At 70.1% G+C, this 57,671-nt stretch carries 50 protein-coding genes (1 of these 50 running past the window's edge); 13 read left to right on the top strand and 37 right to left on the bottom strand.

The window, feature by feature from the left end:
• A protein-coding gene (locus WH07_RS11295; RefSeq protein ID WP_198533783.1) for a LysR family transcriptional regulator crosses the window boundary here: on the bottom strand, window positions 1-364 show its 5' portion. Its footprint begins 578 nt before the window's first position; 364 of the gene's 942 nt are visible here — the first part of the coding sequence; the start codon lies at window positions 362-364; its stop codon lies off the left edge, out of view.
• 70 nt (window positions 365-434) lie between these two features.
• Between WH07_RS11295 and WH07_RS11290 the strand changes: the two genes are divergently transcribed.
• On the top strand, window positions 435-1,661 hold the full coding sequence (locus tag WH07_RS11290; protein WP_079023136.1) for a TDT family transporter: 1,227 nt from the start codon (window positions 435-437) through the stop codon (window positions 1,659-1,661).
• Here the strand turns inward: WH07_RS11290 and WH07_RS11285 are convergent.
• The 4 genes from WH07_RS11285 to WH07_RS11270 all read right to left on the bottom strand — a co-directional run bounded on the left by WH07_RS11285 (window position 1,555) and on the right by WH07_RS11270 (window position 6,099).
• Window positions 1,555-2,319, bottom strand: coding sequence for a helical backbone metal receptor (locus tag WH07_RS11285; protein ID WP_046498849.1), 765 nt, complete (start codon window positions 2,317-2,319; stop codon window positions 1,555-1,557). The genes WH07_RS11290 and WH07_RS11285 overlap by 107 nt on opposite strands.
• 13 nt (window positions 2,320-2,332) lie before the next feature.
• The gene (locus WH07_RS11280; protein ID WP_046498845.1) at window positions 2,333-2,881 is read right to left on the bottom strand and encodes a helix-turn-helix domain-containing protein; all 549 of its coding nucleotides are present in this window, start codon (window positions 2,879-2,881) and stop codon (window positions 2,333-2,335) included.
• Between the two features lie 259 nt (window positions 2,882-3,140).
• A complete protein-coding gene (locus tag WH07_RS11275; protein WP_046498842.1) occupies window positions 3,141-4,961 on the bottom strand; it encodes an ABC transporter permease/substrate binding protein in 1,821 nt (606 codons plus the stop codon).
• A complete protein-coding gene (locus WH07_RS11270) occupies window positions 4,954-6,099 on the bottom strand; it encodes a quaternary amine ABC transporter ATP-binding protein (protein WP_079023138.1) in 1,146 nt (381 codons plus the stop codon). The genes WH07_RS11275 and WH07_RS11270 overlap by 8 nt, the downstream gene beginning before the upstream one ends.
• A gap of 272 nt (window positions 6,100-6,371) precedes the next feature.
• On the opposite strand from WH07_RS11270, the gene WH07_RS11265 reads away from it, so the two are divergent.
• Complete coding sequence (locus tag WH07_RS11265) at window positions 6,372-7,277, top strand: 5'-3' exonuclease (protein ID WP_046498861.1); 906 nt, start codon at window positions 6,372-6,374, stop codon at window positions 7,275-7,277.
• A gap of 141 nt (window positions 7,278-7,418) precedes the next feature.
• Complete coding sequence (locus WH07_RS11260) at window positions 7,419-8,258, top strand: siderophore-interacting protein (protein WP_046498840.1); 840 nt, start codon at window positions 7,419-7,421, stop codon at window positions 8,256-8,258.
• Window positions 8,259-8,424: 166 nt separating this feature from the next.
• On the opposite strand, the gene WH07_RS11255 is transcribed toward WH07_RS11260, so the two are convergent.
• Window positions 8,425-8,925, bottom strand: a complete 501-nt coding sequence (locus WH07_RS11255; RefSeq protein ID WP_046498838.1) for a hypothetical protein — start codon at window positions 8,923-8,925, stop codon at window positions 8,425-8,427.
• 357 nt (window positions 8,926-9,282) lie between these two features.
• On the opposite strand from WH07_RS11255, the gene WH07_RS11250 reads away from it, so the two are divergent.
• The 3 genes from WH07_RS11250 to WH07_RS11240 all read left to right on the top strand — a co-directional run bounded on the left by WH07_RS11250 (window position 9,283) and on the right by WH07_RS11240 (window position 12,789).
• Window positions 9,283-10,908: a purple acid phosphatase family protein gene (locus WH07_RS11250; protein ID WP_232788822.1), complete on the top strand. Its 1,626-nt coding sequence runs from the start codon at window positions 9,283-9,285 to the stop codon at window positions 10,906-10,908.
• A 163-nt stretch (window positions 10,909-11,071) separates the two neighbouring features.
• Window positions 11,072-11,914, top strand: a complete 843-nt coding sequence (locus WH07_RS11245) for a hypothetical protein (protein WP_046498835.1) — start codon at window positions 11,072-11,074, stop codon at window positions 11,912-11,914.
• Complete coding sequence (locus WH07_RS11240; protein WP_046498833.1) at window positions 11,911-12,789, top strand: HoxN/HupN/NixA family nickel/cobalt transporter; 879 nt, start codon at window positions 11,911-11,913, stop codon at window positions 12,787-12,789. The genes WH07_RS11245 and WH07_RS11240 overlap by 4 nt, the downstream gene beginning before the upstream one ends.
• Window positions 12,790-12,881: 92 nt before the next feature.
• On the opposite strand, the gene WH07_RS11235 is transcribed toward WH07_RS11240, so the two are convergent.
• The 11 genes from WH07_RS11235 to WH07_RS11185 form a co-directional block, all read right to left on the bottom strand.
• Entirely contained in the window at window positions 12,882-15,710 is a 2,829-nt protein-coding gene (locus tag WH07_RS11235; RefSeq protein WP_046498830.1) for a DEAD/DEAH box helicase, read from the bottom strand.
• A 101-nt stretch (window positions 15,711-15,811) separates the two neighbouring features.
• Window positions 15,812-16,765, bottom strand: coding sequence for a twin-arginine translocase subunit TatC (gene tatC / locus WH07_RS11230; RefSeq protein WP_046498828.1), 954 nt, complete (start codon window positions 16,763-16,765; stop codon window positions 15,812-15,814).
• 44 nt (window positions 16,766-16,809) lie between these two features.
• The gene (gene tatA, locus WH07_RS11225; RefSeq protein WP_046498825.1) at window positions 16,810-17,112 is read right to left on the bottom strand and encodes a Sec-independent protein translocase subunit TatA; all 303 of its coding nucleotides are present in this window, start codon (window positions 17,110-17,112) and stop codon (window positions 16,810-16,812) included.
• Window positions 17,113-17,372: 260 nt separating this feature from the next.
• Window positions 17,373-17,570, bottom strand: coding sequence for a hypothetical protein (locus WH07_RS11220; RefSeq protein WP_046498823.1), 198 nt, complete (start codon window positions 17,568-17,570; stop codon window positions 17,373-17,375).
• An 88-nt stretch (window positions 17,571-17,658) separates the two neighbouring features.
• Window positions 17,659-17,940 (bottom strand): hypothetical protein, encoded by a 282-nt coding sequence (locus WH07_RS11215; protein WP_079023137.1) that lies wholly within the window; start codon window positions 17,938-17,940, stop codon window positions 17,659-17,661.
• A gap of 61 nt (window positions 17,941-18,001) precedes the next feature.
• Window positions 18,002-18,958 carry a helix-turn-helix transcriptional regulator gene (locus WH07_RS11210; RefSeq protein WP_046498818.1) on the bottom strand — a complete coding sequence of 319 codons (957 nt, stop codon included), beginning with the start codon at window positions 18,956-18,958 and terminating at the stop codon, window positions 18,002-18,004.
• Window positions 18,959-18,975: 17 nt separating this feature from the next.
• Entirely contained in the window at window positions 18,976-19,932 is a 957-nt protein-coding gene (locus WH07_RS11205) for a helix-turn-helix transcriptional regulator (protein WP_046498817.1), read from the bottom strand.
• 146 nt (window positions 19,933-20,078) lie between these two features.
• Window positions 20,079-20,453: an FKBP-type peptidyl-prolyl cis-trans isomerase gene (locus WH07_RS11200; protein WP_046498814.1), complete on the bottom strand. Its 375-nt coding sequence runs from the start codon at window positions 20,451-20,453 to the stop codon at window positions 20,079-20,081.
• Window positions 20,454-20,496: 43 nt separating this feature from the next.
• Window positions 20,497-21,432: an FKBP-type peptidyl-prolyl cis-trans isomerase gene (locus WH07_RS11195; RefSeq protein WP_046498812.1), complete on the bottom strand. Its 936-nt coding sequence runs from the start codon at window positions 21,430-21,432 to the stop codon at window positions 20,497-20,499.
• Between the two features lie 130 nt (window positions 21,433-21,562).
• On the bottom strand, window positions 21,563-22,924 hold the full coding sequence (gene pafA, locus WH07_RS11190) for a Pup--protein ligase (RefSeq protein ID WP_046498809.1): 1,362 nt from the start codon (window positions 22,922-22,924) through the stop codon (window positions 21,563-21,565).
• 9 nt (window positions 22,925-22,933) lie between these two features.
• Entirely contained in the window at window positions 22,934-24,229 is a 1,296-nt protein-coding gene (locus tag WH07_RS11185; protein WP_046498808.1) for an MFS transporter, read from the bottom strand.
• A gap of 141 nt (window positions 24,230-24,370) precedes the next feature.
• On the opposite strand from WH07_RS11185, the gene WH07_RS11180 reads away from it, so the two are divergent.
• A complete protein-coding gene (locus tag WH07_RS11180) occupies window positions 24,371-25,390 on the top strand; it encodes a LacI family DNA-binding transcriptional regulator (RefSeq protein ID WP_046498806.1) in 1,020 nt (339 codons plus the stop codon).
• Between the two features lie 99 nt (window positions 25,391-25,489).
• Here WH07_RS11180 and prcA read toward each other — a convergent pair whose 3' ends face one another.
• From prcA to arc, 5 genes are all read right to left on the bottom strand, one after another.
• A complete protein-coding gene (prcA, locus tag WH07_RS11175) occupies window positions 25,490-26,317 on the bottom strand; it encodes a proteasome subunit alpha (protein ID WP_046498804.1) in 828 nt (275 codons plus the stop codon).
• Window positions 26,318-26,369: 52 nt separating this feature from the next.
• Window positions 26,370-27,215, bottom strand: coding sequence for a proteasome subunit beta (gene prcB, locus WH07_RS11170; RefSeq protein WP_046498801.1), 846 nt, complete (start codon window positions 27,213-27,215; stop codon window positions 26,370-26,372).
• A 141-nt stretch (window positions 27,216-27,356) separates the two neighbouring features.
• Entirely contained in the window at window positions 27,357-27,575 is a 219-nt protein-coding gene (locus WH07_RS11165; RefSeq protein WP_046498799.1) for a ubiquitin-like protein Pup, read from the bottom strand.
• A 134-nt stretch (window positions 27,576-27,709) separates the two neighbouring features.
• Window positions 27,710-29,221, bottom strand: a complete 1,512-nt coding sequence (dop, locus tag WH07_RS11160; protein ID WP_367997450.1) for a depupylase/deamidase Dop — start codon at window positions 29,219-29,221, stop codon at window positions 27,710-27,712.
• A gap of 236 nt (window positions 29,222-29,457) precedes the next feature.
• Window positions 29,458-31,224: a proteasome ATPase gene (gene arc / locus WH07_RS11155; protein ID WP_046498856.1), complete on the bottom strand. Its 1,767-nt coding sequence runs from the start codon at window positions 31,222-31,224 to the stop codon at window positions 29,458-29,460.
• A 252-nt stretch (window positions 31,225-31,476) separates the two neighbouring features.
• Here arc and WH07_RS11150 point away from each other — a divergent pair, with 252 nt between their 5' ends.
• A complete protein-coding gene (locus tag WH07_RS11150) occupies window positions 31,477-31,803 on the top strand; it encodes a ferredoxin (RefSeq protein ID WP_046498795.1) in 327 nt (108 codons plus the stop codon).
• Window positions 31,804-31,923: 120 nt separating this feature from the next.
• On the opposite strand, the gene WH07_RS11145 is transcribed toward WH07_RS11150, so the two are convergent.
• The 3 genes from WH07_RS11145 to WH07_RS11135 form a co-directional block, all read right to left on the bottom strand.
• Window positions 31,924-32,496, bottom strand: a complete 573-nt coding sequence (locus WH07_RS11145; RefSeq protein ID WP_046498792.1) for a hypothetical protein — start codon at window positions 32,494-32,496, stop codon at window positions 31,924-31,926.
• A 271-nt stretch (window positions 32,497-32,767) separates the two neighbouring features.
• The gene (locus tag WH07_RS11140; protein WP_046498790.1) at window positions 32,768-33,670 is read right to left on the bottom strand and encodes a tRNA (adenine-N1)-methyltransferase; all 903 of its coding nucleotides are present in this window, start codon (window positions 33,668-33,670) and stop codon (window positions 32,768-32,770) included.
• Between the two features lie 256 nt (window positions 33,671-33,926).
• A complete protein-coding gene (locus tag WH07_RS11135; RefSeq protein ID WP_046498787.1) occupies window positions 33,927-35,168 on the bottom strand; it encodes a site-2 protease family protein in 1,242 nt (413 codons plus the stop codon).
• Between the two features lie 338 nt (window positions 35,169-35,506).
• On the opposite strand from WH07_RS11135, the gene WH07_RS11130 reads away from it, so the two are divergent.
• Both WH07_RS11130 and WH07_RS11125 read left to right on the top strand, forming a co-directional pair.
• Window positions 35,507-36,379: a RecB family exonuclease gene (locus WH07_RS11130; protein ID WP_079023135.1), complete on the top strand. Its 873-nt coding sequence runs from the start codon at window positions 35,507-35,509 to the stop codon at window positions 36,377-36,379.
• An 83-nt stretch (window positions 36,380-36,462) separates the two neighbouring features.
• Complete coding sequence (locus WH07_RS11125; protein ID WP_046498782.1) at window positions 36,463-37,134, top strand: response regulator; 672 nt, start codon at window positions 36,463-36,465, stop codon at window positions 37,132-37,134.
• Window positions 37,135-37,234: 100 nt separating this feature from the next.
• Here WH07_RS11125 and WH07_RS11120 read toward each other — a convergent pair whose 3' ends face one another.
• The 3 genes from WH07_RS11120 to metH form a co-directional block, all read right to left on the bottom strand.
• Window positions 37,235-38,848 (bottom strand): ABC transporter substrate-binding protein, encoded by a 1,614-nt coding sequence (locus WH07_RS11120; RefSeq protein ID WP_046498780.1) that lies wholly within the window; start codon window positions 38,846-38,848, stop codon window positions 37,235-37,237.
• 508 nt (window positions 38,849-39,356) lie between these two features.
• Window positions 39,357-40,058, bottom strand: coding sequence for an HAD family hydrolase (locus WH07_RS11115; protein ID WP_046498777.1), 702 nt, complete (start codon window positions 40,056-40,058; stop codon window positions 39,357-39,359).
• Between the two features lie 164 nt (window positions 40,059-40,222).
• Window positions 40,223-43,732: a methionine synthase gene (metH, locus tag WH07_RS11110; protein ID WP_046498774.1), complete on the bottom strand. Its 3,510-nt coding sequence runs from the start codon at window positions 43,730-43,732 to the stop codon at window positions 40,223-40,225.
• 229 nt (window positions 43,733-43,961) lie between these two features.
• Here metH and glpK point away from each other — a divergent pair, with 229 nt between their 5' ends.
• Window positions 43,962-45,509, top strand: a complete 1,548-nt coding sequence (gene glpK, locus WH07_RS11105) for a glycerol kinase GlpK (protein ID WP_046498771.1) — start codon at window positions 43,962-43,964, stop codon at window positions 45,507-45,509.
• 220 nt (window positions 45,510-45,729) lie between these two features.
• Window positions 45,730-46,401 (top strand): FadR/GntR family transcriptional regulator, encoded by a 672-nt coding sequence (locus WH07_RS11100; protein WP_046498853.1) that lies wholly within the window; start codon window positions 45,730-45,732, stop codon window positions 46,399-46,401.
• A gap of 88 nt (window positions 46,402-46,489) precedes the next feature.
• On the opposite strand, the gene WH07_RS11095 is transcribed toward WH07_RS11100, so the two are convergent.
• Genes WH07_RS11095 through WH07_RS11075 form a run of 5 tightly spaced genes read right to left on the bottom strand, consistent with a single transcriptional unit; the run spans window position 46,490 to window position 52,283 of the window.
• Window positions 46,490-47,521, bottom strand: coding sequence for an ABC transporter permease (locus WH07_RS11095; protein ID WP_046498767.1), 1,032 nt, complete (start codon window positions 47,519-47,521; stop codon window positions 46,490-46,492).
• Window positions 47,518-49,065, bottom strand: a complete 1,548-nt coding sequence (locus tag WH07_RS11090; protein ID WP_046498766.1) for a sugar ABC transporter ATP-binding protein — start codon at window positions 49,063-49,065, stop codon at window positions 47,518-47,520. The genes WH07_RS11095 and WH07_RS11090 overlap by 4 nt, the downstream gene beginning before the upstream one ends.
• A gap of 2 nt (window positions 49,066-49,067) precedes the next feature.
• The gene (locus tag WH07_RS11085; protein WP_046498764.1) at window positions 49,068-50,156 is read right to left on the bottom strand and encodes a sugar ABC transporter substrate-binding protein; all 1,089 of its coding nucleotides are present in this window, start codon (window positions 50,154-50,156) and stop codon (window positions 49,068-49,070) included.
• A gap of 31 nt (window positions 50,157-50,187) precedes the next feature.
• Window positions 50,188-50,964 (bottom strand): SDR family NAD(P)-dependent oxidoreductase, encoded by a 777-nt coding sequence (locus WH07_RS11080; protein ID WP_046498761.1) that lies wholly within the window; start codon window positions 50,962-50,964, stop codon window positions 50,188-50,190.
• Window positions 50,961-52,283: an enolase C-terminal domain-like protein gene (locus WH07_RS11075; protein ID WP_046498759.1), complete on the bottom strand. Its 1,323-nt coding sequence runs from the start codon at window positions 52,281-52,283 to the stop codon at window positions 50,961-50,963. The genes WH07_RS11080 and WH07_RS11075 overlap by 4 nt, the downstream gene beginning before the upstream one ends.
• Window positions 52,284-52,534: 251 nt before the next feature.
• Between WH07_RS11075 and WH07_RS11070 the strand changes: the two genes are divergently transcribed.
• Complete coding sequence (locus WH07_RS11070; protein WP_046498755.1) at window positions 52,535-53,587, top strand: PAC2 family protein; 1,053 nt, start codon at window positions 52,535-52,537, stop codon at window positions 53,585-53,587.
• Window positions 53,588-53,862: 275 nt separating this feature from the next.
• Here WH07_RS11070 and mshC read toward each other — a convergent pair whose 3' ends face one another.
• From mshC to WH07_RS11050, 4 genes are all read right to left on the bottom strand, one after another.
• Complete coding sequence (mshC, locus tag WH07_RS11065; protein ID WP_046498754.1) at window positions 53,863-55,092, bottom strand: cysteine--1-D-myo-inosityl 2-amino-2-deoxy-alpha-D-glucopyranoside ligase; 1,230 nt, start codon at window positions 55,090-55,092, stop codon at window positions 53,863-53,865.
• Window positions 55,093-55,248: 156 nt separating this feature from the next.
• Window positions 55,249-56,076: an SCO1664 family protein gene (locus WH07_RS11060; RefSeq protein ID WP_046498751.1), complete on the bottom strand. Its 828-nt coding sequence runs from the start codon at window positions 56,074-56,076 to the stop codon at window positions 55,249-55,251.
• On the bottom strand, window positions 56,040-56,630 hold the full coding sequence (locus WH07_RS11055; RefSeq protein WP_046498749.1) for a DUF3090 domain-containing protein: 591 nt from the start codon (window positions 56,628-56,630) through the stop codon (window positions 56,040-56,042). Before WH07_RS11055 ends, WH07_RS11060 begins: the two co-directional genes overlap by 37 nt.
• Before the next feature lie 190 nt (window positions 56,631-56,820).
• Window positions 56,821-57,507 carry a histidine phosphatase family protein gene (locus WH07_RS11050; protein WP_046498745.1) on the bottom strand — a complete coding sequence of 229 codons (687 nt, stop codon included), beginning with the start codon at window positions 57,505-57,507 and terminating at the stop codon, window positions 56,821-56,823.
• Window positions 57,508-57,671: the final 164 nt, after the last annotated feature.

The following is a 57,671-nucleotide window of genomic DNA, read 5'->3' as shown; positions in this document are numbered from 1 at the left end:
ACTCGGCGATGGTCATGCTGGCGGCGACACGCAGCCGTGAGTCCCTGCGGCCGCGCAGCGCCTGCGCTCCGGCGTCAAAGGCCTCGGCGGCCTCCACCACCCGCCGGGCCCAGTCGGTGACCAGGCTTCCGGCGTCGGTGAGCCGGGAGCCGCGCGGTGAGCGATCCACCAGGGCCACCCCCAGCAGCCGCTCCATCGCCCGGATCCGGCTGCTGGCGGCAGGCTGGGTGATGCCCAGTTCCCGGGCGGCCCGGCCGAGGCTGCCCAGCCGGGCGACGGCGAGCAGCAGTTCCAGCGCACCGAGGTCGGGCACCCGGTGGGCCAGTGGAGTGGCGGGGCGCGCGACGAACGGGGCATCGGCCATAAGTCCAGGTTATGACCCCATAGGGACAAGGGGCCTGGTGGGGGCGGTGCCCCGGCGCGACGGTGGATCCATGGCCACTCTCGCGCGCCCCCGTACACAGCCCGCGGCGGCGCGTCCCGCACCGGATCACGCGCAGGATCACGCACCGGACCGCGCACGGGATCCCGGAACGCCGCCGCCCGGAAATCCCCCCGGAAAGCGGCTGCCCCGGCTCCGGCATCTCGGGCCCAACTGGTACGCCATGGTGATGGGCACCGCGATCGTCGCGACCGCGGGCGCCGGGATCCCCTTCGACCTGCCGGGGCTGCGGGCCGGTTCGATCGTGGTGTGGGCGCTGTCGGCGGTGGCGCTCGCCGTCCTGCTGACCGCCAGGGCGGGCCACTGGCGGTACCACTCCGATCAGGCACGCGCCCATCTGCACGACCCGGCCATGGCTCCGTTCTACGGCTGTGTGGCGATGGCACTGCTGGCGGTCGGGTCCGCCACGCTGGCGGTGGGCCATGAGGTGCTCGGCCAGCGGGCGGCGGTCCTCGTGGACGCGGTGCTGTTCGGCGCGGGCACGCTCCTCGGGCTCCTGGTCGCCGTGGCCATGCTGTATCTGCTGGTCGTACGCCACCGGCCGGGGCCGGCGGAGATATCACCCGTCTGGTTGCTTCCGGTGGTGCCGCCCATGGTCTCGGCGGCGTCCGGGCCTTCGCTGCTGCCGTATCTGCCCGCCGGTCAGGGCCGCGCGGCGCTGCTGTTCGGCTGCTACGGGCTCTTCGGGCTGAGTCTGCTCGCGTCACTGACCCTGCTGCCGCTGATCTTCGGCCGGCTGGTGCACCACGGCCCGCTGCCGCTGGCGCTGACCCCGTCGCTCTTCCTGGTGCTCGGCCCGCTGGGGCAGTCGACCACGGCGGCGGGCCGGCTCGCCGATGTGGCGCACGGCGCGGTGAGCGCTCCGTACGCGCGGGCGCTGGGCGGTTTCGCGGTGCTGTACGGCGTACCGGTGATGGGGTTCGCGCTGCTGTGGCTGGCGCTGGCGACGGCCCTGGTGGTACAGGCCTGGCGGCGCGGGATGCGGTTCACGATGGCCTGGTGGGCCTTCACCTTCCCGGTCGGTACATGCATCACGGGCGCGGAGGGACTGGCGGGCCGTACCGGCCTGGTGGCGCTGGAGTGGCTCGCGCTGGGGCTGTACGCGCTGCTGGTCACGGCCTGGGCGGTGGCGGCGTGGTGCACCCTGCGCGGTCTGCTCGCCGGAGCGCTGCCCGCAGCATCTCCGGCGCCCGCACCAGCGACGGCCCGTACCACGTGAGGTACCGCCCGTCGACCAGGGCGGCGGGCAGTCCCGGGAAGGCTTCCGGGCCGTCGTCGGCGGTGAAGCGGTACGGCTCGTCGGGCAGGACCACGAGATCGGCGCCCGCGGCCCGCAGTTCGTCCAGCGGGATCCGCGGATAGCGCTCGGGGTGGGTTCCGTACACATTGGCCACCCCCAGCCGGGCCAGCAGATCCCCGGCGAAGGTGTCCCTGCCGAGGACCATCCAGGGCCTGCGCCAGACCGGCACGACCGCCGTGCGCCGCTCGTACGGGGGCGGCTGAGGCGTCTCCCAGGCGCGCCGGGCGTCGTCCAGCCAGCGCGGTACGGCGAGGCCACAGCCCGCCACCAGGACGCGTTCCAGCTCGGTGAAGGCCTGCTCCAGCGTTCTGACCTCGGTGACCAGCACGGTCAGCCCGGCGGCCCGGAGAGCGGCGAGATCGGGGGCGCGGTTCTCCTCCTCGTTGGCGATCACCAGATCGGGGCGGAGCTCGGCGACAGCGGCCACGTCGGGGTTCTTCGTACCGCCGATCCGTGCGGTGTCGAGGCCGACGGGCCGTACGCACCAGTCGGTGGCGCCCACGATCAGACCGGGCGCACTGGCGGCGACCGCCTCGGTGAGCGAGGGGACGAGCGAGACGACACGCGGGCCCGGCACGGTGCGGGTCCCCTCAGCGCCGGGGGTCGACGGTCGCGTCGATGTGCTCGGCGACGGCGACGACCAGGATGCGGGTGCCGGGCTCGGTGGCGCGCCAGCGGTGCCTCACCCCGCCGGAGAGGTAGAGCGTGTCCCCGCGCTCCAGGCGGTACGCGCGCCCCTCGGCCTCGACCTCGGCGGCGCCGTCCGCGATGTACATGATCTCGTCGTTGCGGTGCTGGTACTCGCGGCCGGTGTCCTGCTCGCCGGTGAATTCCTTGGCGTTGAGCTGATGCCCGCCCCGTACCACCCTGCGGACCCCCGGTCCGCCGTCGGAGGCCCGTACGACATCGACGGTGCGCGCTGAGTCGGCGGCGGCGTGCAGCCGGGCGGGGGTGGTTTCCAGGGCGTCTGCCACCCGTTCCAGCGAACGGGTGCTCGGTCTGGCCCGTTCGTTCTCGATCTGGCTGAGGAAGGGCACGGACAGCCCGCTGCGCGCGGCGACCGCCGCCAGGGTCAGGCCCAGGGACCTGCGCCGCCTGCGGACGGCCGCGCCCACCCTGAGCGCTTCCTTGTCGTCCATGACTGGGCTCCCTCCCGACCGGATCGTCATCTTCTCAGAGTTGACGCCAGTACAAGAGCTGTCCTGCCGCACCCGCTGCCGAACCCCGGCCGGTACGAGCGCACGGGCGGGGCGGCGGGCGACCCCCCGGGTCAATGATGCGCGTTTGCGGGTGATTCGCAAAGAGCCCGGATGTCTGTTCGAGCACATGGAAGAGGCGGGTCCACCCGCAGGCGGACCCGCCCTTCGCTGTAATCGCGGCCCTACGAGGCTCTGCCTATCACCCCGAAGAGCCGCCGTCGACCGGGGTCCATCGCTCCGCGAGGCCGGGATGGTCCTTGAGCCAGGTCCGGACTGCCTCCTGCTCCTTGCCCTTGCCCGCCGACTGGATCGTCGCCTCCAGGCCGGTGAGCTGCTCCTCGCTCATGCTGAAGTCCTTCAGCCAGGAGGCGACCTGCGGCTGGTCGGCGGAGAAGCCCTCGCGGGCCAGCGTGTGGACTCCGTCACTCTCCGCGCCGAAGGCCTTCCTGGGGTCCTTGAGCTTGGTGAGGTCATAGGTGCTGTACGCCCAGTGCGGCGACCAGAGCACCACGACGACCGGCTCCTTCTTGTCGTACGAGCGCTTGAGCTCGGACAGCATCCCGGGCGTGGAGCCGTCGACGAGGGTGTACTCGCCCTCCAGGCCGTACTCCTTGAGGACCTTGTCCTTGAGCAGGCCCATCTCGCCCGCGCTCGGCTCGATGCCGATGATCCGGCCCTTGAAGGTGGAGGCCTTGCCCTTGAGGTCGTCGAGGGAGTCAAAGCCCTTCATATAGGCGGGTACGGAGAGTTCCAGCGAGGTCTGGTCGTACCAGGAACCCATGTCCTCCAGGCTGTTCCTGTACTTCGCCCAGTAGGCGGCGTGGGTGACCGGGAGCCAGGAGTCGGTCTGGATGTCGATCTGGCCGCCCGCCTGGCCGGTGTAGAGCGAGCCGGCCTCGTACTGCCGGGCGTCGACCTCGTAACCGCGCCGCTCCAGCAGTTCCTTCCAGAGGAAGGTGGAGGCGATGCCCTCGTCCCAGGGGATGTATCCCATGGTGATCTTCTGGCCCTTACCGACATTCCCGGCGCCCTGGGCGGTGGTGCTCTGCGGGGAGCCGCCGAGGACGCCGATGCCGCCGGCGACCAGCGCGAGGACGGCCACACCGGCGAGGGCGACGACGGGCTGGGGGCGGTGGTCCCAGAGCCGCACCCCGCCGGTCAGTTCCTTCGCCTTGGCGACGGCGCGGCGGCCGAGCGGGGAGACCTGGAGGCTGAGCGCGCCGGTGACCCGGTCCAGATACATGGCCAGGATGACCACGGAGACGCCCGCCTCGAAGCCGAGGCCGATGTCGACATTGCCGATGGCGCGGTAGACGGCGCCGCCGAGGCCGCCGCCCCCGACCATGCCCGCGATGACCACCATGGACAGGCCCAGCATGATGACCTGGTTGATACCGGCCATGATCGTCTGGAGTGCCAGCGGAAGCTGGACGCGCAGCAGGGTGTCACGGGGGCTGGTGCCGAACGCCTCGGCGGCCTCGACCAGTTCGCCGTCGACCTGCCGGATGCCCAGCTCGGTCATCCGGACACCGGGCGGCAGCGCGAAGATGATCGTCGCGATGATGCCCGGGACCACACCGACACCGAAGAAGAAGACACCCGGGATCAGATAGACCATGGCGGGCATGGTCTGCATGAAGTCGAGCACCGGCCGGGTGACCGAACTGACCGCTCTGGAACGGGCGGCCCAGACACCCAGCGGGACGGCGATGAGCAGGGTCACGATGGTGGCGACGAGCACCAGCGAGAGGGTCGCCATCGCGTCGTCCCACAACTCGACCGAGTCGATCAGTGCGAAGCCGGCGAAGGCGAGAACGCCCGCGACGAGGCTGCGCAGCCACCAGGCGAGGACGGCGAGGATGCCCGCGAGGAGCAGCGGTTCCGGCGCCGAGAGCACCGCGTCGATGCCGTCGTACATGCCGGAGACGACCGAGCCGATGGCGTCGAACAGCCAGGACAGATGGCGCTGGAGGAAGTCGACGGCGGAATCGACGCCGTCGCCGAGACGGAACCTAGGCACTGGCGGCCGCCTCGCCTGTGGTGGTACTGGCAGGGGGCTGACCGACGGTGGTACGTGCGGCGGCCGGCGGGGTCAACGGCTCGCCCAGCGCGGCCAGCAGCCTCGCACGCGGAACGACTCCGACGAGCTTCCCCTCGCCGTCGGTGACCGCGACCGCGACGCCGCTGGTCGAGCAGGGGGTGAACAGCTCGCCGACCGGGGTCGAGCCGACCACGCTGGCGGGCGCGGCGGACATCACGTCCTCGGCGGTACGGAGTTCCCTGCCGTCGTCGGTACGGGTGCCGTAGGCGGTCTCCGGTTCGGCCATGATCGCGGCGGCGGTGAGCACCCGGGAGCGGTCGACGTCCTGGGTGAAGGAGGCGACATAGTCGTCGGCGGGGGTGACGAGGATGTCCTCGGCGCTGCCCTGCTGCACGATCTCGCCGTCGCGCATCACCGCGATGCGGTCGCCGAGGCGCATGGCCTCGTTGAGGTCGTGGGTGATGAACACGATGGTCTTCTTGAGCCGCGTCTGGAGTTCGAGAAGCTGGTCCTGCATGTCCCGGCGGATCAGCGGGTCCAGCGCGCTGAAGGACTCGTCCATCAGCAGCAGATCGGCGTCGGTGGCGAGCGCGCGGGCAAGGCCGACGCGCTGCTGCATCCCGCCGGACAGCTCGTCCGGCCAGGACGTCTCCCAGCCGCCCAGGCCGGTCAGCTCCAGCGCCTCCGCGGCGCGCTGCTCGCGCTCCGCGCGCGGGACCCCCTGGACCTCCAGTCCGTACGCGGCGTTCTCCAGGACGCTGCGGTGCGGGAACAGGGCGAAGTGCTGGAACACCATGCTGATCCTGGTGGACCGGACCTGGCGCAGTTCGCGCGGGCTCAGGGCGGTGAGGTCCTGGCCGTCGAAGAGGACGCGGCCGGCGGTGGGTTCGAGCAGCCCGTTGAGCATGCGCAGCAGGGTGGACTTGCCGGATCCGGACAGGCCCATGACGACGAAGATCTGTCCGGGCTCGACCGAGAAGGAGGCGTCGATCACCGCCGCGGTGGTGCCGGCGGCGCGCAGGGCGTCACGGTCCGTACCGTTCTTGAGCCCGGTCACGGCTTCGGCGGGTCGTCTGCCAAAGATCTTGTACAGGTGTTCGGCTTGGAGCCTGGACACATACACCTCTCGCGTTGAACGGATACGGCCTGCCACCCCCGCGGGCAGGCCATGGAACGGGCGGGTTCGGCCCGCTTCGCCCGGATATGGAGCTGGACCAATGGACGGTCCAACCGGACTCGCTCCGGGTGCGCGCCTGCCCCCGCTTCCATACGGCAAACGATTTAGTGGCCCGGGTCACAACGGGGTACAACGGGTTACTTGTCCGGGCTGTCCGGCGAGGGCGGCTGTCAGTGGGCTGGGGCATCATCGGGGATGTGACGCCACGCCTGATGCTCCTCGACACCGCCTCCCTCTACTTCCGCGCCTATTTCGGGGTCCCCGACTCCGTACGCGCCCCGGACGGCACCCCGGTCAACGCGGTGCGCGGACTGCTGGACTTCATCGCGCGCCTGGTCCAGGACCACCGCCCCGACGAGCTGGTGGCCTGCATGGACGCCGACTGGCGGCCCCAGTGGCGGGTGGATCTGATCCCGTCGTACAAGGCCCACCGGGTGGCCGAGGAGCACGCGGAGGGCCCTGACGAGGAGGAGACCCCGGACACGCTCGCCCCCCAGGTCCCGGTCATCGAGGCGGTGCTCGACGCGCTCGGCATCGCGCGGGTCGGGGTGGCGGGGTACGAGGCGGACGATGTGATCGGCACCCTCGCCGGCCGGGCCACGGGCCCGGTGGACATCGTCACCGGCGACCGCGATCTGTACCAGCTCGTCGACGACGCCCGCGGTGTCCGGGTGCTCTATCCCCTCAAGGGGGTCGGCACGCTCCAGCTCACCGACGAGGCGTTGCTGCGGGAGAAGTACGGCGTCGACGGATCCGGATATGTGGATCTGGCTCTGCTGCGCGGCGACCCCAGCGACGGTCTGCCCGGTGTGCCGGGGATCGGCGAGAAGACCGCGGCCAAACTGCTCGACAGCTTCGGTGATCTGGCCGGGATCATGGCGGCGGTCGACGATCCGCGCTCGAAGCTCACACCGTCGCAGCGCAAGCGGCTCGACGAGGCCCGGGACTATGTGGCGGTGGCGCCCAAAGTGGTGCGGGTCGCGGGGGACGTACCGCTGCCGGAGTTCGATCCGGCGCTGCCGTCGGCCCCGCGCGATCCGGCCATGGTCGACGCCCTCGCCACGCGCTGGGGGCTGGGCGGAGCGCTGCGCCGGCTCCTGGTGACGCTTGAGGGCTGACGGCCGCCGCGCCCGACCGTGCGCGTGCCGGTGGCCGCCGAGGCCGGCGACCGCCTTCGGACGCGCTCAGCATTGCCGTTCCCGGGCGAAGTGTTAGCTTAGGTAAGCCTAAGCCCGTGCGCGAGAGTCTGGGGAGACACCGTGGCAGAACAGCCGGCCCGCAAGGCACCGAAGGCCCGTGAAGCACAGGTCGTGCGCACCGAGTGGCTCACCCCGCACATGGTGCGGGTCGTTCTCGGCGGCGAGGGGCTGGGCACCTTCGAGGCCGGCGAGTTCACCGACCACTACATCAAGCTGCTGTTCGCCGCCGAGGGTGTGACGTATCCCGAGCCGTTCGACATAGAGCGGATCCGCGCCGAGCACCCGCGCGACCAGTGGCCCACGACCCGTACGTACACGGTGCGCGCCTGGGATCCGGACGCCCGGGAGATGACCGTGGACTTCGTGGTGCACGGCGACGAGGGGCTGGCGGGCCCCTGGGCGGCGCGGGCGCGGGCGGGCGAGACCGTACGGTTCTTCGGCCCGGGCGGTTCCTACGTACCGGATCCGGCGGCGGACTGGCATCTGCTGGCCGGGGACGAGAGCGCGCTGCCCGCGATCGCCGCGTCCCTGGAGCGGGTGCCGGCCGGAGCGACGGTGCACGCCTTCGTCGAGATCGCGGGCCCCGAGGAGGAGCAGAAGATCACGGCGCCGGACGGCACCGGGATCACCTGGCTGCACCGCGGTGACCGTCCGGTCGGTGAGGCGCTGGTCGCCGCCGTACGCGGGCTGGACTTCCCGGCCGGTGATGTACAGGCGTTCGTGCACGGCGAGGCGGGCTTCGTGAAGGACCTGCGCCGCCTTCTGCGGGTGGAGCGGAACATTCCGCGCGAGCGGCTGTCGGTCTCGGGGTACTGGCGGCTCGGCCAGACCGACGAGGCCTGGCGCGCCGTCAAGCGCGAGTGGAACGAACAGGTCGAGCGGGAGCAGGAGGGCGCGTAGCCCCGTACCCGTACGCCCACCCGTACCGTGCGTACATTCGGCGCTGAAGGCCGCCCGCCGGGCGGCCTTTCGCGTACGCCCACGGCACACACGCCGCGCGTACGCCCAGGGCACACGCCCCCGAGCCAGCGCCCCGGGCGGCCCGGCGCACGCCCATGACGCGCCGTCAGGCCATCGGAAGCTGTGACTGCTTCAGCTCGCCCTCCGGGTCGTACACCACGCACATGACGTCCCGGTCGCCGTCCGCCCAGGTCTCCTCGGTCGGCAGGACCGGATAGAAGTCGAGCCCCGACTTCTCGCGGCTCGTCCAGTAGCGCCGGAAGCCGCGCCCGCACCCCCGCCACGCGAAGTCCGCCAGTACCGCGCGGTCGTACGGTCCTTCATCGGCCGAGAGGAAGCCGTACGACTGGTTGGCCGCGCCCTCGCGGCACGCGCGGTAGAGCACGACCTTGTCGTCCGCGGTCACGGAGTACGTGGGGTCGGTGAAGCACTCCGCCCCCTCGATATTGAGGATGCCCGAGGTCTCCGCGGTGATGAAGGTGTCGCCCTTGTGCACCGGAGCCGGTGACGGCTCGACCAGCAGCGTCCCCAGCGCGAGCAGGCTGGGAACGGCGGCCAGCAGACGACGGGCCGGGTGCCGGGCGGCGGCGGTGCGGGCGACTGGCATGGCGGACACCTGAGGGGAAGAGGGCGGACGGCCGGAAGAACGGCGCCCCGAGGAGCGGGCGGCCCTCGGCCCCTGCATCCAGACATCCCCCGGTGAACACCGGATTCCGCACGCCCAACGGCCGGGAGCACGGCCGGAGTCGAGCCGGAACGAATGCCGCGGACTGTCCCCGGGCCGCCCTCCGGGCGGCCCGGATTCGTATGGCGTACATCCCGCAAGCAGTAAAAGTTAAGTCAATCCAGCTTAAATTCCCGGCAATCCAGGCAGCCGCCGTGGAACGTGCATTCACTTCCTTAAGGGGTACACCTCCTCGTGAACGACGTCAGAAGAAGACCCTGGGCCCATGCCTCTCGGCGCGTGAAGATCACCACGACCGGTGTCGCCGCGCTGGTCGTCGCCGGTGTCATCGCCGGCCCCGTCGCCTTCGGCGATGATGTCCCCGCCCCCGTCAAGGTCCCCGCGGCGGAGATCCACAAGCCGTCCGCCATGCCGGACCGCATCATGCTCACGCCCACCACCACTCCGGCCACCAGCCAGAAGGTGACCTGGCGCGCCAACGCGGACGCTCCGCACGCACAGGCCCAGTTCCTGGAGGCGCCGCGCGCCCTGGGGCAGGTCGCCCCGGCGGCGGGCGCCCTCACCACCGTCCACGCCGAGTCCACCACCTCGGTCAACACCTCGCTGGGGTACGCCTCCACGTACCACACCGCCCTGCTGTCCGGCCTCAAGCCGGCCACCCGCTACACCTACCGGGTCGGCGACGGCACCAACTGGAGCGCGTGGACGGACTTCACCACCGCCGCCGCGGACCTGAAGCCGTTCTCCTTCATCTACTACGGCGACGCGCAGAACTACATCGACTCCGCCGTCCCGCGCGTCTTCCGCCAGGCGTTCTCGGACCGGCCCGAGGCGAAGGTCATCGTCAACGCCGGTGACCTCATCGACTCGGCCAACAGCGAAGAGCAGTGGGGCCAGTGGTACCAGGCCGGCGGCTTCATCGACTCCCAGATCAACAACATCTCGGTGCCGGGCAACCACGAGTACAGCAACGGTCTGTCGAGCTTCTGGCGCCCGCAGTTCCCGTACCCGGACAACGGCCCGGGTGACGCGGCACTCAAGCAGACCGCGTACAGCGTGGACTACCAGGGTGTGCGCTTCATCGCCCTGGACTCCAACGTACAGAGCAACGCCGCGCTGATGGCCTCTCAGACCGCCTGGCTGGAGGACCTGCTCAAGAACAACCCCAACAAGTGGACCACGGTGACCTTCCACCACCCTGTCTACTCCACGACTGGCACCCGCAACAACCCGGCCGTACGCGACCAGTGGGGCCCGCTGTTCGAGAAGTACGGCGTCGACCTGGTGCTCCAGGGCCACGACCACAGCTACGGCCGCGGCAACAAGACCGCGAACCGCAAGAGCGTCACCACGCACAACGGTGTCACCTATGTGGTCTCGGTCTCCGGCGGCAAGATGTACGCGCTGAACGACGGCGCCAACTGGACCGGCAATGGCGCCGAGCCGGTCGTCAACAGCGAGAACACCCAGCTCTACCAGCTCGTCGACGTCCAGAACGACCAGCTCCGGTTCGAGGCCCGCTACGCCAACGGCCAGCACTTCGACGGCTTCACCATCCTCAAGAACAGCAAGGGTGAGAAGACCGTCAACGACCTGCCCACCCCGGAGAACTCCGTGGGCGAGCAGGTCGGCGTCGACAAGACCACGGTGCCCAGGGACGGCTCCCTGGACATCTCGGCCTACGGCTTCGACGCGTACGAGACGGCGTCGGTCTACATGCGCCGGGTCACCGAGGGCAAGCCGGTGAAGCAGGAGCTGGTCGGCGAGATGAAGGCCGACGAGCTGGGCAGGCTGAACGAGTCCTTCCCGCTGCGCCGCTTCACGTCGACGAAGGACGACTACGTCGTGTACGTGGAGAGCGAGAACCGGAAGATCACCAGCCCGGTCGTCCACGTGACGAAGTGATTCCACGCCGGGGCGAGGGCAACCCGGCCGCGCCCGCGTGCGCCGAACCTCGCCCCGGCCCGGCCGGGGCGCATCCCGCCCCGGCCGTCCAGGCCCGCCTGCCGTCCGGGCCCCTGCCGCCAAGGCCTCCGGCCGTCCGGGACCGCACAGGAGAACCGATCCCTTGACCACCTTTCAGAGCCCCGCCCGCCACCGGGCCGTACGTTCCGGCGCTGTCGGCTTCCGGGCCGCCCTCTTGCGGGCCGTACGTTCCCTGGCTGCCCGCTACCAGGCCGTACGTTCCTCCGCTGCCCGCTTCCGGACCGTACGCCTTCGGGCTGCCCGCCTCCGAGCCGTACGCGCACTGCCGGCCGGTGCCGTGCTGGCCTGCATCGGCACTCTGGCCGCTCCGGCGCCCGCCGCGGTCGCCCATCCCTTCGGACCGCCGTCCACGGCCCGGATCAGCGCGGACGGCTCCCGTGTGTCCATCGCCTGGCGGGCCACCGCGGACGACTGGGTGGCTCTCGGCCAGTCCCTCGGCGCCTTCGAGGACCCGGAGAGCGGCGCCGTCTCGACGGAGCTGACCGGCGAGCAGAAGCTCCAGCGCTCCCCCGCCGTGCACACCTATCTGCTGCGGCACATCACCGTCGCTCAGGACGGCGGCGCGTGCAAGGGCGAAGTGGCCGCGCTGGAGCGGCTGCTCGACGAGGGTGCCCGCCTGACCTTCGACTGCCCGGCCCCTCTGGTGGAGGCGGATGTCACGGTCAGTGTGCTCACCGATCTGAACGAGGCATACCGCACCGTGCTCACGACGGACGGCGCCGCGACCCCGCGGCAGACGCTGTTCACCGCCGCCGACCGCACCCACCATCTGCGGTTCAACGCGTCCGGCGGGGGCGTGCCGGGCTCGGTGGCCGCGGTGGCCGCCGGTACCGCGGTCGCCGTACTGGCCGTCGCGGCCGTCCTGTTCGTACGCCGGTCCCGCCGCCGTACGGCGACCGCCCCCGTGGCCGGGAGCCGGCCATGACGGACCTCGGCGGACTCGACAGCCGCCTGGTGGCTCTCTTCGACGGCCGCGCTGTCTTCTGGATAGCTCTTGTCGTCGCCCTGGGCGTGGGCGCGGCGCACGCCGTCGCACCCGGCCATGGCAAGGCGATCACGGCCGCGTATCTGGCGGGTACGCGAGGGCGCGTCCGGGACGCGGTACGCCTCGGTGTGATCGTCGCGGCGATGCACACCTTCTCCGTGCTGGTGCTGGCGCTGGTGTGGGTGGGCGTCAGCGGGACGGCGGCGTTCGGTACGGAGACGGCGACCGCGTGGATGCAGGCGGCGGCCGGAGTCATCGTGGTCGCCGTGGGAGCGAGCCTGGTGTACCGGCACCTGAGGGGACACGGCGGCCATGGGCACAGCCACACGCATGGGCACGAGCACGGCCACGCGCATGGGCACAGCGGCGAGCACGGCCACAGCCACGCGCAGGGGCACGACCACGAGCAGGGGCACCCGGCACACCCGGGACACCACCACCATCACCCCGCCCACACCCACACGCACACCCACGAGTTGACCGATCCCTGGTCCCGCCGCGGTCTGACGGCCCTCGCGCTCTCCGGCGGTCTGCTGCCCTCGCCGTCCGCCTTCCTCGTCCTGGTCAGCGGCCTGCTGACCGGCCGCGCGGCGGGCGCCGTGGTGCTCGTCGTCGTCTTCGGAATCGGCATGGCGGTCACCCTGACCTGCGTCGGCGTCATGAGCATCCGCGGCTTCGCCTTCCTGGAGAAGCGACTGCGCGGCGGAACCGCCGCGACCAGACTGGCGGCCTGGACCCCGGTGGTAGCCGGGCTGACAGTCGCGACGGCCGGCTGCCTCTACTTCCTCGCCGCCGTCTCCACCCTGTCCGCCTGACGCCGTGTCGGCCTGACACCACCGTGCGCGGCGCCCCGGCCCGTACCGAAGGTGCGGACCCGGGCGCCGCGCGGACGTGACTGCCTCCCGCCTCAGCCCACCGAGCTGTACGCCACCACTCCGCGCAGCACCGCGTCGACCGCCTTGCGCGCGTTCTTCGCGACCGTGCTGTTGTCCCGGGGGGCCGCCGCCGCGATCTGCCCGAGCACATCGATGACCTGCTTGCACCACCGTACGAAGTCACCGGCCGGCATCTCCGCCTCGCGCAGCACCTCGTCGAGCCCCCGGCCCGAGGCCCACATATAGACCGCCCAGGCGAAGCCGAGGTCCGGCTCGCGCTGGCCGACGCCCTCCGCCTGGTTGATCCTCAGCTCCTCCTCCAGGGCGTCGAGCCTGCCCCAGATATGGATCATCTCGCCGAGCGCGGCCTTGGCCTTGCCCGAAGGCAGCTTGGGCGCCACCGCGTCATCGGACTGCCGGGCCTCGTACACGAGCGCCGAGACACAGGCCGCCAGCTCGGCCGGGCCGAGGTCCTCCCAGACCCTGTCCCGCAGACACTCACTGGCGAGCAGGTCCAGCTCGCCGTAGAGCCTGGCGAGCCGCTTGCCGTGCACGGTGACCTCGTCACCGCGCAGATAGTCCAGCTCGGTGAGGAGCGCCACGATCCGGTCGAAGGTACGGGCGATGGTGTTCGTCCGGCCCTCGATCCTGCGCTCCAACTGGCGGGTGTCCCGCTGGAGCCGGTGGTAGCGCTCGGCCCAGCGGGCATGGTCCTCGCGCTCGTCGCAGCCATGGCAGGGATGGGCCCGCAGCTCCGAGCGCAGCCGGGCGATCTCGCGGTCGTCGGCCGCCGCCGCGCGCTGCTTGCGATGCCGCTCGGGCACGATATGACCGGCCTTGGAGCGCAGCGCGGACGCCAGATCGCGGCGCGACTGCGGCGAGCGCGCGTTGAAGGACTTGGGGATCCGCATCCGCTCCAGCGGCTCGACCGGCACGGGGAAGTCCATCGTGGCCAGCCGCTTGACCTGCCGCTCCACGGTCAGCACCAGTGGCCGCGGCCCGTCCTGGTGCTCGAAGCCCCGGTGCCCGTTGGCCCGGCCGGCCGGCAGCCCCGGGTCGAGGACCAGCGCCAGACCGGCGAACTTCCCGGTCGGTACGTGGATGACATCGCCCGCCTTGAGCTTCTCCAGCGCCGTGGCCGCGGCGGCCCGGCGCTGTGCGGCGCCCTGCTTGGCGAGATCGTTCTCGCGCTCCTTGAGGTCGCGGCGCAGCCGCGCGTACTCCTCGAAGTCCCCGAGGTGACAGGTCATCCCGGCGCGGTAGCCGTCGAGCCCCTCCTCGTTCTTCCGCACCTGGCGGGAGATCCCGACGACCGACTTGTCGGCCTGGAACTGGGCGAAGGAGGTCTCCAGCAGCTCACGCGAGCGGTGCCGCCCGAACTGGTGCACGAGGTTGACGGCCATGTTGTACGAGGGCCGGAAGCTGGAGCGCAGGGGGTACGTCCGGGTCCCGGCCAGCCCCGCCAGCCCGCCCGGGTCCATCCCGCGCTGCCAGAGCACCACCGCGTGGCCCTCGACGTCGATGCCCCGGCGCCCGGCCCGGCCGGTGAGCTGGGTGTACTCGCCGGGGGTGATGTCGGCGTGCTGCTCGCCGTTCCATTTGACGAGCTTCTCCAGCACCACGGACCTGGCGGGCATGTTGATGCCGAGCGCCAGGGTCTCGGTGGCGAAGACCGCCTTGACCAGTCCGCGGACGAACAGCTCCTCGACGACCTCCTTGAAGGTCGGCAGCATCCCCGCGTGGTGCGCGGCGATGCCCCGCTCCAGGCCCTCCAGCCACTCGTAGTAGCCGAGGACATGGAGATCCTCGCCGGGGATCGAGGCCGTGCGCTCCTCGACGATCTCGCGCACCCGCCGCCGCGCCTCGTCGTTGTTGAGCCGCAGCCCCGCGTACAGGCACTGCTGTACGGCGGCCTCGCAGCCGGCCCGGCTGAAGATGAAGGTGATCGCGGGCAGCAGCCCTTCCGCGTCGAGGCGCTCGATGACCTCGGGCCTGGAGGGCGTCCAGATCCGGCTCCGCTGCCGGCGCTCCCGCTCCCGGTCGGCCTCGCGGACCATCTTGCCGCGTCTGCGGTCGCGCGGGTTGTACGTCCGCTGGTTCTCCATCCGGGCCAGCCGGACGAGATCGGGGTTGACCTCCCGCTTGCCCGGGCCCCGGCCGCCGTGGTCGGACTCCTCCTCGAAGAGGTCGTACATCCGGCGGCCTGCCAGCACATGCTGCCAGAGCGGCACGGGCCGGTGCTCGGAGACGATCACCTCGGTGTCACCGCGGACGGTGTCCAGCCAGTCACCGAACTCCTCGGCGTTCGAGACCGTCGCCGAGAGCGAGACGAGCGTCACCGACTCGGGGAGGTGGATGATCACCTCTTCCCAGACCGCGCCCCGGAACCGGTCGGAGAGGTAGTGCACCTCGTCCATGACCACGTAACCGAGACCGACCAGTGACTGGGAGCCCGCGTACAGCATGTTCCGCAGCACCTCGGTGGTCATGACGATCACCGGGGCCTCGGCATTGACGCTGTTGTCACCGGTCAGCAGGCCGACCTTGCCCGCGCCGTAGCGCTTGACGAGATCGGCGTACTTCTGGTTGGAGAGCGCCTTGATGGGCGTGGTGTAGAAGCACTTACGCCCCTCGGCCAGGGCCAGGTGCACGGCGAACTCGCCGACGATCGTCTTGCCCGAACCCGTGGGCGCGGCGACAAGTACGCCCTTCCCGGCCTCAAGGGCCTGACAGGCCTCGATCTGGAACGGGTCGAGGCCGAAGTCGTACAACTCGCGAAAGGGTGCGAGCGCGGTGGCCTGCTCGGCTGCACGGATCCGGGCAGCGGCGTACCGCTCGGCTGGAGAGAGGTCCTCTGTCATCTTGCTGTCGAGCCTACCCGCCGCGTCTGAACAGTCAGCCGATCTTTAATCGTCCTTGGAAACCACCCGTACGGCGGCCGGTGGGCCGCCGTACGGGGAGGTCAGGTGATGTCGTCGTACCCGTTCAGCCGGTCCGTTCGCCCGCCCTGCTCGGGCAGTGCGGACGGCGGTGTGACCGGCTCGGTCGCACCGACGGACTCGGGGGTCAGATCGAGGTCGGAGGCCTCGTCGTCGTCCAGATCCGCGTCCGGGTTGTTGCGCCTGCGCCGCCGGTCGTTGAGGAAGCAGACACCCAGCGCAAGGAAGTACAGGAACACGATGGGGGCGGCCAGTGTCAGCATGGTGAGCGGGTCACCGGTCGGGGTCGCGACCGCGGAGAAGAGCGTGATCCCCAGCACCATCAGCCGCCACCAGGAGGCGAGCCGCTTCGCCGACAGCACTCCGGTGAAGTTCAGCAGGACCAGCAGCAGCGGCAGCTCGAAGGCCAGCCCGAACACGATCACCATGCGGACCACGAGATCGAGATACTCGTCGAGCGGCAGCAGGTTCCGCGCGTTGTCCGGGGTGAAGTCGAGCAGGATCGTGGCGGTCTGCGGAAGGATCTTGTACGCGAGGACGGCGCCGCTGAGGAAGAGCGGGACGCCGATCCCCACGAACGACAGCGCGTACTTCTTCTCGTGGCTGTGCAGTCCGGGCGCGAGGAAGCCCCAGAGCTGGTACAGCCAGACCGGTGTGGACAGCACGACACCCGAGACGAGGGAGACCTTCAGGGCGATCGAGAAGGGCGAGATCAGACCGTTGACGGTCATGTCCGCGCACGGCTGGCCGTTCTTCTGTGTCAGCGTGCCACCGACGCAGCCCACCGAGTCGAGGATCGGCTGCATCATGAACTCGATGAGGTCCTTGTAGTAGAACGCGGCGATGATCGTGATGACCAGGATCGCCAGGACCGACTTCAGCAGGCGGTTTCGCAGTTCACGCAGGTGCTCGGCAAGGGGCATGCGCCCCTCGACGTCTTTCTCCTGTTTCTCCTGCTTCCGGGCAGACTTGAGCAACCCGCGTCCCTCGTCTCGTAGCGGCAGCCGTCAGTGGGGTGCGGTCAGCTCTGGGCGGTGCGGTTCGGCTCGCTGACCGGACGGGAGCTGGTGACATCACCGGGCGAGGCCTGGATCGTCCTGGGCGCGGCCTGCTGCTGGGCGGTCGCGTCGGCCGTGGTGGCCTGGTCGGCCGGGGGAGCCGCGGCGCTGTCGTCGTCCTTCTTCATGGCCTTGGCCTCGCTCTTGAGGATGCGGGCCGACTTGCCGAGCGAACGCGCCATGTCGGGCAGCTTCTTGGCACCGAACAGCAGCAGGATGACAACGATGATCAGAACGATCTCGAGGGGCTTCAGATTGCCGATCATGTCCGACTTCCTTCTCGCTGAGGCGGTTGGGACGGGGGCTGCCCGTACAACCGAACCGGTGTCCGGCGTTGGTACTCGCAGCGATCGTAACCCGCAGGGGTAAACGCGGGGCAATCCCTGTGCATACTCCCGACTGCCCCGCGTACGACCGATCCGCGACCCGTGCGGCCCGTCCGGGTTCCTCCCGGTCCGGCCCACGGGGGGCGCGCTCGTCAGCGTACCGTCCGCCCCGGGCCGGGTGGAGGGCGCGGGGGCAACCGCTACCGCAGCGCGTCACCGGTGGCGGCCAGCCGGGTGGCGGCGCGCTCCAGATCCTCGGCGGCCCGGTTGATCCGCTCGGTGGTCGCGGCGACCTGCCGGCCGAGCCGCTGGGCCTCGGCAAAGACCCGGACGGCCAGGACACCGAGGACGGCGATCCCGCAGAAACCCAGGGCGACGGCGAGCATGGGCCAGAACATGGGCAGAACCTGAACCGTTCTCGGGGGATCTCGGACAATGGTGATCTCGGACAGTGGTGTACGACACGGAAGTCACGGGGCGCCGGGCTCAGGAAGTGGCGTGCAGGCGCAGTGTCCGCACCCCGCCGCCGGTGAGGAGTTCCACGATCCGCTCCCCCGCGGGCTTGCGCACGAGGCTCTCGCACTCGGGGCAGGTGAACGAGTAGAAGGTGGTCTTGGGCGTGGCCCCGATCGCCAGGCGCAGCGCGCCCGCCGAGAGTTCGAACCGGGCCAGGCACTCGGTACAGGACGCCTTGAAGAGCACGGGAAGCACCGCTGAGATCTCCGGCACTCCGGACGAGATCTCCGGCACCCCGGTCACCACCGACATCATTCCCGGCTCTCCTTCTTCCCGCCCGTCCACTCCCGGCCCCCGCCCGTCCACTCCTGTCTCACTCCCGCCCGTCGTACGCCGCGAGCGCCTCGTCCGCCGCCAGCCGCGCGCTCTCCGCGAGTTCCCTCGGGGAGACGATCCGTCCGTCACCGCCGAGCCGCAGGGCCAGCCGCCGCAGCGAGGCGGGCGCGGGCGTGCGCAGCGTGATCCGCAGCCCGCCGTCGGGCTGTTCCTCAGCGCTGTCGTGCGGGTAGTACTCGGCGACCCAGCGCCCGCCGGGCCCGACCTCGACCACCACTTCGGGATCCTCCGCCGACGGCTGTACGAGCCCCTCCGACAGATCCCTCAGCTCCAGCTCGGGCGGCGCGGCCGGGGCGTCCAGCAGCTTGATCTCGGCGACCCGGTCGAGCCGGAACGTACGCCGCGCCTCGGACAGCCGGCACCAGGCCTCCATATAGGTGTGGCCCACGGCGAACAGCCGGATCGGGTCGACCTCGCGCTCCGTCAGCTCGTCCCGCGCCGGTGAGTAGTAGCGCAGCCACAGCCTGCGACGCTCGGAGATGGCCCGGTCGACCTCGGCGAACACCCCGCCCTCGGACTCGAAGGTCACCGAGAGCCGGGAGCTGGCGCCCGCCGCCTCGCCCGCCGCGGCCTCCAGCTTGGCGGTGGCGCGCAGGAGAGCCTGCCGGTCGCCCTCGCGCAGCCCCGGCAGGGTGGTGACGGCCCGGGCGGCCACCAGCAGCGCCGTGGCCTCGTCGGCGGCGAGCCGCAGGGGCTCGGCGACATCGTCCGGGTTGTGCCACCAGATCCGGTCGCCGTCGGTGTCGATGTCGAGCAGATCCCCGCCGCGGAAGCTCGTACCGCACATGGGCAGGACATCGAGGTCCGAGATCAGTTCGTCCTCGCTGATCCCGAACGCCCGGGCCACGTCGCTGACATGGGCGCCGGGGCGCTCCCGCAGATAGGTCACCAGCGAGAGCATCCGCCGGGTCTGGTCGATGGCGTTGGCTGCCATGGTTGTCCGGGTCCCCCTCAGCCCTTCGCCACGGCGCGCAGCCGCTCGACGACATCGGCCCGCAGATCCGCGGGTTCCAGTACGACCACGTCCGGGCCGAACTCCACCAGCCAGGCGTCGAGGCCGTGCCCGTACGGGATCTCCAGCTCGTCCCAGCCGTCGCCCAGGTCCCTGGACGACACCGCCCGCGCGCGCAGCGGATAGCCGCACCCGGACCGCAGTCTGATCAGCGCGGAGCGGGTGGCGGTCTCCCCCGCCCAGCTCTCCACGGTCTCCCGTACGGTCACCGCGTCGGGTACGGGCGCGGTGAACGAACCCGCGCGGGAGCGGACCCTGCCCGTGATCCGGGAGAGCCGGAAGACCCGCTCGGCGCCGCGGTCGCGGTCCCAGCCGGCGAGATACCAGTGGCCGCGCCAGCACTCCAGCGTCCAGGGCTCCACCTGGCGCTGCTCGGGGCGGGCCGCGTTGGCCTTGCGGTAGTCGAAGACGACGGGCCGCCGGTCGCGGCAGGCGAGCATCAGCGGTTCGAACGCGGCCTCGTGGACCGGGATCCGCGGTTCGAGCGCGCTGTGGTGCGCCTCGTACGCGTCCTCCGCCTCCGGCATTCCGGCGGCGCGCAGCTTCTGGAGGGCGCCGCTCGCCGCGCCGGCCAGCCTGGCCTGCTGCCAGACCTTCGCGGCGAGGCCGAGGGCCGCGGCCTCCTCGGCGTCGAGGGTGATGGGGGGCAGCCGGTTGCTGTCGCGCCGGGCGAGATAGCCGGTCTCGCCGTCCAGGTTCTCCACCGTCTCGATGACCAGGCCGAGTTCGCGCAGATCTTCCTTGTCGCGCTCGAACATCCGGTTGAAGGAGTCGTCGGTGCCCGCTTCCAGATAGGCCTCGATGGAGCCCCGCAGCTCGCGTTTGCTGAGCGGGCGGCGGGTCCCGAGCAGACACAGCGCCAGATTCATCAGTCGCTCGGCCTTGGCAATGGCCATCGACGCCTTGCACCCCTTTTGATCGTTGCGGCCTCCGCCTGTCGACCGTACCGCCCCGGGGTGTCCGGACAAAAGCCGAGGGCCCGTGCGGACGGCACGGGCCCTCGGTCCTGAAGTCCTCCGCGGACCTGCGGGAGCGGGACGGCTCAGACGGACACCAGGTCGCAGACAAAGATCAGCGTCTCGCCCGGGGCGATACGGCCACCGCCGGCGCCGCGCTCCCCGTACGCGAGGTGCGCGGGGATGGTGAGCTGACGGCGCCCGCCGACCTTCATGCCCTGGACGCCCTGGTCCCAGCCGGCGATGACCTGACCGGCGCCGAGCTGGAACTGGAGCGGCGTGCCGCGGTTCCAGGACGCGTCGAACTCCTCACCGGTGGAGAAGGCGACGCCCACGTAGTGGACGGAGACGGTGTCGCCAGCCTTGGCCACCGGGCCGTCGCCCTCCGTGATGTCCTTGATCTCCAGATCGGCCGGCGGCTCGCCACCCGGGAAGTCGATCTCGGGCTTCTCGATGCTCACTGAACTGCTCCTCTAAATGATGAACGGGGCAACCGGGACAGTCTTACACCTTCGCCAGGATGTCCACGGCGAACACCAGCGTGGAGTTCTTGGGGATGCCCTGCTGCTCCTGGTCGCCGAAGGCCTGGTCCGGCGGGATCACGATCAGGATCCTGCTGCCCACCTTCTTGCCGACGATGCCCGACTTGAGGCCCTTGAGGGTCAGTTGGGGCAGCGGGAAGGTCGTGGTGCGGCCCGTCTTGTACGTGCTGTCGAACTGCTTGCGGTCCTTCCACAGATACGCCGCGTAGTTCAGCACGACCGTGTCCGAGTCCTTCACGACCTCGCCGTCGCTCTCCAGCACATAGCTGGAGACCAGCTTCTTGGGCGGGTCGGTCTTGGGGATCGTGACGGTCGGCTCCTTGCCGTCGTCGTTCGTCCCGACCTTGGGCAGCGAGATGTTGTCCTGCGCGACCACGGTGCCCTTGGCGGAGGCCGGGACCTGGGTCGCCTTCAGGATGTCGACCACGAAGACCAGTGTGGCGTTGGGCTTGATGCCGTCCTGGCCCTGTGCCCCGTACCCCAGCTCCGGCGGAATGCCCAGCTCGACGCGGCTGCCGACCTTCTGGCCCTCCAGTCCCTGGTCCCAGCCCTTGATGACCATGCCGGCGCCCAGGGTCAGATCGAAGGGCTGCTTGCGGTCGAAGCTGTTGTCGAAGGGCTTCTCGGAGTCCCAGCTCTGGCCCAGGTAATTGACCTGGATCGCGTCACCCTTCTTGACCTTGGGGCCGTCACCCTCGCTGATGACATTGACCTTGAGCGCCTTGGGCGGAGTGCCCTCGCCCTTGGCGAGGGTCGGCTTCTCACCGAATTTGGTGCCCGCGGTGATCGCGGGAAGTCCGTTCTTGGACGGGGCGGAGTCGGAGCCTCCGTCGTCCCCGCACGCCGCTGTCGACAACAGCAGCAGGGGGACGACGATCAGGCCGGCAAGTCGGCGCACGGATTCCTCAGATCTCAGACGGCACGGTAGTTGCACGACACTCTAGAACGTGCCCCGGGCCCCGTACGTATACGTACGGGGCCCGGTCGTCCTGTGCGGCGAGTGTTGTCTCGTACCGCCCGGCCGTCGGCTACATACCGGCGATCAGCTTCTCCACGCGGTCGTCCACGGAGCGGAACGGGTCCTTGCAGAGCACGGTGCGCTGTGCCTGGTCGTTGAGCTTGAGATGGACCCAGTCGACCGTGAAGTCCCTGCGCTGTTCCTGGGCCCGGCGGATGAAATCGCCGCGCAGCCGCGCCCTGGTGGTCTGCGGGGGCACCGACTTGCCCTCGAAGATCTTCAGGTCGTTGCAGATCCGCGCCGCCTGGCCGCGCTTCTCCAGCAGGTAGTAGAGCCCGCGACGGCGGTGGATGTCGTGGTACGCGAGATCTATCTGGGCGACCCGCGGATGCGACATGGTCATGTTGTGCTTGGCCCGGTACCGCTCGATGAGCTGGTACTTCATCACCCAGTCGATCTCGGTGGCGATACGGTCGAGGTCCTCCGCCTCGATCGCGTCGAGCGTACGGCCCCACAGCTCCAGGACCTGGTCGACCGTGCCGGTGCGGATGCCCCGGCGCTCGACGAAGTCCACGGCCTTCTCGTAGTACTCCCGCTGGACCTCCAGCGCGGAGGCCTCCCGGCCGCTGGCCAGCCGCACCTTGCGCTGGCCCGTGAGGTCATGGCTGACCTCACGGATCGCCCGGATCGGGTTCTCCAGGGTGAGATCGCGCATCACCGTGCCCGCCTCGATCATGCGCAGCACCAGATCGGTGGCGCCGACCTTCAGCAGCATCGTCGTCTCGGACATGTTCGAGTCGCCGACGATGACATGGAGCCTGCGGTACCGCTCCGCGTCCGCGTGCGGCTCGTCCCGGGTGTTGATGATCGGACGGGAACGGGTCGTCGCGGAACTGACGCCCTCCCAGATGTGCTCGGCGCGCTGGCTGACGCAGTAGACCGCGCCCCGAGGGGTCTGGAGCACCTTGCCGGCGCCGCAGAGAAGCTGCCTGGTGACGAGGAAGGGGATGAGGATGTCCGCGAGCCGGGAGAACTCTCCGTGGCGGGCGACGAGATAGTTCTCGTGGCAGCCGTAGGAGTTTCCCGCCGAGTCGGTGTTGTTCTTGAAGAGATAGACGTCGCCCGCGATTCCCTCCTCGTGCAGGCGGCGTTCGGCGTCGACGAGCAGGCCTTCGAGAATGCGCTCGCCCGCCTTGTCGTGGGTGACCAGTTCGGTCACGTTGTCGCATTCGGGAGTTGCGTATTCCGGATGCGACCCCACGTCGAGGTAGAGACGGGCGCCGTTCCGCAGGAAGACATTGCTGCTGCGGCCCCATGAGACAACACGGCGGAAGAGGTAGCGCGCCACTTCGTCAGGTGACAGTCGGCGCTGTCCCCTGAACGTGCACGTGACGCCGTACTCGTTCTCCAGCCCGAAAATGCGGCGGTCCATGTCTGAACATTACGCCTGATGACCAGAGCTGAAACCGGGTTCGGCCGCTCCGCCCGGATCATTTTCCGTCCGGATGGTGGCACTCGCGACATCTCCGGGACCACCGCCGGACACCTTCCCGCTCCCGCCGCCGGGAGCCGCCAGGACCCGCTGGGTGGCCAGCAGGACCAGCAGCGCGGCGATCCCGCCGGCCCCCGCGACCGCGAAGCTCGCGGAGGTGCTGCCCAGCTCCGCGGCCGGGCCCGCGGCGGCCGTACCGAGCGCGGAGCCGACCCCGATCGTGGTGACGAGCCAGGAGAACGCCTCGGTGACGGTGCCGCGCGGCGCGTGCCGGTCGACGACGATGAAGGCGCAGGCGATCGCGGGCGCCAGGAAGACCCCGGACACCGCGGCCAGTACGGTCATCGCGGGCACCCCGGGCGTGAGCGTCAGCGGCAGATAGCAGAGGGCCAGCAGGGCGACGATCGCACGGAGACGGCGCTCGGGGGCGGCGGCCCACTGCCTGGCCCCGTACACCGAGCCGCCGATCAGCGCGCCCAGCCCGAGCGCCGCCATCAGCCAGCCGTAGACGGACTCACGGCCATGGTCGTCGGCGTACGCGACACCCGCGACGGTGATCGAGCCGAGGGCTATCCCGACGAAGAGGAACGAGCCCAGCAGGGCCAGCAGGCCCGGTGAGCGCAGGGCGCCCAGCCAGTGCGCCTCGCGCGGCGCCGAGCGCCAGGCGCGCGACGGGGCGGAGACCACCACGGAGAGCGCGCCGAGGACCCCGATCGCGTTGATGACGAGCAGCGCGGCGGCCGGGGACCAGAGCGCGACGAGCAGGGTGACGAGCAGCGGGCCGACCGTGAACATGATCTCCTGGGCCACCGCGTCCATGGCGTAGGCCCGGTGCACCCGCTCCTCACCGCCGAGGACATTCGGCCACAGCGCCCGCAGCCCGCCCTCCAGCGGCGGTGTGAACAGGCCCGCGACCGCCACGGCGGCATAGGCGAGCAGGGTCGAGCCGGTCCCGGCGACGACGAGGAGCACGGCGCCCAGGGCGGAGACGACGGCGGCGGGAAGCTGTACCCGGGGCTGGCCGTACAGGTCCACGGCCCGGCCGAGCAGCGGCTGTCCGATCGCGTTGGCCACCCCGTACACCGCCGCGAGCGCGCCCGCGAGGCTGTAGCTGCCGTCACCGGCGCGGACGAGCATCACGATGGCGATGGGACCCGTGGCGTTCGGCAGCCGGCCCACCAGCGTCCCGGTGAGCAGCCGCGCGGCGTGCGGCGCCTTGAGGATGTCCCCGTAGCCGGTGGCCATGGCCCGCCCCCTCTCTCCCCCGGACCCGCCGGGGTTTTACGTATAACGTCGGCGTCATACGTACCATGTGGCCAGTCCGCCGGTCCACTGCCGCCGCGGCGGACGGGACCGGCCGGACGAGCGCTACGGAGAGCAGCAGCCATGACAGAGCAGCCCGCCAGGCCCACCAGCAGGGATGTGGCCCGGGCCGCCGGGGTGTCCCAGGCCACGGTCTCGCTCGTCCTCGGCGACAAATGGCGCGGCAGGGTCTCGGAGCGCACCGCCGGGCTCGTGCGCGACGCCGCGCACGCCCTTGAGTACCGGCCCAATCTCGCGGCCCGCAGCCTCCGTCTCGGTACGACCAGGACCGCGCTTCTGGTCGTGCCCGCGCTCACCAACGAGTTCTTCGCCCGCGTCTACACCGGCGCCGCCGAGGTCGCCGCGGAGCACGGCTTCGGGGTGGTCCTCTACCCCTCCCCCGCCGGCGTGGGCCCCGCCCGGGACCCCTTCGCCTCGGCGCGGGCGGCGCTGGACGGGGTGATCGCCTCGTCCATGGCGACCCAGGCCCTGGACGCGATACGCGGCGCCGATCTGCCGCTGGTGATGCTCGACAGCGATCCGGATGCGCCCGGCGCCGCCGCACGGGTGAATCTCGACATCGCCGACGGCATCCGGCAGGTCACGGAACATCTCCTCGCCCTGGGCCACCGGCGCCTGCTCCACCTCGCCTCCGCGATCTCCTCCTGGACCTTCGACATACGGGCCACAGCCCTGGCCGAGGCGGTACGGAACGTGCCCGACGCGGTCGTACGTACTGTCTCCGCGCCCCTGGACGTGGGCGCCGGGCGCGAGGCCACCGAGCGCGCCCTGAGCGCCCCCGGCCCCCGGCCCACCGCCCTGGTGTGCGACGACGACATCCTGGCCGCGGGAGCCTGCAAGGCGGTAAGGCGGCTGGGTCTGCGGGTGCCCGAGGACATCTCCGTCACCGGCTTCGACGATCTGGCGCTGGCGACGGCCATCGAGCCGGAGCTGACCACGGTGAGCCTGCCGGCCGAGCGGGTCGGCGAACGCGGGATGTCCGCTCTGCTGGCGGTCCTGGACGGCCGCCGCCCGGAGCCCGGCGACCTCCCGGTCTCCCTGGTGGTCCGCGCCTCGACGGCGCCACCGCCCCGGGACGCCTAGGGTCGCTCCGGCGGGACCCACCGACGGCCTCCCGGACACGGCTGTGCCCCGGCCCGCGGGAGCGGACCGGGGCACAGCGGAAGACCGGCCGGACAGGACCTACTTCTCGGTGCTGTCGGGCTTCTCGGTGTCCGTGGCGGGCGACTCCGCCGAACCCGAGTCGGCGGAGTCGGTGACGTCCGGCTCCTCCGTGTCCGAGGGCGCGTCCGTCGGCGTCGAGGCGGCGCCGTCCGCCTCCAGCAGCCGGGAGAGCTGACGGCCCACGATCCGCTTGAACTTGCGCTTCTGCGGTCGCGTACGGTCCAGGACCGCCACTTCCAGCCGCTCGGCGGGAATCTCCCGCTCGCCGCCGTTCGTATCCCGGGACAGCGCCTGGACGGCCAGCTTCAGCGCCTCCGCCAGCGACATACCCTCCCGATGCCGCTGGTCCAGATACGTGCTGATCTGCTCCGAGCTGCCGCCGACCGCGACCGAACCGTGCTCGTCCACGATCGATCCGTCGTGCGGCAGCCGGTAGATCTGGTCGCCGTCCGGTGTCGCGCCGACCTCGGCCACGACCAGCTCCACCTCATAGGGCTTCTCGCCCGCGCTGGAGAAGATCGTGCCCAGCGTCTGCGCATAGACGTTGGCCAGACCACGGGCCGTCACATCGTCCCGGTCATAGGTGTATCCGCGCAGGTCCGCGTAGCGCACACCGCCGATGCGCAGATTCTCGTACTCGTTGTACTTGCCGGCCGCCGCGAAGCCGATCCGGTCGTAGATCTCGCTGAACTTGTGCAGCGCGCGGGACGGGTTCTCGCCGACGAAGACGATGCCGTCGGCGTACTGGAGCACAACGAGGCTGCGACCACGCGCGATGCCCTTGCGCGCGTACTCCGCCCGGTCGGCCATGGCCTGCTGGGGTGAGACATAGAACGGCGTCGACACCGGCTATCCGTCCCTTTCTGTCAGTGGCATGTTTGTTCAGAAGAGGACGGCGTCAGAGCAGCGCGGCACGCGGGCCGTCGGGCCGCTGCAGCCGGTGCTCCAGGATCGAGCGGGCGATCTCCGAGGACTCCTCGTCCGTCAGCTTCCGGAAGCCCTCGTCCGTGATGGTCGTGACGATCGGATAGATACGGCGGGCCACATCGGGGCCGCCGGTCGCCGAATCGTCGTCGGCGGCGTCGTACAGCGCCTGGACGACCAGGGTGGTGGCCTGCTCCTCCGTCAGGTCCTCGCGGTAGAGCTTCTTCATCGCGCCCCGGGCGAAGATCGAGCCGGAGCCGGTGGAGGCGAAGCCCAGCTCCTCGGAGCGGCCGCCCGTCACGTCGTACGAGAAGATACGTCCCTTCCCGCGGTCGACGTCCCAGCCGGCGAAGAGCGGGACGACGGCCAGGCCCTGCATGGCCATGGCGAGATTGCTGCGGATCATCGTGGAGAGCCGGTTGGCCTTGCCCTCCAGGGAGAGCTGCGCGCCTTCGACCTTTTCGAAGTGCTCCAGCTCCAGTTGGAAGAGCTTGACCATCTCCACGGCGAGCCCGGCGGTGCCGGCGATACCCACCGCCGAGTACTCGTCGGCCGGGAAGACCTTCTCGATGTCGCGCTGCGCGATCATGTTCCCCATGGTCGCCCTGCGGTCACCGGCGAGCACCACCCCGCCGTCGAAGGTCGCGGCGACGATCGTCGTCCCGTGCGGCGCCTCGACGGCGCCCTGCAACGGCGGCAGCGAACGCTTGCCCGGCAGCATGTCCGGCGAGTGATGGGCCAGGAAGTCCATGAACGAGGACGAGCCGGGCGTCAGGAAGGCTGCCGGCAGACGCCCGGTGCTACGAGGGTTGGCTTCCACACGTTTCCTTCCGGATGGGCGGCGGCCCGCCGCTGGGGCCGGGCCTGTCTTGAATCTGTGCACGGACCTTACCCGCGCCGTCGCCGGTCATCCGTCCCGGTGCCACCGGCTTCCGCCGGCGCCCGGGACGGACAACGGCCTTTACTGGCCGCCCTTTTGAACGAAGGAACGCACGAAGTCCTCGGCGTTCTCTTCGAGGACGTCGTCGATCTCGTCCAGGACGGAGTCCACGTCGTCGGACAGTTTCTCCTGGCGCTCCTTGAGGTCCTCGGATGCCTGGGCCTCGTGGCCCTGCTCCTCGGTCTCCTCCGTGGAACGCGTCGCCTTCTGCTGGCCGCCGCCGGTGTCCTTGGTCGCCATATCCCTCACCCCGCTCGGTTCGCCCCGCTCGATGTGACCTTCAAGATCAGACCCTACAAGCAGGGTCCGACATCGGCCCCGCAGTTGCTACAACGTCCGGGTACCACCCCGATGATTCCCGGACGGGCGCTGTTTCAGCCGCCGGACAGCACCCGCACCAGTTCCTCGGCGGTGCGGCAGCGGTCGAGCAGCTCCTTGACGTGGTTGCGCGTCCCGCGCAGCGGCTCCAGCGTGGGGACTCGTTGCAGTGAGTCACGGCCGGGCAGATCGAAGATGACCGAATCCCACGAGGCCGCGGCCACATCGTCCGCGTACTGCTCCAGGCACCGGCCGCGGAAGTACGCCCTGGTGTCCTCTGGAGGCTTCGTCCTGGCCCGCTCGACGTCCTGGTCGTCCAGCAGCAGGCTGATCCTGCCGCGGGCCGCCAGACGGTTGTACAGGCCCTTCTCGGGGCGCACGTCGGCGTACTGGAGGTCCACGAGGTGCAGCCGCGCCGCGTCCCAGTCGACGTTGTCCCGGCGGCGGTAGCCCTCCAGGATCTCCCGCTTGGTGATCCAGTCCAGCTCGCCGGACAGGCTCATCGGATCGTTCTCCAGCCGGTTGAGCGTGTCCTCCCACCGGCCCAGGACGTCCCTGGTCTGCTCGTCGGCGTCGGATCCGTACCGCTCCTCGACGTACTTTCTGGCCAGCTCGTAGTACTCCATCTGGAGCTGGACAGCGGTGAGCGTGCGGCCGCTGCGGAGCGTGACCAGCCGGCCGAGCGTGGGGTCGTGCGAGACCTGATGGAGCGTACGGACCGGCTGGTCGACGGCCAGATCGACGTTGATGAAGCCGTCCTCGATCATCGACAGCACGAGCGCGGTCGTACCGAGCTTGAGATAGGTCGAGATCTCGGACAGATTCGCGTCGCCGATGATCACATGGAGCCGCCGGTACTTCTCGGCGTCGGAGTGCGGTTCGTCCCGGGTGTTGATGATGGGGCGCTTGAGGGTCGTCTCCAGCCCCACCTCGACCTCGAAGTAGTCCGCGCGCTGGCTGATCTGGAAGCCGTGCTCGTGCCCGTCCTGGCCGATGCCCACCCGCCCGGCGCCGGTGACGACCTGCCGCGAGACGAAGAACGGCGTCAGATGGCGCACGATGTCCGAGAACGGGGTCTCCCGCTTCATCAGGTAGTTCTCGTGCGTGCCGTAGGACGCGCCCTTGTTGTCGGTGTTGTTCTTGTACAGATGGATCGGCTGGGCGCCGGGAAGCTGGGCCGCGCGCTCGGCGGCCTCCGCCATGATCCGTTCGCCCGCCTTGTCCCAGAGGACGGCGTCACGCGGGTTGGTGATCTCCGGGGAGCTGTACTCGGGATGGGCGTGGTCGACGTACAGCCGCGCACCGTTCGTGAGGATCACATTCGCCAGGCCGATGTCCTCGTCGGTGAGCTGGCTGGAATCGGCCGTCTCGCGGGCGAGGTCGAAGCCACGGGCGTCCCGCAGCGGATTCTCTTCCTCGAAGTCCCAGCGGGCACGCCGCGCCCGGTGCATCGCCGCCGCGTAGGCGTTCACGATCTGGGACGAGGTGAGCATGGCATTGGCGTTCGGGTGCCCCGGGACGGAGATCCCGTACTCCGTCTCGATGCCCATTACTCGCCGTACGGTCATGCGGCCCTCCTTGCCCGGCGGCGCTCCCCTCCGGAAGCGGCGCTCAAGTACCGCTCTTTCCTCAGTACGTGTGCGGTCCCCGGCTCCGGGTACCGCCACGCGGCGGTACGAAAGAGCCTAGAACGCCTCCGCGCCGGTGGGGAGATCATTTCCGTCATTGGCCTGGTGTGGTGGAAGGAGCGGGGAAAGCAACCGGCTGCGGACGCCCTTCCGGACATCCGCAGCCGGGCTGCTTTTTACAGGTACTGACCGGTGTTCGCCACCGTGTCGATGGAACGGCCGGTGTCCGCGCCCTGCTTTCCGGTGACGAGCGTACGGATGAATACGATCCGCTCGCCCTTCTTGCCGGAGATCCGGGCCCAGTCGTCCGGGTTGGTGGTGTTCGGCAGGTCCTCGTTCTCCTTGAACTCGTCCACGCAAGCCTGGAGGAGATGGGAGACCCGAAGGCCCTTCTGGTTGTGGTCGAGGAAGGCCTTGATGGCCATCTTCTTGGCCCGGTCGACGATGTTCTGGATCATCGCGCCGGAGTTGAAGTCCTTGAAATAGAGAACTTCCTTGTCGCCGTTGGCGTACGTGACCTCCAGGAAGCGGTTCTCCTCGGACTCCGCGTACATCTGCTCGACCACGGACTGGATCATTCCGTGGGCGGCTGCCTCCTTGGATCCATTGTGCTCGGAGAGGTCGTCCGTGTGCAGCGGGAGCGAGGGGGTCAGGTACTTCGCGAAGATGTCCTTCGCGGCCTCCGCGTCCGGACGCTCGATCTTGATCTTCACATCGAGCCGGCCGGGGCGCAGGATCGCGGGGTCGATCATGTCCTCGCGGTTGGAGGCGCCGATGACGATGACGTTCTCCAGGCCCTCCACACCGTCGATCTCGGCGAGGAGCTGCGGGACGATGGTGTTCTCCACGTCCGAGCTCACACCGGATCCGCGGGTGCGGAAGAGGGATTCCATCTCGTCGAAGAAGACGATGACGGGGGTGCCCTCGCTCGCCTTCTCGCGGGCACGCTGGAAGACCAGGCGGATGTGCCGCTCGGTCTCGCCGACGTACTTGTTCAGCAGCTCCGGGCCCTTGATGTTGAGGAAGTAGCTCTTTCCCGCGGGCCTTCCGGTCACTTCCGCGACCTTCTTGGCAAGGGAGTTGGCGACGGCCTTGGCGATCAGTGTCTTGCCGCAGCCGGGCGGGCCGTAGAGCAGGATGCCCTTCGGCGGCCGCAGTTCGTGCTCCTTGAAGAGGTCCGGGTGGAGATACGGGAGCTCGACCGCGTCGCGGATCATCTCGATCTGGCCGCCGAGGCCGCCGATCTTGTCGTAGTCGACGTCCGGGACCTCTTCGAGGACCAGTTCCTCGACCTCGCTCTTGGGGACCACTTCATAGACGTAGCCGGAGCGGGGTTCGAGCAGGAGGGCGTCGCCGGGGCGGATGGTGATGTCCAGCAGCGGCTCGGCGAGCCGCACCACCCGCTCCTCGTCGGTGTGCCCGATCACCAGGGCGCGCTCGCCGTCCTCAAGGACTTCCTTGAGGGTGACGATGTCCCCGGCGCGCTCGTACGCCATGGCCTCGACCACATTGAGGGCCTCGTTGAGCATGACTTCCTGGCCGCGCCTGAGCTGGTCGAGTTCGACGCTGGGGCTGACATTCACCCGGAGCTTGCGGCCCCCGGTGAAGATATCGGCGGTGCCGTCCTCGTTGGCCTGCAGAAATACGCCGAAACCGGCCGGCGGCTGAGCGAGCCGGTCGACCTCTTCCTTGAGGGCCACGATCTGGTCGCGGGCCTCACGCAGCGTATTGGCGAGCCGCTCGTTCTGAGCGGACACGCCCGCCAGGTTCGTCTGCAGCTCGACGATCCGCTCTTCGAGAATCCTCGTGTGCCGCGGAGAGTCGGCGAGCTTTCGTCGCAGGACGGCGATTTCCTGCTCGAGATAGGCAACCTGGCCGGCTGGGTCTTCAGACCCCCGCCCCGGCCGGATGCCGCGGTTGATGTCGTCGTCGTGGGCTGCCACGGTCCTCACCTCCTCCAAGGGGAGCTGGACGCTTCCTGACCCTACCTGGGTGGGTGATGATTGAAACCCCTAGATCACAAAGACTGTGGGGTGTGTCCGATCTTCACCCTTGCGCTGTTGCTCACGCCAGGGGAATACCCACCCAGGAACATCAGAAAGCTGCCGGTTGTATCGTCGAAGTGTTCAACACCCGTCAGGGCTTGCGCGACTTACTTCACTACGCATCGCCCGGTGCGGCAAACGGCAGGAGAGATGACCGTGCAGCAGCAGGCTCCCACCGAAGGCGTCACCGAGTCCGGTGAGCCGCTCGAGGTCTGGATCGACCAGGACCTCTGCACCGGGGACGGGATCTGTGCCCAGTATGCTCCCGAGGTCTTCGAGCTGGACATCGACGGCCTCGCCTATGTGAAGAGCCCCGGGGACGAACTGCTCCAGTCCCCCGGTGCCACCACACCGGTGCCGCTGACACTGCTGCGCGATGTCGTCGACTCCGCCAGGGAGTGCCCGGGGGACTGTATTCACGTACGTCGCGTTTCGGACAGGGTAGAGGTGTACGGGCCCGACGCGGAACAGCAGTGAGCGGTATCACGGACCCGGGTCGACCGGCTGCGACCGGCCGCGCACTCCACGCTCAGGGCGGCTCGGTACGTGCCCGGAGCGGCGCGGAAAGTGCTCAGCGGTGTTCGGTGCGTGTCGGGGTCACGGCTGTTCGGCGCGGACGAAGGCCGCGTTCTGCCACTGCCAGGTGACGTGCTCCTCCTCGTCGGGGCAGCAGCTCGGCACCTCGGGGCTGGAATAGCCGAGCAGAGTGGCCAGAATCACCCGGTCACGGATCGCGAAGTCGGGGCCGACGCTCCGCTTGTCCTTGGGATCGACCAGGGTCGCCACGATTCTCGGTTTGCCGTCCGCGCCTCTGGTCAGCACATATACGCCCTGGGGCGGGGTTCCCGAGCCCGCGGCGCAGCGGACCGCGGCCACGGTCTCGGGATTCCGGTCCCCGTCGATGTCACCGGAGGCCTGGCGCGCCACGACCGTGTCCGCTCCCCCGCATTCCAGCGGGTAGTCCACCGTGGCCGGATCGGGTGCGGGCAGCGGGGCGGCGTCCGGCGAGGCGGCCTTCGGGGGCTTGGAGCCGTCCTGGGAGGCGGTGGCGGGGCCGGGCTGCAACAGGCCCGCCAGGGCCACCACACCGGCCATCGCGGTGGCCGTCGCGAGCCAGTGCATGGGGTGGGGCCGGGTGTGCGCGAGGTCCGGGACATCGGAGATCTGCACGCGGTGTGTCTCCTGTGAGGGGTGCCGGCGAGTTACCACGGTGGGAAGTGGCCAACGGTGGGAGGGAGACAGCATCGTGCCACACGTCACAGGGAGGCGGAACAGTGGGGTCCGTAAGCCCAACGTAAAGCCGCGGCCGCCCAGTTCCCCTCTCCGGCGGGGGAACTGGGCGGCCGCGTTGTCGTAGTTGGAGGGCGTGCCCCGACGTCGTGCGGAGGCTGTGCCCGGGGTGGTGGCTTCAGGTCTCGTACGGGAATGGGCCCGGCGCGGGTCAGTCCCGGGAGCCGCTACCGCTTCCCGGACCGTCGTAGTCGTCCCCGTACGCGCCCTTGGCGGGCCTGCGGCGGCGCAGGGGCGGCTCCACACCGTCCGCGAGCCTGCGGGCGGTCACGAGGAAGCCGGTGTGGCCGATCATGCGATGGTCGGGACGTACGGCGAGACCCTCGACATGCCAGTTGCGGATCATCGACTCCCAGGCAGCCGGCTCGTTGAAGGTGCCGAACTCCCGGATCGTCTCGACGGTCCGGGCGAGCTGGGTGGTCGTCGCGACATAGGCGCAGAGGATGCCGCCGGGGACGAGGGCCTTGGAAACCGCCTCGATGCACTCCCAGGGGGCGAGCATGTCCAGAATCACGCGGTCGACATCCGTGTCCGACAGGTTGTCCTGAAGGTCGCCCACGGTGAGCTGCCAGGCCGGGTGCGGTTCGCCGAAGTAGCGCTCCACGTTCTGCTGGGCGATCTCGGCGAAGTCCTGGCGGCGCTCGTAGGAGTGCAGCATGCCCTGGTCGCCGATGACACGCAGCAGGAAGCTGCTGAGCGAGCCGGAGCCCACGCCTGCCTCGACGACGCGCGCGCCGGGGAAGATGTCGGCGAAGGCCAGGATCTGGCCGGCGTCCTTCGGGTAGACCACGGCGGCGCCGCGGGGCATGGACAGGACATAGTCGGGGAGCAGGGGGCGCAGCGCGAGGTAGGCGACGTTTCCCGTGGTACGGACAACACTGCCCTCGGGAGCACCGATCAGCTCGTCGTGCGGGAAGGACCCTTTGTGGGTGTGGAAGTTCTTCCCGGCTTCGAGCGTGAACGTGTAGTGGCGTCCCTTGGGGTCGGTGAGCTGGACCTGGTCCCCGACCTTGAAGGGCCCGCGTCGGCGGGCGGCACCGGTCGGTTCGGACATGCCTTCCACCTTAGTGCTTATTTTTAAGGGCTCGGTTCGCCTCCGGGCGCCCGCCTCTTTTTTGGGCTCGGTTCGCCTCCGGGCACCTCAAGCCCCCGTCGACGGTCGACCGTGCTCGATTCGCTCGTACCTCGCGAACCTGCGCGCGCTCTCCCTTTCGACGGCGGCCGGTGCCCTTCGGCTCACTCGCCAGGCGATCGTGCGCGGCCAGAACATCAAGGCACCCCAGCGGCTGGGCGCGATCTGGAGCGGGAAGCTACTGGGGGCGGGCCATCGCCGATACGAAGGCTCGCTCGACGTCGGCCGTCGAGAGGACTCCGTAGATCGCGCCGGACTCCTCCAGCACCAGGTACTCCGTCGCCGGATTGGCCCTCAGGCGGTCCAGGAGCGCCTCTCCCGCCAGTTCCGCGGGGACCTTCATGCCCTCCGTGAGGTCCTGCGCGAGCCCGCTCACCGCGACCCAGGGGCGGCGGTGCTGCGGGACCCCGACGATCGCCGACTCCCGTACCAGGCCGATCGGATCGCCATGGCCGTCGACGATGACCAGTGCGCGGGCGCCCGCCTCGTTGGCGCGGCGCAGCGCCTCGGACAGTGGCGTGCTCGACTCCACGGGCACCGCGCGGCGGGTGAGGGCGCGCGCCTGGAGCTCGGGAAGGTGCTCGCGGAGCCTGGCCATCCGCAGGCTGTTGCCCGCGCCGGTCCAGATGATCGCGGCGAGGATGGCCGCGAGCAGTGCGTCGGTGACCGTCTCCATGCCGCTGACCTGAGACGCGGACGTACCCAGCGCTCCGGTCTGGGTGAGCAGCGGAAGGCCGATGAGGACAGCGACGGCGAGGCCGCGGCCGACCCAGGCGGCGGCGACGGTGCCGCTCATGGGCTTGCCGGTGATCTTCCAGACGACCGCGCGCAGCATCCGGCCGCCGTCCAGCGGGAGGCCGGGCAGCAGGTTGAAGACGGCGACGATCAGATTGGAGACCATCAGCCCGGCGAGCAGCACCCCGGGGACCGTGCCGGCCTCGACGAACAGCAGGCCGAGGTAGAAGAGGCCCGCCAGGATCAGGGAGAGCAGCGGTCCCACGAAGGCCAGCACGAATTCACGGCCCGGTGTCTCGGATTCCTTCTCGATCTCCGAGACTCCGCCGAAGAACTGGAGCTGGATACGGCGCACCGGCAGTTTGTAGCGCAGCGCGGCGACCGTATGGGCGAGTTCATGGACGAGTACGGACGCGTAGAAGGCGACCGCGAAGAACAGGGAGACCAGATAGCGCAGTCCGCCCAGGTCCGGCAGGACCCGTTCGAGCTGGCCGCCGAAGATCCAGGTGATCAGCGCGGCCACCAGGAACCAGCTCGGGGCGACATAGACGGGCACCCCGAAGGGGCGCCCCATGAGGATGCCTCCGCCCGGGTCCTCGCGCTTCACCGGCTTCCCGTCGGGACCCGTGTCCCCGTCGCCGGGCCGCGGCCGCGCGTTCTCGCCGCTCTCGTCGTCCTCTTTCACGAGTTCCCTTCGTTCGCGGCAGCGTCCAGTTCGCGGCAGCGTCGCCCGCTCGATCATGCCAGTGCGAGAGGCTCCGTGGTCGATGGTATTCGGCTGGGCGGGGTCCCACAGGACAGGGTCCAGGGTCTTTCGTTCGGGTCTGGCTGGATCAGGGAGCGCCCGCCTCGGGAGCGGCTGATGTCGGCGTTGGTGCCGTGGATTGGGCTCCCTCCTCCGCCTTGCCGCGGAGCGTCGGCGACCGACGACAACGCGGCGAGGCACGGTGCCAGGGGCCGCGAGCCCAGCCAGACCCGAACGAGAGGCCCTGGCTGTCAGTGTCGGGCCATAGGGTTTGCGTCATGAGTACGAGCCCGCCGTCCTCGGCGCCGGCACCCGCCGCGCAGCCGCCCGCCTCGTTGTCGCCCTCGCGTGCGAGCGACTTCATGCAGTGCCCGCTGCTGTACCGGTTCCGGGTGATCGACAAGCTGCCGGAGAAGCCCAGCGAGGCTGCCACGCGCGGCACGCTGGTGCACGCCGTGCTGGAGCGCCTCTTCGACGCCCCGGCCGTGGAGCGTACGGCGCCGCGCGCCAAGGCGCTGATTCCCGGGCAGTGGGACCGGCTGCTGAAGTCCCGTCCCGAGCTGGGCGAGCTGTTCGCGCAGGACGCGGAGGGCGAGCGGCTGGCGCGCTGGCTGGGCCAGGCGGAGGAGTTGGTGGAGCGCTGGTTCTCGCTGGAGGATCCGACGCGGCTGGAGCCCGCCGAGCGGGAGATGTTCGTCGAGACGGAGCTGGAGTCGGGGCTGCGGCTGCGCGGGGTGATCGACCGGGTCGATGTGGCGCCGACGGGCGAGGTGCGGATCGTCGACTACAAGACGGGCAAGGCGCCCCGGCCCGAGTACGCGGAGGGGGCGCTGTTCCAGATGACCTTCTACGCGCTGGTGGTGTGGCGGCTCAAGCGGGTGCTGCCGCGCCGGCTCCAGCTCGTCTATCTGGGCAGCGGCGAGGTCGTGACGTACGACCCGGTGGAGGCGGATCTGAAGCGGGTGGAGCGCAAGCTGCTGGCCCTGTGGGACGCGATCAGGGAGGCCACCGAGACGGGCGACTGGCGGCCGCGGCCGACGAAGCTCTGCGGCTGGTGCGACCACCAGGCCTTCTGTCCGGAATTCGGCGGTACGCCGCCGGTGTATCCGCTGAGCGTACGGCCGCCGGCCCCGGCGCCCGAGGCCCCTTAGGGCGTATCAGGGGGTTCGCGCCCGGCGGAATCGCGGGTGGGCGGTCAGGGCAGAATGGGGCCGGTCTAGTGAAGGAGTTCCCCGTGACTGTCCGCGTCCTACTGGTCGATGACCAGCCGCTGCTGCGCACCGGCTTCCGGATGATCCTGGAGGCCGAGCAGGACATCGCGGTCGTCGGCGAGGCCGGGGACGGCCTCCAGGCCATCGACCAGGTCCGCGCGCTCCAGCCCGATGTGGTGCTGATGGACATCCGGATGCCGCGGATGGACGGGGTGGAGGCGACCCGTCAGATCACCGGCCCCGGCCGGGACGGTCCGGCGAAGGTGCTGGTGCTGACGACCTTCGACCTCGACGAGTACGTGGTGGAGGCGCTGCGCGCCGGGGCCAGCGGCTTTCTGCTCAAGGACGCCCCCGCCAATGAACTGGTGCAGGCGATCCGGGTGGTCGCGGCGGGCGAGGCGATGCTGGCGCCGAGCATCACACGCCGGCTGCTCGACAAGTACGCGGACCATCTCCCGTCCGGCGAGGAGCCGGTGCCCGACACCCTGCACACCCTCACCGAGCGCGAGGTCGAGGTGCTCAAGCTGGTGGCGCGCGGGCTGTCGAACGCGGAGATCGCCGCGGATCTCTTCGTCAGCGAGACCACCGTCAAGACGCATGTGGGGCATGTGCTGACCAAGCTGGGGCTGCGTGACCGGGTGCAGGCGGCGGTGTACGCGTACGAGAGCGGGCTGGTCCGCCCCGGCGCGCAGTAGCGGGCAGCGCCTCCAGCGGCGACCGGCCCGTTCCGCGGAACGGCGAAGGCCGGCCGGGGCACGCCCCGGCCGGCCTCACGTTTGCGGTCTAGCTCCCCGGTCAGTCGGAAGGCGCGCTCGTGCCGCGGCGCAGCTCCCAGAGCTGGAGCTCCGCGGACGAGTTGACCGCCCACTCGACCCGCGCGATGTCGTCGCGCGCGGCCACGTACTGCTTGCCCTGCCACAGCGGCAGCACCGGCACCTCCTCGGCGACGATGTCCTGGATCTGCGCGAAGGTCTTCGAGGCGGCGCTGCGGTCGGCCTCGCGGCGCGACTGCGGGATGAGCTGATTCCGCAGTTTGGGGTTGTTGTACGGGGAGTTGAGGAAGTTGTCCTTGTCGAAGAAGGGTCCGACGTACGTGTCCGGGTCCGGGAAGTCCGGGAACCATCCCATGCCGTAGATCGCGTACTCCCGCTTGGTCTGGTTCGGCCGGAAGACGCTCCACTCCTCGCCCTTGATGGTGACGTCGAAGAGCTTGCTGCTGTTGAGCTGCTCCCGGAGGGTCTCGAACTCCTTGACCGTGGCTTCGCCGTAGTGGTCCGTGGTGTAGTCCAGCGTGAGCTTCACCGGCGTGGTGATACCGGCGTCCTCCAGCACCTGCGCGGCCTTCGCCGGATTCGCGTCACCGTACTTGTTGAAGAACGAGTTGGTGTGCGTCGCGACGCTCGACGGGATCGGCGAGTACAGGGGCTCGGCCATCGCGCCGTACACCTTGGTGACGAGCTGGCCGCGGTCGATGGTGTACGCCATGGCCTGGCGTACCGCCTTCTCCTTGGCGACCGGGGCGTCGGTGTTGAAGGCGAGGTAGCGGATCTCCAGACCCGGCATCTCGGTGAGCTGGATGTTCTCCTTGGGGTTGTCGATCATCCCCTGGACCTGCTCGGGCGTCATGGCACGGGTCATCACATCGATGTCACCGGAGTCGAGCGCCGTGCCCATGTCGTCGGCGTCCTTGAAGGGCACCAGCTCGACCTTGTTGTTCTGGAGGCTGAGATCGCCCTTGTACTCGGGGTTCTTGGTGAAGATCGCCTTGACGACGGTGTCGTTCTTGACCTCGGCCTTGAAGGTGTACGGGCCCGAGCCGTCGACACCGAAGCCGTCACGGAGCTTCTTGGGGTCGTACGACTTGCGGCTGATGATGCCGGCCGGCGGGGTGGAGAGCTTGTACGGGAAGGTCGCGTCGGGCGACTTGAGATGGAAGACGATCTCGGAGTCGCCGTTGGTCTCCATGGTGTCGATATTGCTCAGCAGACCGGAGACACCGCTGGGGTCCTTGATGTCCAGGACGCGCTGGATGGAGTACTTCACGTCCTCGACGGTGAGGGGGTCGCCGCTGGAGAACTTGAGACCCTCGCGCAGCGTGCAGCGGTAGCTCTCGTTCTCCCGGTCGGTGAATCCGCACCGGGAAGCGGCCTCGGGCACCGGCGCTCCGCCGCCGCGCGGCACATGCATCAGCGTCTGGATGGTCTGACGGAGCACGTTCCAGGAGCCGGTGTCGTACGCGAAGGCCGGGTCCAGCGGGGCGGGGCCCTCCGGTGTGGCGATGTACTGATCCGTGGTGCCCACGACAATGGCATCACCGCCGTCGGACCCACCGTCCGAGCCGCCGCAACCGGCGAGCACGGGCGCAAGCAGGCCGATCACGGCCGACAGCGCCAAAGTCTTGCGGTTCATCCTGGACGTACTCCCTCATCCGGCACTGAGATACAGCGGTGCTATCGGAGACTCCGCCGCGCCCACCCGTTCGGGGCAGTGCGATCGGGCCGGGATACAGGGCGATCGGTCCTGTGTGCATGGCGACTTGGTGGGTCGTCGGGACACGTCGTTGATGCGGCGAAGTGCTCGCGACGAGATTAGTCTGAGGCTCCGGTATTGCCGGAACGGGCCTGATCTGAAACGTAATCACACAGTGATCGGCAATAGCGGCGTGTGGATATACGAGCACCGGAATGTTTCGTACACGCCTCCACCAATCCGGACACAAGGGCACAGGGGGACCCGGTCCCGGCGGTCATGGAGCAGCCCCGCCCACGCCTGTCGACGAGAGAGCAAGTGATAAAGGTCACTCCGGGGGCCGTTTAGCGGGACGGGGATTGTCCGCCGCGAGGGTAACGGAAAATATCCGTGCCAATGCCCAGAGTTTCCGTCCGTCCGTATTCCGGTGCGACGCTCTGTACGCGGATCAGTGTCCTTGCGTCATCATCCCGCGCAGGAATACCAGATCGACGTCTTCGAGCGAACCGACCACGATCCGTCCCGCGGCGGGCGCGATCGGCGCGACGGACGGTACGGCGACGACCCGGCAGCCGGCGGCCTCGGCGGCGGCGACCCCGGTGGCAGTGTCCTCGATGACCGCGCAGCGCGCGGGATCGGCGCCCAGGCCCCGGGCGGCCAGCAGATAGGGGTCGGGGTGCGGTTTGGTACGGGGCACCTCGTCGCCCGCGACGGTGAGCGAGAAGTACTCGGGCCCGAGGGAGGCCAGGACACGGTCGATGATGCGCCGGTGCGAGGCGGAGACCAGGGCGGTGGGCACCTCGTGCGCGGCCAGCTCGGTGAGCAGGCGCGTCGCACCGGGCATCAGCGGTACGCCGCGTCCGATGCGGTCCTCGAAGGTGTCGTTGAGCAGTACGGTCAGCTCGGCGAGGGTGATGGCGGCGCCGGTGGCCTCGATCAGGAAGGTCGCGCTGCGGGTCATGGGGCCTCCCACCACCACATCGCGCCATGTCTCGTCGAGAACGTGTCCGAGGGCTTTGAAGACCTCCACCTCGGCGTCCCACCAGAATCCCTCCGTGTCGACGAGTGTGCCGTCCATGTCGAGCAGGACTGCGTCGAGGGCCGACCCTTCGGCCGTACGGGTCAAGGACGCGGGGACCGTACTGGTCATCCGGCACACCTCCATGAGGGACGAGAAGGCCGGTCACCTTTCCCGCGGGGGTACCCCGCCGGGACAGGCGACCGGCCTGCACTGGACCGATAAGTGTACGACTCGTCCGGGCCCCGCGCCGACCGGGATCCGCGAACCCGTTGCGGCCCGGGGCCCGGCGCGGGTCAGCGAGCGTTGAAGTACTTGGCCTCGGGGTGGTGGATGACGATGGCGTCGGTGGACTGCTCAGGGTGGAGCTGGAACTCCTCCGAGAGCTGGACGCCGATCCGCTCGGGCTCCAGCAGCGCGGCGATCTTGGCCCGGTCCTCCAGGTCGGGGCACGCGCCGTAGCCCAGCGAGAAGCGGGCTCCCCGGTACTTCAGGGCGAACATGTCCTCGACCTCGGCCGGGTCCTCACCGGCGAAGCCCAGCTCGGAGCGGACCCGGGCGTGCCAGTACTCGGCGAGGGCCTCGGCGAGCTGGACGGAGAGACCGTGCAGTTCGAGGTAGTCGCGATAGGCGTTGGCCTCGAACAGCTCGGCCGTCCGCTCACCGATCTTCGAGCCGACGGTGACGACCTGGAGGCCCACCACATCGGTCTCGCCCGACTCCTCTGGACGGAAGAAGTCCGCGAGGCAGAGGCGGCGGCCACGGCGCTGGCGCGGGAAGGTGAAGCGGGTGCGCTCGGAGCCGTCGTCGTTGAGGATGATCAGGTCGTCGCCCTTGGAGACGCAGGGGAAGTAGCCGTAGACGACGGCGGCTTCGAGCAGGTTCTGGGTGTGCATCTGGTCGAGCCAGCCGCGCAGATGGGGCCTGCCCTCGCTCTCCACCAGCTCCTCGTAGCTGGGGCCGCCCTTGCGGGCTTCCTTGAGGCCCCACTGCCCCTTGAAGAGGGCGCCCTCGTCCAGCCAGGAGGCGTACTCCTTGAGCTGGATGCCCTTGACGACCCGGGTGCCCCAGAACGGCGGGGCGGGTACGGGATTGTCCAGGGCGACGTCCGAGCGGACCGCGCCCTGCTCGGGGCGCTCCTCGACCACCGTGCCGGCCGTGGCCCTGACCCGGCGCTGCTTCAGCTCGGGGAGGACCGCGCCGGGCACCCCCCGCTTGACCGCGATCAGGGCGTCCATCAGCCGCAGGCCCTCGAACGCGTCGCGCGCGTAGCGGACCTCGCCCTCGTAGATCTCGTGCAGGTCCTGCTCGACATAGGCGCGGGTGAGGGCGGCGCCGCCGAGGATGACCGGGTAGTCGGCGGCCAGCTTGCGCTGGTTCAGCTCCTCCAGGTTCTCCTTCATGATCACGGTCGACTTCACCAGCAGACCGGACATCCCGATGACGTCCGCCTTGTGCTCCTCGGCGGCCTCCAGGATCGCGGAGACGGGCTGCTTGATCCCCAGGTTCACCACGTTGTAGCCGTTGTTGGAGAGGATGATGTCGACCAGGTTCTTGCCGATGTCATGGACGTCCCCGCGGACGGTGGCCAGCACGATCGTGCCCTTGCCCTCGGCGTCGGTCTTCTCCATGTGCGGTTCGAGGAACGCCACCGCGGTCTTCATGACCTCGGCGGACTGGAGCACGAAGGGAAGCTGCATCTGGCCGGAGCCGAACAGCTCACCGACGACCTTCATGCCCTCCAGCAGCGTGTCATTGACGATGTCCAGGGCCGGGCGGCTCTCCAGCGCCTCGCCGAGATCCGTCTCCAGGCCGTTCTTCTCGCCGTCGATGATCCGCCGCTGAAGACGCTCGTCCAGCGGCAGCGCGAGCAGTTCCTCGGCCCGGCCGTCCTTCATCGACTTGGTGTTGACGCCCTCGAACAGCTCCATCAGCTTCTGGAGCGGGTCGTACCCCTCGCTGCGCCGGTCGTAGATCAGATCGTGCGCGACCTTGACCTGCTCATCGTCCAGGCGGGCGATCGGAAGGATCTTCGAGGCGTGCACGATCGCCGAGTCCAGCCCGGCCTTGACGCACTCGTCCAGGAACACCGAGTTCAGCACCACGCGGGCGGCCGGGTTGAGGCCGAAGGAGATGTTCGACAGGCCGAGGGTGGTCTGCACCTCGGGGTGGCGGCGCTTCAGCTCGCGGATCGCCTCGATGGTGGCGATGCCGTCGCCCCGGGACTCCTCCTGGCCGGTGCAGATGGTGAAGGTGAGGCAGTCGACGAGGATGTCCGACTCGTGGACGCCCCAGTTGGTGGTGAGGTCGGTGATCAGGCGCTCGGCGATGGCGACCTTGTGCTCGACGGTACGGGCCTGGCCCTCCTCGTCGATGGTCAGCGCGATCAGCGCGGCGCCGTGCTCCACCGCCAGCGCGGTGACCTTCGCGAACCGTGACTCCGGGCCGTCCCCGTCCTCGTAGTTCACCGAGTTGATCACCGCGCGGCCGCCCAGCTTCTCAAGACCGGCCTCGATCACCTTCAGCTCGGTCGAGTCCAGCACGATCGGCAGGGTGGAGGCGGTGGCGAAGCGGCCCGCCAGCTCGGCCATGTCGGCGACACCGTCACGGCCGACATAGTCCACACAGAGGTCCAGGAGGTGCGCACCTTCGCGGATCTGGTCGCGGGCCATCTCCACACAGTCGTCCCAGCGGCCGTCCAGCATGGCCTCGCGGAACTTCTTCGAGCCGTTGGCGTTGGTCCGCTCGCCGATCGCGAGGTACGAGGCGTCCTGCCGGAACGGCACGGTCTGGTAGAGGGAGGCGGCGCCCGGCTCGGGGTGCGGCTCGCGCTCCGTCAGCGCCGTGCCCCGTACCCGCTCGACGACCTGGCGCAGATGCTCCGGCGTCGTACCGCAGCAGCCGCCCACCAGGGACAGCCCGTACTCCTGTACGAAGGTCTCCTGCGCGTCCGCCAGCTCGCCGGCCGACAGCGGGTAGTGCGCGCCGTCCTTGCCGAGGACCGGCAGGCCCGCGTTCGGCATGCAGGACAGCGGGATACGGGAGTGCCTGGCCAGATAGCGCAGGTGCTCGCTCATCTCGGCCGGGCCTGTCGCGCAGTTCAGGCCGATCATGTCGATGCCCAGCGGCTCCAGCGCGGTCAGCGCCGCGCCGATCTCCGAGCCGAGCAGCATGGTGCCGGTCGTCTCGACCGTCACGGAGCAGATGACCGGCAGGTCGGTGCCGGTGGCGGCCAGCGCGCGGCGGGCGCCGAGGACGGCGGCCTTCGTCTGGAGCAGGTCCTGGGTGGTCTCCACCAGCAGCGCGTCGGCGCCGCCGGCGATCAGGCCCTCGGCGTTCTGCTGGTAGGCGTCGCGCAGGGTGAGGTACGGGACGTGCCCCAGCGTCGGGAGCTTGGTGCCCGGGCCCATGGAGCCCAGCACCCAGCGCTGCTGCCCGGTGGAGGCGGTGAACCCGTCCGCGGCCTCCCGGGCGATGCTCGCGCCCGACTCGGCCAGCTCGAAGACCCGCTCGGGGATGTCGTACTCGGAGAGGGCCGCGAAATTCGTACCGAAGGTGTTCGTCTCCACGCAGTCCACACCGACCGAGAAGTACGCCTCGTGGACGGACCGGACGATGTCCGGGCGTGTCACGTTCAGGATCTCGTTGCAGCCCTCCAGATTCTGGAAGTCCTCCAACGTCGGATCCTGCGCCTGGAGCATCGTGCCCATCGCGCCGTCGGCCACCACCACTCGGGTGGCGAGCGCCTCACGGAGGGCTTCGATACGGGTCCGGCTGTCGGTGGACGGGGTCGGCGACGAGGCCATGAAAGTACTCCCGGGGATGCGACGGCTGTCGGCTTTGCGTCCCCTGATCGAAGACGCACCCGGCCAGCCTAGCCGGGCGGGCCCCTTCGTGGTGGGGCATCTCGGCGAGCGGACGAGATCCACGGTGTGCGGCGGCACCGGCACCGGGCGGTCCCGGGGCGAATGGCGGATGATCGGTAGGGGACGGGTTCCGGGAGCGGATCCCGCGCACCGGGCAGGAGCGGACACCGTGAGCGACGCAACCACCACCGGCACCGCACGCGCGGCCGGGCCGTTCATCGCGGCCATCGACCAGGGCACCACATCGAGCCGCTGCATCGTCTTCGACCGGGACGGCCGGATCGTCGCCGTCGACCAGAAGGAGCACGAGCAGATCTTCCCGAAGCCGGGGTGGGTGGAGCACAACGCGGTCGAGATCTGGGCCAATGTGCGGGAGGTCGTGGCGGGCGCGGTGCGGAAGGCGGGCATCACCTCCGCCGATGTCCGGGCGATCGGGATCACCAACCAGCGCGAGACGACCCTGCTCTGGGACCGGAGCACCGGTGTGCCCGTCCACAACGCCGTCGTGTGGCAGGACACCCGTACCGACGCCCTCTGCCGGGAGCTGGGCCGCAATGTCGGCCAGGACCGGTTCCGGCGCGAGACCGGTCTGCCGCTGTCCAGCTACTTCGCGGGCCCGAAGATCCGCTGGCTGCTGGACAACGTGGCCGGTCTGCGGGAGCGCGCCGAGCGCGGGGAGATCCTCTTCGGCACGATGGACTCCTGGGTCATCTGGAATCTGACCGGCGGGGTCCACGGCGGCGCGCATGTCACGGATGTCACCAACGCCTCCCGGACGATGCTGATGAATCTGCGCACCCTCGAATGGGATCCCAAGATCCTCTCCTCCATGGGGGTGCCGGCCGCGGTCCTGCCGAGGATCCGGTCCTCGTCGGAGGTGTACGGCACGGCCAAGGGCGGCGTCCTGGACGGTGTACCGGTCGCCTCGGCGCTCGGCGACCAGCAGGCGGCGCTCTTCGGGCAGGCCTGTTATGCCGTGGGAGAGGCCAAGTCGACCTACGGCACCGGCACTTTCATGCTGATGAACACCGGCGGCAAGCCCGTCAATTCGTACAGCGGACTGCTGACGACCGTCGGCTACCGGATCGGTGACGAGCCCGCGGTGTACGCCCTGGAGGGGGCCATCGCGGTCACGGGCGCGCTGGTGCAGTGGATGCGCGACCAACTGGGGCTGATCGGTTCCGCGGCCGAGATCGAGGCCCTGGCCGCCTCGGTCGACGACAACGGCGGGGCGTACTTCGTACCCGCCTTCTCCGGTCTGTTCGCGCCGCACTGGCGCGCGGACGCCCGCGGGGTGATCGCCGGGCTGACCGGCTATGTCACCAAGGCGCACCTGGCCCGCGCGGTGCTGGAGGCGACGGCCTGGCAGACGCGGGAGATCAGCGACGCCATGTCCAAGGACTCCGGGGTGGAGCTGACCGCGCTCAAGGTCGACGGCGGGATGACGGGCAACAATCTGCTGATGCAGACGCTCTCCGATGTCCTGGACGCGCCGGTGGTGCGCCCGATGGTCTCCGAGACCACCTGCCTCGGCGCCGCCTATGCCGCCGGTCTGGCGGTGGGCTTCTGGCCCGACACCGACGCGCTGCGCGCCAACTGGCGCAGGGCCGCCGAGTGGACACCGAGGATGGACGCGGCGACCCGCGACCGCGAGTACGGGTACTGGCTCAAGGCCGTCGACCGCACCATGGGCTGGCTCGACGACGGCGACGGCTGAGCCAGCCCGGCGACAGCGGCCGGCCCGGCCCGGCGCCGCGCCCTGGGCGACGGCACAATCCGCACATCCGCGCGATACGCAGCGGCATTTCGGCCCGTCGGCACATCCGTACGGCATGACACGCGTACGAAATCGAGGGGCGCTCCTTTTCCGGAGCGCCCCTTCTCCGGCTTCCGGGACGCATAATGAAGGCCGATACATCGGATGTATGGAGGTCGCCATGGCAGTCACCGACGAGGCCATCGAGAAGATCAAGGGGATGATCGTCTCCGGTGCGCTGCGGCCGGGAGACCGCCTCCCGAAGGAGAGCGAACTCGCCGCCGATCTGGGGCTGTCGCGCAACTCGCTGCGCGAGGCGGTACGGGCGCTCTCGCTGATCCGCATCCTCGATGTACGGCAGGGCGACGGCACGTATGTCACGAGCCTCGACCCCCAACTCCTGCTGGAGGCGCTCAGCTTCGTGGTGGACTTCCACCGGGACGACACCGTGCTGGAGTTCCTCGCCGTACGCAGGATCCTGGAGCCGGCCGCCACCGCGATGGCGAGCGCGCGGATCACGGCGGCCGAACTGGACGTCCTGGACGCGCAGTTGGACGAGCTCGGCGCATGGCCCTCGGTGGAGCAGCTCGTCGCGGCGGATCTGGAGTTCCACCGGGGCATCGTGCAGTCGTCGGGGAACTCGGTGCTCTGCTCGCTGCTGGACGGGCTCTCGGGACCGACGACCCGGGCCAGGATCTGGCGCGGGCTGACCCAGGAGGACGCGGTCAGCCGTACGCTCCACGAGCACCGGGCGATCCTGGCGGCGCTCAGGGACCGGGACGCCGAGGCGGCCAGGTCCTGGGCGACCGTGCACATCGCGAGCGTGGAGATGTGGCTGAGGTCGACGCTCTGAGACGCCGAAGGGGCCGGCCCTCAAAGACGCCGGAGGCCCCTGGGACCACCAGGTCCCAGGGGCCGGCAGCGGCGCCGCGTGCGTAGCGTCAGTCCTGCTTCTCACCGCTCGCGAAGCGCGAGATCACCAGCGCGACGATGATGATCGCGCCGTTGAGGAACTGGTTCCAGAGCGCGGGCACTCCCCCGAGCGTCATCACATTCACCACGAGCTGAAGGGTCAGTACGCCCGTCAGCGCCCCGAACAGCGTGCCGCGCCCGCCCTTGAGGCTGATCCCGCCGATGACGGCCGCGGCGAAGACCTGGAAGATCCAGCCATTGCCCTGGGTGGCGGCGACCGACCCGTAGTGGCCGGTGTAGAGGATGCCGGCGAAGGCCGCCAGCAGCCCGCCGATGGCCAGCACGATCCAGGTGACGCGGTCCACCCGGATACCGGCGGCGCGGGCCGCCTCCGGGTTGCCGCCGATGGCGTACAGCGACCGCCCGTGCCGCAGCCAGGCGAGCGCCGCGCCGCCGATCGCGAACAGCGCCAGACAGATCCAGACGGCGGCCGGGACCCCCAGCCAGTCGGTCTTGCCCAGGTACCGGAAGGACTCCGGGACATCGGTGATCGACTTGCCCTCGGTGATACCGATGTGCAGACCGCGCAGCATGGTGAGCATGCCGAGGGTCGCGATGAAGCCGTTGACCCGCAGCTTCAGCATCAGGAAGCCGTTGATCGCCCCGATGGCCAGACCGACCAGCAGACAGGCGGGGATGGCCATCCAGACCGGCAGCAGACCGAGTCCGGCGAACCGGCCGCCCTCCGTGGGCAGCACCAGCCACATCGCGACGACCGGCGCGATACCGATCGTCGACTCCAGCGACAGGTCCATCCGGCCGCAGATCAGGATCAGCGCCTGGCCGAGGACCAGCAGGCTCAGCTCCGAGGACTGCTGGACGACACTGATGAGATTGCTGGAGGTGAGGAAGACCGGCGAGACGATGAAGCCGATCACCATCAGCACCAGGATCACCGGCACCAGTGAGAAGTCGCTCCACCGGATGAGCTGGAGCCGCCCCGGCGCCTTGGCTCCCACGGCCGTCTGTTCCGCCACCGGCGGTCGTATCGTCCCGGTCATTCCCGCTCTCCCACACCTTCCATGGCGGCGACCAGTTCCCGGTCGGTCCACCCGCTTCCGAACGACGCCACCACACGGCCGTGGAACAGGGCGAGCACCCGGTCGCACACCCGCAGATCGTCCAGCTCGTCCGAGATGATCACGGCCGCGCTGCCCTCGTCCGCCACTCTGCGCACCACGCCGAGCAGCGAGTCCTTCGACTTCACGTCGACGCCCGCGGTGGGCCGCAGCGCGACCAGCGCGCTCGGGCCGCGCGCCAGCGCGCGGGCGACGACGACCTTCTGCTGATTGCCGCCGGACAGCCCCGAGACGGGCTGCTCCGGGCCCTGGGTCTTGATGTCCAGCGAATCGATCATGCCCTGGGCGAACTCCCGGGTACGCGACGGCAGTACGGTCCCCCAGGGGCCGAGCTGGTCGGTGACCGTGAGCGTGGCGTTCTCGGCGACGCTGCGGTCCAGCACGAGGCCCTGGCGGTGCCGCTCCTCGGGGATGTAGCCGATGCCGGCGTCCAGCGCGTGCGGGACGCTGCCGGGCTTGACCACGCGCCCGCGTACGGCGATCCGCCCCGCGGTCGGCGCGCGCATCCCCACCAGCGTCTCGCCGAGCGCCGTGTTGCCACTGGCCGCGGAACCCGCGAGACCGAGCACCTCACCCGGCCGTACGGCCAGGTCCAGCGGCTCGAACTCACCGTCGAGGGCCAGCCCTTCGGCCTCCAGTACGGGCGCGGTCCCCGCGTCCGGCGCGGTCTTGCGCGCGGCGTGCCAGGCCACGGCCGTGCCCGCGGACTCCCCCGTCATCGCCGACACCAGATCCGCCTTCGAGAGGTCGGCGACCGGGGCCGTCAGCACATGGCGGGCGTCACGGTAGACGGTGACGGCGGTGCACAGGTCGTACACCTCCTGGAGATGGTGGGAGATGAAGAGGAACGCCACTCCCTGGCTCCGCAGTTCCCGGAGCTTGTCGAACAGCCGCTGGATACCTCGGGCGTCGAGCTGCGCGGTGGGCTCGTCGAGGATGATCAGCCGGGCGCCGAAGGACAGCGCCCGCGCGATCTCGACGAACTGCCGCTGCTCGACCGGGAGATCCTTGGCGCGGGCGTTGGGGTCGACATCGACTCCGTACTCCGCGAGCAGCGCCCGCGCCCGGGCGCGCAGCCCGCGCCAGCTGATGAACCGGCCGCCGGATCCCCCGGCGGCCCGGTCCAGGCCGTAGTGGTTCAGGAACAGATTCTCCGCGACGGTCAGGTCCGGGACCACCATCGATTTCTGGTAGACGCAGGCGACCTTTGACTGCCAGGCCGTGGTGTCGCCGAAGGCCGGTGCGGGCTCCCCGCCGAAGGTGACCCTGCCCGCGTCCGGCCTGTGCAGCCCGGTGATCACGCTGACCAGGGTGGACTTGCCCGCGCCGTTGCGCCCCACGAGCGCGTGGGACTCGCCGGGCCGCACGGTGAGCTTGACACCGTCGAGCGCCAGAGTGGGACCGAAGCGCTTGACGATGCCTTCAGCGTGTACCGCAGCCGGAGCTTCCTGCCGCTTGGAGTCCATCGCTAGCTCTTCTTCTCCAGCTGGTTGGCCCACAGCTTCGGGTCGTCCACGTTCTCCTTGGTCACGAGCGGCGCGGGAAGCTGGTCCTCGAAGCCGTTCGGGATCTTGATGATGGTGGAGTCGTGGTCGGTCGGGCCTTCCTTGGGAGTCACGCCCGCGAGCGCCTGCTTGGCCCAGTACAGCGCGTAGTTGGCGTAGAGGTCGGCCGGCTGGGAGACGGTGGCGTCGATCTTCCCCTCGCGGATGGCGTCCAGTTCCTCGGGGATGCCGTCGTTGGAGATGATCGTGATGTGCCCCGAGGTGCCGGGCGCCTTGAGGAGCTTCTTCTGCTCCAGCAGGGCGAGGGTCGGCTGGAGGAAGACACCGCCGGCCTGCATGTAGATGCCGTTGATGTCGGGGTGGGCGGCCAGCGTGGACTGGAGCTTGGCGGAGGCCACGTCGCCCTTCCACTCGGTGGCCAGCTCGAAGACCTGGATACCGGGGAACTTCTGGTCCATGCAGGACTTGAACGCCTCGGAGCGGTCACGCCCGTTGATGGAGGCGAGGTCGCCCTGGAACTCGACGACCTTGCCCTTGCCCTTGAGCTGCTCGCCCAGGTACTGGCAGGCCTTCTCGCCGTACGCGCGGTTGTCGGCCCGTACGACCATGTAGACGTCGCCCTTGTCGGGGCGGGTGTCCACGCTGATGACGGGGATCTTCTTGTCGCTCAGCGTCTGGAGCGTCTCGGCTATCGCGCCGGTGTCCTGCGGGGCCATGACGACGGCCTTGGCGCCCTGGTCGGTGAAGACCTGGACATTGGAGACGAGCTTTCCGATGTCGTTCTGCGAGTTGGTCAGGGGGAGCGCCTCGACCTCGCCCCCGTCGACGCCCTTCTCGATGTACTGCTGGTACGAGTTCCAGAAGTCGCTGTCGCTGCGCGGCAGGTCGATACCGACCTTGCCGCCGCCCGCGGCGTCGCTGCCCTGGTCACGGTTGCAGCCGGCCAGCGCCGCGACGGCGAGGACCACGGCGCAGGCCGAGGCTCCCGTCGTACGGAGCCGCCGGAGTGGAAGTCTCTGCGGGGCGATGCGTCCCGTGCGGTGTCGCTGCATGATGTCCCGATCCTTTTTGGTGAGGTGCGGCTCAGTTGGCGGGCCGCAGGCGCAGTCCCTGCATTCCGCCGTCGACCGCGAGCGCCGTCCCCGTGACGGCGGCCGCGGCGGGGCTGGCGAGATAGGCGACGGCGGCGGCGACCTCGGCCGCGGCGACGAGCCGTCCGGTGGGCTGGCGGGCTTCGAGGGCGGCGCGTTCCGCCTCGGGGTCCGCGGCCTGGTCGAGCAGCCGGCCCACCCAGGGGGTGTCGGCGGTGCCCGGGTTGACGCAGTTGACCCGGATGCCCTCGCGGACGTGGTCGGCGGCCATCGCCAGGGTCAGCGACAGCACCGCGCCCTTGCTGGCGCTGTAGAGGGCGCGCTGCGGCAGTCCTGCGGTGGCGGCGATCGAGCAGGTCTGGGTGATCGAGACGCAGCCGGGCCGCTCGGGTGCCGAGCGGCGCAGATGGGGCAGGGCGTGCCGGGCGGTGCGGACCATGCCGAGGACATTGATGTCGAGGACCCGCCGCCACTCCTCGTCCGGGTTGTCCGCGACCGTCCCGATGGCGCCGAGTCCGGCGTTGGAGACCACCGTGTGCAGTCCGCCGAACTCCGCGGCGGCGGTGTCCACGGCGGTCCGTACCGCTTCGTCGTCGGTGACGTCCGCCTTGAGCGGCAGGGTCCCGGCGGGCACGCCCGCGCAGTCGCGGTCCAGTACGGCGACCTGCGCGCCCCGGGCCAGGAGCAGGGTGGCGATGGCCGCGCCGATGCCCGAGGCACCACCGGTCACCAGGGCGCCGAGCCCCTCGAAGTCCCGTACGTCCGTCATCGGTTGCTCTCCTCTGTGGTGCGGCGGCGGGCCTGCCAGACCGGCCCCTCCGGATAGCGGTGCGCGGCGATCGACCCGGGGAGCATGCGGGCCGAGAAGCCCGGCGCGCTCGGCGCGGCATAGCGTCCTGAGGTGATCACCACGGGGTCGGCGAAGTGCTCGTGGAGGTGGTCGACGTACTCGATGACCCGGTCCTCCCGGCTCCCCGACACCGCGACGTAGTCGAACATCGAGAGATGCTGGACGAGTTCGCAGAGCCCGACCCCGCCGGCGTGCGGGCAGACGGGTCTGCCGTACTTGGCGGCGAGCAGCAGGATCGCCAGATTCTCGTTGACGCCGGCCACCCGCGCCGCGTCGATCTGAACGTAGTCGACGGCCTCGGCCTGGAGAAGCTGCTTGAACATGACCCGGTTGGCGACATGTTCGCCGGTGGCCACCTTGACCGGCTGACCGGCCCGTACGGCGGCGTGGCCGAGGATGTCGTCGGGGCTGGTGGGCTCCTCGATCCAGTGCGGTTCGTACGGGGCGAGGGCCGCCATCCAGCGGACCGCGTCGGCGACGTCCCAGCGCTGGTTGGCGTCGACGGCGATCCGGATGTCGGGCCCGACGGCGGCGCGGGCCAGCTTCATCCGGCGTATGTCGTCCTCCAGATCGCCGCCCACCTTGAGCTTGATCTGTGTGAATCCGTCGGCGACGGCCTGCTGGGCGAGGGTGACGAGCTTGGTGTCGGAGTAGCCGAGCCAGCCGGGCGAGGTGGTGTACGCGGGGTAGCCCTCGGCACGCAGCCGGGCGGCCCGTTCGGCGCGGCCCGGCTCGGCGGCGCGCAGGATGGCCAGCGCCTCGTCGGGGGTGAGGGCGTCGGTGAGATAGCGGAAGTCGACGAGCGAGACGAGTTCCTCGGGCGTCATGCCGGCGAGGAACTCCCAGACGGGCTTGCCCGCGGCGCTCGCCGCCAGGTCCCAGGCGGCGTTGACGACCGCGCCCGCGGCCATGTGCATCACGCCCTTCTCCGGGCCGAGCCAGCGGAGCTGGGAGTCATGGGTCAGCTCGAAGTAGAGGGCGGCGAGGGCGTCCGCGGCGAGCGGCGCCGGTCTGCCCAGCACATACGGCCGCAGCGCCTCGATGGCGGCGGCGGTGACCTCGTTGCCCCGCCCGATCGTGAAGCAGAATCCGTGCCCCTCCGCTCCGGTGTCCGTACGCAGCACCACATAGGCGGCCGAGTAGTCGGGATCCGGGTTCATGGCGTCGGAGCCGTCGAGCTGTTCCGAGGTGGGAAAACGGATGTCGTGAACCTCGAACCCCGTGACGGTCTGACTCATGCACGCTCCCTGAGAAGAACATCCGACCTGATGCGGTCATCCGATGTATAGCGTCGGGGAGGCGCGATCGTCCAGAGTTAGAACGAAAAATACGATGACAGCTCGGATGAATCTTCAGAAAGAAGCATCGGTTCTCCGGCCTATGCCCCGGTTCGCCGAAGTTCACCCGGGCGTGCACGGGGCTGCGGGCGGGCACGCGGAAAGCCGTAAGGTTGGTCCGTACGAAAGGGAACTTCGGAAGGAGGCACTGGGTGATCGAGCTCGAGGGGGTTCCCGAGCTGATCGACCCGGTCATGGTGGCCGCGTTCGAGGGCTGGAACGACGCGGGCGACGCAGCCTCCACAGCGGTCGCCCATCTCGACCGGGAGTGGAAGGGCGAGGTGTTCGCGGCGCTCGACGCCGAGGACTACTACGACTTCCAGGTCAATCGGCCCACGGTCTATCTGGACGGCGGCCTGCGGAAGATCACCTGGCCGACCACCCGGCTCTCCGTGGTGCGGGTCGGCGGCGAGAAGCCCCGTGACCTGGTGCTGGTCCGGGGTATCGAACCGTCCATGCGCTGGCGGTCGTTCTGCAACGAGCTGCTGGGCTTCGCCCATGAGCTGGGCGTGGAGATGGTGGTCATCCTGGGCGCGCTGCTCGGTGACACCCCGCACACCCGGCCGGTGCCGGTCAGCGGTGTCACCTCGGACACCGACCTGGCCCGGACGATGGATCTGGAGGAGACCCGGTACGAGGGACCGACCGGCATCGTCGGCATCCTCCAGGAGGCCTGCACCCATGCCGGCGTCCCCGCGGTGAGCCTGTGGGCCGCGGTGCCGCACTATGTCTCGCAGCCGCCGAACCCGAAGGCGACACTGGCCCTGCTGAACCGGCTGGAGGACCTGATCGGGCTGCGGATCCCGCTGGGCGAGCTGGCCGAGGACGCGCGGGCCTGGCAGCTCGGGGTGGACCAACTGGCCGCCGAGGACAGCGAGGTGGCGGAGTACGTCCAGTCGCTGGAGGAGGCGCGGGACACCGCCGAGCTTCCCGAGGCGTCCGGCGAGGCCATCGCCCGGGAATTCGAACGCTATCTGCGTCGGCGCGACGGCGGTCCCGGTCCCGGGCAGGCGCCGGGAGGCCATGCCACGGAGAGCGGTGAGGGCCCGTCATATCTGCGGGACGCCTCGGGCGGGCGCGGCCGGGCGCAGCGGCCGCCGCGCGGTGGCGGCGAGTCCGGCAAGGACACCGACCAGGGCTCGGAGCCGGGTACGGGAGGTCCTCAGCCGGGGCCGGACGGCGAGGACGATTCCTCGGAGGACTGAGGGCTCGCCCCGGCGGCGGAACGGAGAGAGCGGGGCGGCGCCACTGGGGCGCCGCCCCGCTCCGTACATCCGGAGACGGCATCCGGAGACCGTAACCAGAGACCCGCGTCCCGAGACCCGCGTCCGCAGGCAGAGACCCGTGCCCGGCGGCGGGGGCCCGGGTCCGGAGCCAGAGGCCCGGGTCCGGAGCCAGAGGCCCGGGTCTGGCGGCTCCGTACGCCTGGAGCAGTCCTGGACCGCTCCTGGAGCGGTCCAGGATCACGCCTTGAGCACTTCTAGAGCGCGACTCCCAGCAGTGCGTCGACCGCTCGGGAAACCACGCCGGGCGCCCCCTCGTCCGTACCGCCCGTGGAGTCCTGGAGCGCCGCCCAGCGGTCGACCGCCCCCAGCGCCGCCGGGGCGTCCAGATCGTCCGCCAGTGCCTCGCGGATCTCTTCGAGCAGCCCCTCGGCCGCCGGTGCGTCAGGCCGCGACACCGCGGCCCGCCAGCGCGCCAGCCGCTCCTCGGCCTCCCGGAGGACCTCGTCGGTCCACTCCCAGTCGGAACGGTAGTGGTGCGCGAGCAGGGCGAGCCGGATCGCCGCCGGGTCCACGCCCTCGCGGCGCAGCGTGGACACGAAGACGAGGTTGCCCTTGGATTTGGACATCTTCTCGCCGTTGAGGGCGACCATCCCGGCGTGCACATAGGTGCGTGCGAAGGGGTGCTCACCGGTCAGCGCCTGGGCGTGCGAGGCGCCCATCTCGTGGTGCGGGAAGGCCAGATCGCTGCCGCCGCCCTGGACGTCGAAGCCCATGCCGAGGTGGTCGAGGGCGATGGCCACGCACTCGATGTGCCAGCCGGGCCTGCCCCGGCCCAGCGTGCCTCCGTCCCAGCTCGGCTCGCCCGGGCGGGCGGCCAGCCAGAGCACCGGGTCCAGGGGGTTCTTCTTGCCCGGCCTGTCGGGGTCGCCGCCGCGCTCCGCCGACAGCAGCCGCATGGCCTCGGTGTCGAGCCGGGAGACCTCGCCGAAGTGCGGGTCGGCCGCCACCGAGAAGTAGATGTCGCCGTCGAGTTCGTACGCCGCCCCGGCGTCACGCAGCCGCTCCACCAGCGGCACGATGCCCGGTATCGCCTCGACCGCGCCGATGTAGTGCTGGGGCGGCAGCATCCGCAGCGCGGTCATGTCCTCCCGGAAGAGCGTTGTCTCGCGCTCCGCGAGACCGGTCCAGTCCACCCCGTCGCGCCGCGCCCGCTCCAGCAGCGGATCGTCGACATCCGTCACGTTCTGGACGTACTGAACCTGCCGCTTCGTGTCGAGCCACACGCGCTGAACGAGGTCGAACGCGTTGTAGGTCGCCGCATGACCCATGTGGGTCGCGTCGTACGGGGTGATGCCGCAGACGTAGATACGGGCGACGGGACCGGGCTCGAGGGTGACTCGGCCATTGGTCGAGGTGTCGTGAATCCTGAGGTCGCGGCCACTGCCAGGCAGGGCGGGGACCTCGGAAGCGGGCCAGGCATACATGCCATGAGCGTAACCGGATGGAAGTTCCGGATACGAACCGGATGGGTGCCCTCGTGGCCGCCCGGGCACTCTTGCGCCCCGGGCCGGAACATGCTTGTGCCGTCCGGGAGATGCGCGCCGGACGGGACCGGGCTCCGTCGGATGCCGGGAGGGGTTCTAGACCGGCGGCCAGGGGATCGCCGGCCACTGGCCCGAGGGCTCCGGGTGCCGGCCGGTACGGAGCAGCTCACGGACCCGGGCCCGTACGGCGTCGGTCTCGGCCGCCGTGATGAGTTCGGCCAGCCGGGTGGCGAGGGGCGCCTGCTCCGTCAGGGAGTCCTCCAGCCGCGCGAGCACGTCGAGCACCTCCGCCGGCAGCGGATCGCCGGCCCAGCCCCACAGCAGGGTGCGCAGCTTGTCGTCGACATTGAAGGTGACACCGTGGTCGATGCCGTAGAGCTTCCCCCCGGCGGCGGAGAGCAGATGCCCGCCCTTGCGGTCACCGTTGTTGATGACCGCGTCGAGCACCGCGAGCCGGCGCAGCCGCTCGTCGTCGGCGTGCACGAGCAGTGCCGTGCGCCCCTCGCCGACCTCGGCGAAGCCGACCGCCTTCCAGCCGTCGTCCGGCTCCTCGCCCTCGACCAGGGCCAGCAGCGGCGGGGCCGCCCCCTCCTCCTCGGACTCGATCCAGAGCTGGCACATGCCCTGACCGTACGGGCCGTCCCGCAGCACGGTCGGCGGCACCAGGGCCCACCCGGTCGCCTCGGAGACCTCGTACGCGGCGACCTCGCGCTGGGCGAGCGTGCCGTCGGGGAAGTCCCACAGGGGCCGCTCCCCCGCGACCGGCTTGTAGACGCAGTGGGCCTCTTCGCCCTCGTACGAGACGGAGCAGTAGAGCACCGCGTTGGACGCCTCACGGATCTGCCCGCGCACGGTCAGCTCGCCCTTGGCGAGCAGATCGGCAACGGTCACGCTCCGCGGCGGTATCCGTTCTGGCGCGGGCATACATGTCCTTCCGGATCGAGCGGCAGACTGCACAGCGGACACGGCGGCCGGCCCGCGTTGACCACGTCCAGGGCGCGCTTGGCGAAGGCCCTGGCCTGGGCGCCGGAGAGCCGGACGCGGAGCATCGGCGGGCCGTTCTCCTCGTCCTGGAGCAGCCGCTCCTCGGCCTCCGCGAGGTCCTCCTCGGTGTCGGCGTCCAGCTCGACGAGGGCCTGGGCCTCGACGATCATGCGCTGCTCGTCGCCGTCCCAGGCCAGCGCCATGGTGCCGACCCGGAACTCCTCCTCGACGGGGGCGTCCAGCGGGGCGGAGTCGGAGATCTCGGAGGGCGCCATGACCGGTACGGGGGCGTTCCCCCCGGTACGGCGTACGACCTCGTCGAGCAGCTCGTCGATGCGCTCGGCGAGCGCGGCCACCTGGGTCTTCTCCAGGGCGACGCTGGTGACGCGCCCCCCGGCGGAAGCCTGGAGGAAGAACGTACGGCGTCCAGGCAGCCCGACCGTACCGGCCACGAAGCGGTCCGGCGGATCGTAGAGGAACACCTGACGGGACACGTCCTGCTCCCTTGGAAATCGTCCGGCACTGACGGGCAGTGACGGATTCGGTGACGGATATGGCGTAACGCGTATGTGGCGTGATGGATATGGCGTGACGGATACAGATCAACAGCAGTGGGCGGAACCGGGGTCCGGGGACGGCCCCTGGATCACGCGGACGGCGCGTCCACCCTACTGCGCGGAGCGATCACGGTGCTCCCGCGCCGCCTCCCACAACACCGCTGCCGCCGCCGCTGTTCTCACGAGGCGCCAGTCCGGCGAGATCCCCGGTGTCGCCGAGCCGGGTCAGGAAGGGGCGCAGGCGTGTGTACCGGATGGCGGTCACCGAGCAGGGGTCCACATGGATGCGCTGGAAGAGGTCCAGATGCATCCCAAGGGCGTCCGCCACGAGCGCCTTGATGATGTCCCCGTGGGAGCACATCAGGAAGACGGCGTCCTCGCCGTGCTCCTCCTCGATCCGCGCGTTCCACTCCCGTACGGCCTCCACGGCGCGTGTCTGCATGGCGCGCATGGATTCGCCGCCGGGGAACACGGCGGCGGAGGGGTGCTGCTGTACGACGGTCATCAGCGGCTCGTCCGCCAGCTCGGCCAGCTTGCGGCCCGACCAGTCGCCGTAGTGGCACTCGCCGATCCGCTCGTCGGTCCGCGCCTCCAGCCCGGGGCGGGCGTCGAGCAGTGGCTGGAGCGTCTCGCGGCAGCGCTGGAGCGGGCTGGTGACGACGGCGGCGAGCGGCACCCCGGCCAGCCGGCCCGGCAGCGCGGCGGCCTGCTCGGCGCCGCGCTCGTCGAGGGCAACCCCCGGCGTCCAGCCGGCGAGCACGCCCGCGGTGTTGGCGGTGGAGCGTCCGTGACGTACGAGGATCAACATGGCCATGCCCGCCAGGGTATGCCGGTGGGCGCGGGGCCGAGCGCCCCGGTCGGCGCCCGGGGCACGGCCGGTCGCCGCTCGGGGGCACGCCCTGGGGCACGGCCGGGGGCGCGGCCCGGGGCACGGCCCGGGGCGCGGCCGGGGATACGGCCCGGGGAAATCGCCCGCGG

It is taken from the genome of Streptomyces odonnellii, assembly GCF_000981895.1.
Taxonomy (GTDB): domain Bacteria; phylum Actinomycetota; class Actinomycetes; order Streptomycetales; family Streptomycetaceae; genus Streptomyces; species Streptomyces odonnellii.
Note: the sequence above shows the minus strand (reverse complement) of the source record. Positions and strands in the feature narration are given on the sequence as shown.

Coding starts and splice junctions, on each gene's coding strand:
- WH07_RS11095 (WP_046498767.1), bottom strand. CDS start 47,521: ATGACCGGGACGATACGACCGCCGGTGGCGGAACAGACGGCCGTGGGA.
- WH07_RS11165 (WP_046498799.1), bottom strand. CDS start 27,575: ATGGCGACCAAGGACACCGGCGGCGGCCAGCAGAAGGCGACGCGTTCC.
- WH07_RS11185 (WP_046498808.1), bottom strand. CDS start 24,229: ATGGCCACCGGCTACGGGGACATCCTCAAGGCGCCGCACGCCGCGCGG.
- WH07_RS11215 (WP_079023137.1), bottom strand. CDS start 17,940: ATGTCGGTGGTGACCGGGGTGCCGGAGATCTCGTCCGGAGTGCCGGAG.
- WH07_RS11075 (WP_046498759.1), bottom strand. CDS start 52,283: ATGAGTCAGACCGTCACGGGGTTCGAGGTTCACGACATCCGTTTTCCC.
- WH07_RS11115 (WP_046498777.1), bottom strand. CDS start 40,058: ATGACCAGTACGGTCCCCGCGTCCTTGACCCGTACGGCCGAAGGGTCG.
- WH07_RS11205 (WP_046498817.1), bottom strand. CDS start 19,932: ATGGCCATTGCCAAGGCCGAGCGACTGATGAATCTGGCGCTGTGTCTG.
- WH07_RS11080 (WP_046498761.1), bottom strand. CDS start 50,964: ATGACGGACGTACGGGACTTCGAGGGGCTCGGCGCCCTGGTGACCGGT.
- WH07_RS11180 (WP_046498806.1), top strand. CDS start 24,371: ATGACAGAGCAGCCCGCCAGGCCCACCAGCAGGGATGTGGCCCGGGCC.
- WH07_RS11085 (WP_046498764.1), bottom strand. CDS start 50,156: ATGCAGCGACACCGCACGGGACGCATCGCCCCGCAGAGACTTCCACTC.
- tatA (WP_046498825.1), bottom strand. CDS start 17,112: ATGATCGGCAATCTGAAGCCCCTCGAGATCGTTCTGATCATCGTTGTC.
- WH07_RS11265 (WP_046498861.1), top strand. CDS start 6,372: ATGCTCCTCGACACCGCCTCCCTCTACTTCCGCGCCTATTTCGGGGTC.
- WH07_RS11100 (WP_046498853.1), top strand. CDS start 45,730: ATGGCAGTCACCGACGAGGCCATCGAGAAGATCAAGGGGATGATCGTC.
- WH07_RS11220 (WP_046498823.1), bottom strand. CDS start 17,570: ATGTTCTGGCCCATGCTCGCCGTCGCCCTGGGTTTCTGCGGGATCGCC.
- WH07_RS11210 (WP_046498818.1), bottom strand. CDS start 18,958: ATGGCAGCCAACGCCATCGACCAGACCCGGCGGATGCTCTCGCTGGTG.
- WH07_RS11090 (WP_046498766.1), bottom strand. CDS start 49,065: ATGGACTCCAAGCGGCAGGAAGCTCCGGCTGCGGTACACGCTGAAGGC.
- WH07_RS11240 (WP_046498833.1), top strand. CDS start 11,911: ATGACGGACCTCGGCGGACTCGACAGCCGCCTGGTGGCTCTCTTCGAC.
- WH07_RS11280 (WP_046498845.1), bottom strand. CDS start 2,881: ATGGACGACAAGGAAGCGCTCAGGGTGGGCGCGGCCGTCCGCAGGCGG.
- dop (WP_367997450.1), bottom strand. CDS start 29,221: ATGACCGTACGGCGAGTAATGGGCATCGAGACGGAGTACGGGATCTCC.
- WH07_RS11140 (WP_046498790.1), bottom strand. CDS start 33,670: ATGTCCGAACCGACCGGTGCCGCCCGCCGACGCGGGCCCTTCAAGGTC.
- pafA (WP_046498809.1), bottom strand. CDS start 22,924: ATGGACCGCCGCATTTTCGGGCTGGAGAACGAGTACGGCGTCACGTGC.
- WH07_RS11255 (WP_046498838.1), bottom strand. CDS start 8,925: ATGCCAGTCGCCCGCACCGCCGCCGCCCGGCACCCGGCCCGTCGTCTG.
- metH (WP_046498774.1), bottom strand. CDS start 43,732: ATGGCCTCGTCGCCGACCCCGTCCACCGACAGCCGGACCCGTATCGAA.
- WH07_RS11235 (WP_046498830.1), bottom strand. CDS start 15,710: ATGACAGAGGACCTCTCTCCAGCCGAGCGGTACGCCGCTGCCCGGATC.
- WH07_RS11120 (WP_046498780.1), bottom strand. CDS start 38,848: ATGAACCGCAAGACTTTGGCGCTGTCGGCCGTGATCGGCCTGCTTGCG.
- WH07_RS11130 (WP_079023135.1), top strand. CDS start 35,507: ATGAGTACGAGCCCGCCGTCCTCGGCGCCGGCACCCGCCGCGCAGCCG.
- WH07_RS11060 (WP_046498751.1), bottom strand. CDS start 56,076: ATGCCCGCGCCAGAACGGATACCGCCGCGGAGCGTGACCGTTGCCGAT.
- mshC (WP_046498754.1), bottom strand. CDS start 55,092: ATGTATGCCTGGCCCGCTTCCGAGGTCCCCGCCCTGCCTGGCAGTGGC.
- WH07_RS11290 (WP_079023136.1), top strand. CDS start 435: ATGGCCACTCTCGCGCGCCCCCGTACACAGCCCGCGGCGGCGCGTCCC.
- WH07_RS11150 (WP_046498795.1), top strand. CDS start 31,477: ATGACCGTGCAGCAGCAGGCTCCCACCGAAGGCGTCACCGAGTCCGGT.
- WH07_RS11050 (WP_046498745.1), bottom strand. CDS start 57,507: ATGGCCATGTTGATCCTCGTACGTCACGGACGCTCCACCGCCAACACC.